56 protein-coding genes (2 of these 56 cut by a window edge) are annotated in these 57,671 nt (G+C 65.3%); 19 read left to right on the top strand and 37 right to left on the bottom strand.

The window, feature by feature from the left end; genetic code table 11:
- Both ACFULT_RS24020 and ACFULT_RS24015 read left to right on the top strand, forming a co-directional pair.
- Window positions 1-929 carry the 3' portion of a DEAD/DEAH box helicase gene (locus tag ACFULT_RS24020; RefSeq protein WP_378482738.1) on the top strand. 799 nt of this gene lie to the left of the window's left edge, so 929 of the gene's 1,728 nt are visible here — the last part of the coding sequence; its start codon lies off the left edge, out of view; it ends in the stop codon at window positions 927-929.
- Window positions 930-938: 9 nt separating this feature from the next.
- Entirely contained in the window at window positions 939-2,207 is a 1,269-nt protein-coding gene (locus ACFULT_RS24015) for a PQQ-binding-like beta-propeller repeat protein (RefSeq protein WP_378482737.1), read from the top strand.
- Here ACFULT_RS24015 and ACFULT_RS24010 read toward each other — a convergent pair.
- Window positions 2,189-2,983, bottom strand: a complete 795-nt coding sequence (locus ACFULT_RS24010; RefSeq protein ID WP_378482736.1) for a ParA family protein — start codon at window positions 2,981-2,983, stop codon at window positions 2,189-2,191. The two genes, ACFULT_RS24015 and ACFULT_RS24010, sit on opposite strands and share 19 nt — an antisense overlap.
- A 107-nt stretch (window positions 2,984-3,090) precedes the next feature.
- A complete protein-coding gene (locus tag ACFULT_RS24005; RefSeq protein ID WP_378482735.1) occupies window positions 3,091-4,569 on the bottom strand; it encodes a DHA2 family efflux MFS transporter permease subunit in 1,479 nt (492 codons plus the stop codon).
- Between the two features lie 267 nt (window positions 4,570-4,836).
- Here ACFULT_RS24005 and ACFULT_RS24000 point away from each other — a divergent pair, with 267 nt between their 5' ends.
- Both ACFULT_RS24000 and ACFULT_RS23995 read left to right on the top strand, forming a co-directional pair.
- On the top strand, window positions 4,837-5,511 hold the full coding sequence (locus tag ACFULT_RS24000) for an acid phosphatase (RefSeq protein WP_378482734.1): 675 nt from the start codon (window positions 4,837-4,839) through the stop codon (window positions 5,509-5,511).
- The gene (locus ACFULT_RS23995) at window positions 5,508-5,993 is read left to right on the top strand and encodes a GNAT family N-acetyltransferase (RefSeq protein ID WP_094719049.1); all 486 of its coding nucleotides are present in this window, start codon (window positions 5,508-5,510) and stop codon (window positions 5,991-5,993) included. The genes ACFULT_RS24000 and ACFULT_RS23995 overlap by 4 nt, the downstream gene beginning before the upstream one ends.
- Here ACFULT_RS23995 and ACFULT_RS23990 read toward each other — a convergent pair.
- Window positions 5,990-6,415, bottom strand: a complete 426-nt coding sequence (locus ACFULT_RS23990) for a hypothetical protein (RefSeq protein WP_037111119.1) — start codon at window positions 6,413-6,415, stop codon at window positions 5,990-5,992. The genes ACFULT_RS23995 and ACFULT_RS23990 overlap by 4 nt on opposite strands.
- Window positions 6,416-6,535: 120 nt before the next feature.
- Here ACFULT_RS23990 and ACFULT_RS23985 point away from each other — a divergent pair, with 120 nt between their 5' ends.
- Window positions 6,536-7,492 (top strand): diacylglycerol kinase family protein, encoded by a 957-nt coding sequence (locus ACFULT_RS23985; protein ID WP_019666098.1) that lies wholly within the window; start codon window positions 6,536-6,538, stop codon window positions 7,490-7,492.
- 332 nt (window positions 7,493-7,824) lie between these two features.
- Window positions 7,825-8,079, top strand: a complete 255-nt coding sequence (locus tag ACFULT_RS23980; protein WP_026347946.1) for a WhiB family transcriptional regulator — start codon at window positions 7,825-7,827, stop codon at window positions 8,077-8,079.
- Window positions 8,080-8,236: 157 nt separating this feature from the next.
- Here the strand turns inward: ACFULT_RS23980 and ACFULT_RS23975 are convergent, their stop codons facing one another.
- Window positions 8,237-9,712, bottom strand: a complete 1,476-nt coding sequence (locus ACFULT_RS23975; RefSeq protein WP_037111121.1) for a sensor histidine kinase — start codon at window positions 9,710-9,712, stop codon at window positions 8,237-8,239.
- A 47-nt stretch (window positions 9,713-9,759) separates the two neighbouring features.
- Entirely contained in the window at window positions 9,760-9,975 is a 216-nt protein-coding gene (locus tag ACFULT_RS23970; protein ID WP_019666101.1) for a biotin/lipoyl-binding carrier protein, read from the bottom strand.
- Window positions 9,976-10,083: 108 nt separating this feature from the next.
- On the opposite strand from ACFULT_RS23970, the gene ACFULT_RS23965 reads away from it, so the two are divergent.
- Complete coding sequence (locus tag ACFULT_RS23965) at window positions 10,084-10,158, top strand: 50S ribosomal protein bL37 (protein ID WP_099052202.1); 75 nt, start codon at window positions 10,084-10,086, stop codon at window positions 10,156-10,158.
- Between the two features lie 86 nt (window positions 10,159-10,244).
- Here ACFULT_RS23965 and rsrA read toward each other — a convergent pair whose 3' ends face one another.
- Both rsrA and ACFULT_RS23955 read right to left on the bottom strand, forming a co-directional pair.
- A complete protein-coding gene (gene rsrA, locus ACFULT_RS23960; protein WP_020112110.1) occupies window positions 10,245-10,547 on the bottom strand; it encodes a mycothiol system anti-sigma-R factor in 303 nt (100 codons plus the stop codon).
- Entirely contained in the window at window positions 10,544-11,215 is a 672-nt protein-coding gene (locus tag ACFULT_RS23955; RefSeq protein WP_019666103.1) for a sigma-70 family RNA polymerase sigma factor, read from the bottom strand. Before ACFULT_RS23955 ends, rsrA begins: the two co-directional genes overlap by 4 nt.
- Before the next feature lie 194 nt (window positions 11,216-11,409).
- Here ACFULT_RS23955 and ybaK point away from each other — a divergent pair, with 194 nt between their 5' ends.
- The 3 genes from ybaK to rsgA are packed head-to-tail and all read left to right on the top strand — an operon-like array spanning window position 11,410 to window position 14,252.
- Window positions 11,410-11,919, top strand: coding sequence for a Cys-tRNA(Pro) deacylase (gene ybaK / locus ACFULT_RS23950; RefSeq protein WP_094719050.1), 510 nt, complete (start codon window positions 11,410-11,412; stop codon window positions 11,917-11,919).
- Between the two features lie 6 nt (window positions 11,920-11,925).
- Complete coding sequence (gene aroA, locus ACFULT_RS23945) at window positions 11,926-13,269, top strand: 3-phosphoshikimate 1-carboxyvinyltransferase (protein ID WP_378482733.1); 1,344 nt, start codon at window positions 11,926-11,928, stop codon at window positions 13,267-13,269.
- Complete coding sequence (rsgA, locus tag ACFULT_RS23940; protein WP_170945125.1) at window positions 13,266-14,252, top strand: ribosome small subunit-dependent GTPase A; 987 nt, start codon at window positions 13,266-13,268, stop codon at window positions 14,250-14,252. The genes aroA and rsgA overlap by 4 nt, the downstream gene beginning before the upstream one ends.
- A 52-nt stretch (window positions 14,253-14,304) precedes the next feature.
- Here rsgA and ACFULT_RS23935 read toward each other — a convergent pair whose 3' ends face one another.
- The 5 genes from ACFULT_RS23935 to ACFULT_RS23915 form a co-directional block, all read right to left on the bottom strand.
- The gene (locus ACFULT_RS23935; RefSeq protein WP_094719052.1) at window positions 14,305-15,558 is read right to left on the bottom strand and encodes a fatty acid desaturase; all 1,254 of its coding nucleotides are present in this window, start codon (window positions 15,556-15,558) and stop codon (window positions 14,305-14,307) included.
- 83 nt (window positions 15,559-15,641) lie between these two features.
- A complete protein-coding gene (locus tag ACFULT_RS23930; protein ID WP_037111127.1) occupies window positions 15,642-16,964 on the bottom strand; it encodes a fatty acid desaturase in 1,323 nt (440 codons plus the stop codon).
- A gap of 129 nt (window positions 16,965-17,093) precedes the next feature.
- Window positions 17,094-18,209 carry a ferredoxin reductase gene (locus ACFULT_RS23925; protein WP_037111519.1) on the bottom strand — a complete coding sequence of 372 codons (1,116 nt, stop codon included), beginning with the start codon at window positions 18,207-18,209 and terminating at the stop codon, window positions 17,094-17,096.
- A 115-nt stretch (window positions 18,210-18,324) separates the two neighbouring features.
- Entirely contained in the window at window positions 18,325-18,846 is a 522-nt protein-coding gene (locus ACFULT_RS23920) for a DUF6912 family protein (RefSeq protein ID WP_037111128.1), read from the bottom strand.
- A gap of 7 nt (window positions 18,847-18,853) precedes the next feature.
- The gene (locus ACFULT_RS23915; protein ID WP_037111520.1) at window positions 18,854-20,305 is read right to left on the bottom strand and encodes a wax ester/triacylglycerol synthase family O-acyltransferase; all 1,452 of its coding nucleotides are present in this window, start codon (window positions 20,303-20,305) and stop codon (window positions 18,854-18,856) included.
- A gap of 188 nt (window positions 20,306-20,493) precedes the next feature.
- On the opposite strand from ACFULT_RS23915, the gene ACFULT_RS23910 reads away from it, so the two are divergent.
- The gene (locus ACFULT_RS23910) at window positions 20,494-21,084 is read left to right on the top strand and encodes an Rv3235 family protein (RefSeq protein ID WP_378482732.1); all 591 of its coding nucleotides are present in this window, start codon (window positions 20,494-20,496) and stop codon (window positions 21,082-21,084) included.
- Window positions 21,085-21,126: 42 nt separating this feature from the next.
- Here ACFULT_RS23910 and secA read toward each other — a convergent pair whose 3' ends face one another.
- The 14 genes from secA to ACFULT_RS23840 all read right to left on the bottom strand — a co-directional run bounded on the left by secA (window position 21,127) and on the right by ACFULT_RS23840 (window position 39,968).
- Complete coding sequence (secA, locus tag ACFULT_RS23905) at window positions 21,127-24,066, bottom strand: preprotein translocase subunit SecA (RefSeq protein WP_378482731.1); 2,940 nt, start codon at window positions 24,064-24,066, stop codon at window positions 21,127-21,129.
- Window positions 24,067-24,300: 234 nt separating this feature from the next.
- Window positions 24,301-24,969 carry a ribosome hibernation-promoting factor, HPF/YfiA family gene (gene hpf, locus ACFULT_RS23900; RefSeq protein ID WP_019666115.1) on the bottom strand — a complete coding sequence of 223 codons (669 nt, stop codon included), beginning with the start codon at window positions 24,967-24,969 and terminating at the stop codon, window positions 24,301-24,303.
- A 283-nt stretch (window positions 24,970-25,252) separates the two neighbouring features.
- Window positions 25,253-25,945, bottom strand: coding sequence for a ComF family protein (locus ACFULT_RS23895; protein ID WP_378482730.1), 693 nt, complete (start codon window positions 25,943-25,945; stop codon window positions 25,253-25,255).
- A 41-nt stretch (window positions 25,946-25,986) separates the two neighbouring features.
- Window positions 25,987-27,786 (bottom strand): MtrAB system accessory lipoprotein LpqB, encoded by a 1,800-nt coding sequence (lpqB, locus tag ACFULT_RS23890; protein ID WP_378482729.1) that lies wholly within the window; start codon window positions 27,784-27,786, stop codon window positions 25,987-25,989.
- Window positions 27,783-29,525 (bottom strand): MtrAB system histidine kinase MtrB, encoded by a 1,743-nt coding sequence (gene mtrB / locus ACFULT_RS23885; protein WP_037111134.1) that lies wholly within the window; start codon window positions 29,523-29,525, stop codon window positions 27,783-27,785. The genes lpqB and mtrB overlap by 4 nt, the downstream gene beginning before the upstream one ends.
- Entirely contained in the window at window positions 29,522-30,199 is a 678-nt protein-coding gene (gene mtrA, locus ACFULT_RS23880) for an MtrAB system response regulator MtrA (RefSeq protein WP_008717777.1), read from the bottom strand. The genes mtrB and mtrA overlap by 4 nt, the downstream gene beginning before the upstream one ends.
- Window positions 30,200-30,203: 4 nt before the next feature.
- Window positions 30,204-30,869, bottom strand: coding sequence for a dTMP kinase (locus ACFULT_RS23875; RefSeq protein WP_037111136.1), 666 nt, complete (start codon window positions 30,867-30,869; stop codon window positions 30,204-30,206).
- Between the two features lie 8 nt (window positions 30,870-30,877).
- Window positions 30,878-32,380, bottom strand: a complete 1,503-nt coding sequence (ahcY, locus tag ACFULT_RS23870) for an adenosylhomocysteinase (protein WP_378482728.1) — start codon at window positions 32,378-32,380, stop codon at window positions 30,878-30,880.
- A gap of 93 nt (window positions 32,381-32,473) precedes the next feature.
- The gene (locus ACFULT_RS23865; protein ID WP_378482727.1) at window positions 32,474-33,799 is read right to left on the bottom strand and encodes an alkane 1-monooxygenase; all 1,326 of its coding nucleotides are present in this window, start codon (window positions 33,797-33,799) and stop codon (window positions 32,474-32,476) included.
- Window positions 33,800-33,888: 89 nt separating this feature from the next.
- Window positions 33,889-35,394: an amino acid permease gene (locus ACFULT_RS23860; protein WP_170945127.1), complete on the bottom strand. Its 1,506-nt coding sequence runs from the start codon at window positions 35,392-35,394 to the stop codon at window positions 33,889-33,891.
- A 111-nt stretch (window positions 35,395-35,505) separates the two neighbouring features.
- Window positions 35,506-36,741, bottom strand: a complete 1,236-nt coding sequence (gene manA / locus ACFULT_RS23855; RefSeq protein ID WP_094653288.1) for a mannose-6-phosphate isomerase, class I — start codon at window positions 36,739-36,741, stop codon at window positions 35,506-35,508.
- On the bottom strand, window positions 36,741-37,889 hold the full coding sequence (locus tag ACFULT_RS23850) for a tobH protein (protein WP_378482726.1): 1,149 nt from the start codon (window positions 37,887-37,889) through the stop codon (window positions 36,741-36,743). The genes manA and ACFULT_RS23850 overlap by 1 nt, the downstream gene beginning before the upstream one ends.
- A 111-nt stretch (window positions 37,890-38,000) precedes the next feature.
- A complete protein-coding gene (locus ACFULT_RS23845) occupies window positions 38,001-39,368 on the bottom strand; it encodes a phosphomannomutase/phosphoglucomutase (RefSeq protein ID WP_037111142.1) in 1,368 nt (455 codons plus the stop codon).
- 186 nt (window positions 39,369-39,554) lie between these two features.
- Window positions 39,555-39,968 carry a DUF3499 domain-containing protein gene (locus ACFULT_RS23840; RefSeq protein WP_206539368.1) on the bottom strand — a complete coding sequence of 138 codons (414 nt, stop codon included), beginning with the start codon at window positions 39,966-39,968 and terminating at the stop codon, window positions 39,555-39,557.
- Window positions 39,969-40,043: 75 nt separating this feature from the next.
- Between ACFULT_RS23840 and ACFULT_RS23835 the strand changes: the two genes are divergently transcribed.
- On the top strand, window positions 40,044-40,529 hold the full coding sequence (locus ACFULT_RS23835) for a metallopeptidase family protein (protein ID WP_378482725.1): 486 nt from the start codon (window positions 40,044-40,046) through the stop codon (window positions 40,527-40,529).
- A 69-nt stretch (window positions 40,530-40,598) separates the two neighbouring features.
- On the opposite strand, the gene ACFULT_RS23830 is transcribed toward ACFULT_RS23835, so the two are convergent.
- Window positions 40,599-40,832, bottom strand: coding sequence for a WhiB family transcriptional regulator (locus tag ACFULT_RS23830; protein WP_027498876.1), 234 nt, complete (start codon window positions 40,830-40,832; stop codon window positions 40,599-40,601).
- A 757-nt stretch (window positions 40,833-41,589) separates the two neighbouring features.
- Between ACFULT_RS23830 and cofD the strand changes: the two genes are divergently transcribed.
- Genes cofD through ACFULT_RS23815 form a run of 3 tightly spaced genes read left to right on the top strand, consistent with a single transcriptional unit; the run spans window position 41,590 to window position 44,472 of the window.
- On the top strand, window positions 41,590-42,558 hold the full coding sequence (cofD, locus tag ACFULT_RS23825; protein WP_378482724.1) for a 2-phospho-L-lactate transferase: 969 nt from the start codon (window positions 41,590-41,592) through the stop codon (window positions 42,556-42,558).
- Complete coding sequence (locus ACFULT_RS23820; protein ID WP_037111148.1) at window positions 42,555-43,922, top strand: coenzyme F420-0:L-glutamate ligase; 1,368 nt, start codon at window positions 42,555-42,557, stop codon at window positions 43,920-43,922. The genes cofD and ACFULT_RS23820 overlap by 4 nt, the downstream gene beginning before the upstream one ends.
- Before the next feature lies 1 nt (window position 43,923).
- Entirely contained in the window at window positions 43,924-44,472 is a 549-nt protein-coding gene (locus tag ACFULT_RS23815; RefSeq protein WP_037111150.1) for an NUDIX hydrolase, read from the top strand.
- 30 nt (window positions 44,473-44,502) lie between these two features.
- On the opposite strand, the gene ACFULT_RS23810 is transcribed toward ACFULT_RS23815, so the two are convergent.
- From ACFULT_RS23810 to rfbD, 3 genes are read right to left on the bottom strand one after another with little or no spacing between them, the layout of a single operon-like run.
- Window positions 44,503-45,588, bottom strand: a complete 1,086-nt coding sequence (locus ACFULT_RS23810; RefSeq protein ID WP_037111152.1) for a sugar phosphate nucleotidyltransferase — start codon at window positions 45,586-45,588, stop codon at window positions 44,503-44,505.
- Window positions 45,578-46,489 carry a glycosyltransferase family 2 protein gene (locus ACFULT_RS23805; protein ID WP_378482723.1) on the bottom strand — a complete coding sequence of 304 codons (912 nt, stop codon included), beginning with the start codon at window positions 46,487-46,489 and terminating at the stop codon, window positions 45,578-45,580. Before ACFULT_RS23805 ends, ACFULT_RS23810 begins: the two co-directional genes overlap by 11 nt.
- Before the next feature lie 10 nt (window positions 46,490-46,499).
- Entirely contained in the window at window positions 46,500-47,360 is an 861-nt protein-coding gene (gene rfbD / locus ACFULT_RS23800; protein WP_378482722.1) for a dTDP-4-dehydrorhamnose reductase, read from the bottom strand.
- A 397-nt stretch (window positions 47,361-47,757) separates the two neighbouring features.
- Between rfbD and ACFULT_RS23795 the strand changes: the two genes are divergently transcribed.
- Together ACFULT_RS23795 and ACFULT_RS23790 are read left to right on the top strand one after the other, a co-directional pair.
- Window positions 47,758-49,218 carry an LCP family protein gene (locus tag ACFULT_RS23795; RefSeq protein WP_037111156.1) on the top strand — a complete coding sequence of 487 codons (1,461 nt, stop codon included), beginning with the start codon at window positions 47,758-47,760 and terminating at the stop codon, window positions 49,216-49,218.
- Window positions 49,219-49,236: 18 nt separating this feature from the next.
- Window positions 49,237-49,941 (top strand): TIGR03089 family protein, encoded by a 705-nt coding sequence (locus ACFULT_RS23790; RefSeq protein WP_037111158.1) that lies wholly within the window; start codon window positions 49,237-49,239, stop codon window positions 49,939-49,941.
- Window positions 49,942-49,954: 13 nt separating this feature from the next.
- Here ACFULT_RS23790 and ACFULT_RS23785 read toward each other — a convergent pair whose 3' ends face one another.
- The 3 genes from ACFULT_RS23785 to ACFULT_RS23775 all read right to left on the bottom strand — a co-directional run bounded on the left by ACFULT_RS23785 (window position 49,955) and on the right by ACFULT_RS23775 (window position 52,052).
- A complete protein-coding gene (locus ACFULT_RS23785; RefSeq protein ID WP_378482721.1) occupies window positions 49,955-50,281 on the bottom strand; it encodes a hypothetical protein in 327 nt (108 codons plus the stop codon).
- A 62-nt stretch (window positions 50,282-50,343) separates the two neighbouring features.
- On the bottom strand, window positions 50,344-50,871 hold the full coding sequence (purE, locus tag ACFULT_RS23780) for a 5-(carboxyamino)imidazole ribonucleotide mutase (RefSeq protein WP_019666138.1): 528 nt from the start codon (window positions 50,869-50,871) through the stop codon (window positions 50,344-50,346).
- A complete protein-coding gene (locus ACFULT_RS23775; protein ID WP_255122643.1) occupies window positions 50,853-52,052 on the bottom strand; it encodes a 5-(carboxyamino)imidazole ribonucleotide synthase in 1,200 nt (399 codons plus the stop codon). Before ACFULT_RS23775 ends, purE begins: the two co-directional genes overlap by 19 nt.
- Before the next feature lie 185 nt (window positions 52,053-52,237).
- Here ACFULT_RS23775 and ACFULT_RS23770 point away from each other — a divergent pair, with 185 nt between their 5' ends.
- Entirely contained in the window at window positions 52,238-52,801 is a 564-nt protein-coding gene (locus tag ACFULT_RS23770; protein ID WP_037111164.1) for a GtrA family protein, read from the top strand.
- Window positions 52,802-52,812: 11 nt separating this feature from the next.
- Here ACFULT_RS23770 and ACFULT_RS23765 read toward each other — a convergent pair whose 3' ends face one another.
- The 4 genes from ACFULT_RS23765 to ACFULT_RS23750 form a co-directional block, all read right to left on the bottom strand.
- On the bottom strand, window positions 52,813-54,135 hold the full coding sequence (locus tag ACFULT_RS23765; protein WP_037111167.1) for a HAMP domain-containing sensor histidine kinase: 1,323 nt from the start codon (window positions 54,133-54,135) through the stop codon (window positions 52,813-52,815).
- 24 nt (window positions 54,136-54,159) lie between these two features.
- The gene (locus tag ACFULT_RS23760) at window positions 54,160-54,840 is read right to left on the bottom strand and encodes a response regulator transcription factor (RefSeq protein ID WP_019666142.1); all 681 of its coding nucleotides are present in this window, start codon (window positions 54,838-54,840) and stop codon (window positions 54,160-54,162) included.
- A gap of 91 nt (window positions 54,841-54,931) precedes the next feature.
- Window positions 54,932-55,564: a PH domain-containing protein gene (locus ACFULT_RS23755; RefSeq protein ID WP_378482720.1), complete on the bottom strand. Its 633-nt coding sequence runs from the start codon at window positions 55,562-55,564 to the stop codon at window positions 54,932-54,934.
- Between the two features lie 86 nt (window positions 55,565-55,650).
- Complete coding sequence (locus tag ACFULT_RS23750) at window positions 55,651-56,484, bottom strand: biotin--[acetyl-CoA-carboxylase] ligase (RefSeq protein ID WP_378482719.1); 834 nt, start codon at window positions 56,482-56,484, stop codon at window positions 55,651-55,653.
- A 116-nt stretch (window positions 56,485-56,600) separates the two neighbouring features.
- On the opposite strand from ACFULT_RS23750, the gene ACFULT_RS23745 reads away from it, so the two are divergent.
- Window positions 56,601-57,671 carry the 5' portion of an acyl-CoA carboxylase subunit beta gene (locus ACFULT_RS23745; RefSeq protein ID WP_037111174.1) on the top strand. It continues 570 nt past the right edge of the window, so only the first 1,071 of its 1,641 coding nucleotides appear in the window; the start codon lies at window positions 56,601-56,603; its stop codon lies off the right edge, out of view.

The raw sequence follows: 57,671 nt of genomic DNA, 5'->3' as shown, positions 1-57,671 counted from the left end.
CCGCCGTGCACGATCGCACCGCGCAGCACATCTACCGCGCGCACGCTCTCGACAAGGTCGAGATGGTGTCCAAGGTCCTCCAGGCAGAAGGCCGCGGAGCGACCATGATCTTCACCCGCACCAAGCGCACCGCGCAGAAGGTCTCCGAGGAACTCCTCGAACGCGGGTTCGCCGTGGGTGCCGTGCACGGTGACCTCGGACAGATCCAGCGCGAGAAGGCATTGAAGAAGTTCCGGACCGGCGGCATCGACGTCCTGGTCGCGACCGATGTGGCAGCGCGAGGCATCGACATCGACGACGTCACTCACGTCATCAACTACCAGTGCCCGGAGGACGAGAAGACCTACGTCCACCGCATCGGCCGCACCGGCCGCGCGGGCCGCACCGGCATCGCCGTGACCCTCGTCGACTGGGACGACATCCCTCGCTGGCAGCTGATCGACAAAGCGCTGAATCTCGGAATCCCGGATCCGGTCGAGACCTACTCGAGCTCACCGCACCTCTTCGAGGAACTGGGCATCCCCGACGGCGTGACCGGCTCGATCAAGAAGGCGCCGGAGCGGACCGAACGCGCGCACACGGGCGACAACGGCGAAGTCGCCGACAGCGTCGACAGTGCCGTCGATTCGGATGCAGCAGCCGAACCTTCTCGGCCACGCCGAACCCGCGCCCGCCGTCGCACCCGCGGCGGCAAGGCCGATGCAGCTACAACCAACGGCACAGCCGCAGCTGCATCCAACGGCACAGCCGCAGGCGGGGATACGTCCACGGACAGCGCCCCGACCGAGTCGGGCACCAGCGGCGACACCCCGTCCGGTGAAGGCGCGGCACCCAAGCGTCGGCGTCGCCGCCGCCGCTCGCCCGCCTCGTCCGGACAGGTCAGCTCCACCGCCGAGTCGTCGCCCGCGTCAGCACCGGCAGCCGAGTAGCCTTCTTCTGTGCTTGCACCCGAACGTCGTCGACGCTCGGATCTCGTCGCCGCGGCAACCATTCTGGTTGTCGCGGTGCTCGCTGCCGGGGTGATCTGGTTCCGAAGCGACGCACACGGCACGACGTCCGAGACCGCACCCACCCCCCTGCCGCAGGCCACCACCGCACTCGCGGTGCCTGCGTCGTTGACCGAAGTGTGGCGAGCGCAGAGCCCGCTCACGTCGACACCGGTGGTCACCGGCAGCGCCGTGGTGAGCGGTGACGACGGCGGAGTGAACGGTCTGGATCCATCCACCGGTGAGACAGCCTGGAGCTACCGCAGGGACGTTCCGCTCTGCGCGGTGACAAGTGCATGGAACACCGCCGTCGCCGTGTTCGCGGACGACCGTGGATGCGCACAGGTCACCGAACTGGACGGGGCGACGGGATCACGCAAAGCTCAGCGATCCAGCGACGCAGATTCCGAAGTCCGTCTCAGCGACGACGGAACCTACGTCACGTCCCTGGGTGACACGCGCATGGAACTCTGGCGTTCGGACCTCGTACGGACCCTCGAGTACGGACGGGTCGACGCCCCGCAGAACCCCGGCACCCAACCTCGCACCGGCTGCACCCTGCTGTCCACCGCATCGAACAGTTCCCGCGTCGCGGTACTCGAACAGTGCCCCGAGGAGTCGGGTGCACGGTTGACCACCATGAACCCAGCGCCGAAGGACGCCACCGAACCGCAGGAGTACGGCTCCAGCGTCGTCGCATCGTTGACCAGCGCCGACGGCCCAGTGGACGGGGCGCGCGTCCTGATTGCCTCGGGGGATCGGGTGGCGTTGTCGATCCCATCGCATTCCGGTGAACCAGCGAAGGTTGCCCTGTTCGACGGCAATGCTCAGCCTCTGACCGAATTCGATCTCCCGGACGGAACGGTGCCCGAGGTATCGGCCGATCTGTATCCGACAGTCGTCAAGTCGGCGAACGTCTTCAGCTGGTGGACCGGATCCAGCACCGTCGCACTGGATTTGAGCGATCTGTCACCGCAGTGGACCGTTCCCGGAGCGCTCGGTCCCGGCACACTGATGGCCGGACGCCTGCTCTTGCCGGTCCAGGACGGCACAGCGGTCATCGATCCGTCGACGGGTACCGCCGAACGAACGATCCCGGTCGACCGCGGTGACTACTCCGGCCCGGTCGGACTCGCCGTCGTCGGCGACGTACTCATCGAACAACGCGGCACCGACCTGGTTGCACTCTCCGGTACCGAGGGTCAGACCTCGGGCGAATAGGTGCGGAGCGGGGATCCGTTCTCCCAGTGCTCCAACAGATTTGCCGCCAGATCTCGATAGGCCTGCGCACCCTTGCTCTTGCGACCCGACAACACCGTCGCACCCGACGCCGATGCCTCCGCGAAACGCACCGTCCGAGGAATGGGCGGGTCGAGAACCGGAAGGGAGTAGCGGTCGGACACATCGCCGAGAACGTCGCGACTGTGTGTGGTGCGTGCGTCGAACAACGTGGGGAGCGCACCGAGCAGCGACAGTTCGGAATTGGTGATCTGCTGAACTTCCGAGACCGTCCGCAGCAGCTGGCCGACGCCGCGGTGCGCAAGTGTTTCGCATTGCAGCGGCACCAGTACCGACCGAGCGGCCGTCAACCCGTTGAGTGTCAGCACACCCAACGACGGCGGGCAGTCGATGATCACGACGTCGTAGTCGTCGAGAATCGGCGCCAGAGCTCGCTTCAGCGCGTATTCACGGCCGGCACGCATGAGCAACAGCGCCTCGGCGCCCGCGAGATCGATCGTTGCCGGAAGCAGATCGATTCCCTCGTCGGTCTCGAGCAGCGCTTCGGCCGCCGGGGTATCCCCCGTCAGGACGTCGTGCACGGACGCCTCGAGTTTGTCGGGGTTGTGCCCGAGGGAGAACGTCAGGCACCCCTGCGGGTCGAGATCGACCACCAGAACCCGCCGGTCCAGTGCATGAAGCGCCGCCGCAAGTGAGGCCACCGTGGTGGTTTTCGCGACGCCGCCCTTTTGATTCGCTACCGCCAGTACTGTCGTCACGCCCCCGATCCTTGCCTACATCGGGGCGATCGGCCAGAGCGAGGGGGTCGTGGGCGCGTCGGGAACGGGCCAGAAACAACCCAGACCCGACGCGTCCGCCACCGAAATCAGTGCAGCATAACCGGTTTGGCGCTGTCCGCACCCTCTGCCGGAGTGATCTTCTTCCGGGGCAGGAAGAACGCCGGCACGAAGGTCAGCACGATGAGCACGAGCGCGACCATGAACGTGGAGCCGAACGCTCCCGCCGAGATGTCGAGAGCCTCGACCGGCGACGTCGCCTTCGCGACGTCCTTCAACTGATTGGTCAGCACCACCGACATGACCGCCGTACCGATCGAACCCGCCGTCTGCTGCACGATGTTCATCAGCGTCGATCCTCGCGCGACGTTGTGATCGGTGAGCGTCTGCAGAGCAGCGGTCATGATCGGCATCATCGTCGCACCGAGACCCATACCCATGACGAACAGCGCACCGAGCAGAATCGCGTACGAGGTGTCGGCACCGACCTGCGTGAAGACAGCCATGCCCGCGGTGATGAACACCATGCCCGCGAGCACGATCTTGCCGGGGCCCATGCGGTCCGCGAGGGTGCCCGCGATGGGCATCGTCAACATCGCCCCGATTCCCTGAGGCGCCAGCAACAGACCCGCAGCCAGAGTCGTCTCCCCGCGGATTTGCAGGAAGTAGCTCGGGAACAGCAGACCCGCGCCCATGAACGCAACCATGAACAGCACGGTCGTCAAGACCGCCACGGTGAGCGCCCGGTTGGCGAACAACCTGAGGTCGATCAACGGATGCTCGGTGCGAAGCGCATGGAAGACGAACAGGACGATCAACACGAAACCGACGATCGCGGGCACCAGCACGCGAACAGCCAACACCGTCTCGGTCTCGGGAATCGAGGACACTCCGAACAGGAACAGTGCGAGGCCGGGAGAGAGCATCAACATGCCGACGAAGTCGAACGATTCCGACGGCGTCGGATCGTCCTTCGGGAAGATGACGATTGCTGCGACGAGCGCGATCGCGCCGATCGGAACGTTGATCAGAAAGATCCAGTGCCAGCTCGCAGCCTCCAGCAGCCATCCGCCGAGGATCGGGCCGCTGATGGGTCCGAGAAGCATCGGCACGCCCAGCACGGCCATGACACGACCGATCCGCTCGGGACCTGCTGCCCTGGTCATGATCGTCATGCCGAGCGGCATCAGCATGCCGCCGCCCAGTCCCTGAAGCACACGGAAAGCGATGAGCGTGGTGATGTCCCACGCGAAGCTGCAGAGCACCGAGCCGAGCACGAACAGCACGAGAGCGGTGATGTACAGGCGCTTGGTACCGAACCTGTCCGCAGCCCAACCGGTCAGCGGAATCACCGTCGCCAGCGCCAGCGTGTATCCCGTCATCGTCCAGGCGACAGTCGCGTACGTCGCGTCGAACACGTCCATGAACGTGGGAAGCGCGACGCTCACCACGGTGACGTCGAGGATGGACATGATGGCGCCGAGAACGACGACACCCGCGATCTTGAGGACGGCGGAGTCGAGCTTGTCCGGCTTCACCGGATTCGAACTTGCCCCTGGCTGCGTCATGGTCGATCGTCCTTCGTGTCTCGGTGAGCAGAAACACTGCCCACCATCTGCCTGAACACGCACGACAACGTGCGCGGTGTGTCCGTTTTGTCGGTGGACCTTCCATCCCCGAGAAGTTCGATGCATCCCCGGGCAGCCCCCATGCGCGAGCAACCGAGTGCGTCGCGCGACCGGAACAGTATCCACCGACGGCCCGTCCGACTCAATCCGTTTTGTACGGGTAACCACCTGCAGGCCTGTGACACCCGACACGGCATCATTGCTTCCATGAGCGCCACCCCCACCTCGACCCCTAATTCCGGGTCCCCTGATTCAGGGACTACTGATTCCGGGACTACTGCTTCCGGACGTGTAGTTCTGTTGCGCCACGGCCAGACCGAATGGGCCACCTCGGGACGGCACACCGGCACGACGGACGTTCCACTGACCGACGTCGGAGAACGTCAAGCGGCCGCGGCAGGCGAACTCGTCGGCGAGCTCGGCCTGCGTGACCCGTTGATCGTCAGCAGTCCACGAACGCGGGCGCTGCGGACCGCGCAGCTCGCGGGGCTGACTGTCGAACGGGAGTGGGACGCACTGTCCGAGTGGGACTACGGAGACTACGAGGGAAAGACCTCCGCCGAGATCCAACGGACGGTGCCGCACTGGACCGTGTGGACCCATCCGTGTCCGGGTGGCGAGTCCGTCGAGCAGGTCGGCGCACGCGCGGACCTGGTGCTGTCGGTGATTCTTCCGGCCCTGGGCGAACGCGACGTGGTCCTCGTCGGACACGGACATTTCTCGAGGGCTCTGCTGACTCGCTGGCTGGAACTGCCGGTCTCCGAGGGCAAGAGGTTCGCCCTCTCCCCTGCCGCGTATTCGGTCCTCGGGTTCGAGCACTCGTTCCGGCAGGTCGTGGTGCACAACATCCATCCGTCGGTTCGGACCGGAGTTGCATCGTGATTCGGCGGGCCACCGACCGAGACGTCGACGCCATCACCGGCCTGATCCACGAACTGGCCGAGTACGAGAAGCTGCGGGAGCAGTGCACTGTGCGTCCGGATCAGATCCGCTCGGCCCTGTTCGGTGCCGATCCGTCGGTGTTCGCACACGTCGCGGACGTCGACGGTCAGGTCGTCGGGTTCGCGATGTGGTTCCTCAGTTTCTCGACGTGGGACGGCGTGAACGGCATCTACCTCGAAGACCTGTACGTGCAGCCGGAGCTCAGGGGGTCGGGAATCGGATCCGACCTGCTCGCTGCACTCGCAGCCGAGTGCGTGACGCACGGGTACACCAGACTCGGCTGGTCGGTGCTCAATTGGAACACGCCGTCGATCGGCTTCTACGAATCTCTCGGAGCGGTGGCACAGAGCGAATGGACAGCGTTCCGCCTAGGAGGCGAACCACTCAGGGCACTCGCAGCGCGCGCATCCGCCCGCAGCTAGAGCGTCTCGTCGTCGGCATCGACGTACTGCGCTGCCATCCACCTCGACGACGGCGGGCTGAACAGCAGCACGAGTATCGCCAGTGCGCCCACACCGAGCAGAACTCCGTACAGAGGCTGGTGAGAATCGGTCAGCAACGACCACACGACGGGCAACAGCAACAGTTGAACGACGAGGGCAATTGCCCGCCCCCACCGCTGGCCGAGAACGAGAGCGACACCCGCCGTGCCGACGGCAACCCCGATCACGGCGAACCAACCAGCTGTCCCGTACCCGTTCGCGACCTGGTCCTCCACGCCGTTCATCGCGCGAACGAGAAGGACCACCGCTGCGACGAGGGCAACCGCTCCTTCCACCGCGACGAGAACTCCTGCGGCCCTGAACGCAGGTGGAGGCACCGAGGGCAGGGATGGCGTGGACACCGGTAAAGCCTAGAACACCGATCCTGCCCGACAGGGTTCTGTCCCGACGGCACCCCGTGACCGATACCGGCGCGACACCGATACCGGACCGACGCCGAGAACCGGATAGGCTGACGCCCCGTGCGTGCGCTGCTGATCGTGAACCCGAATGCAACGTCGACCACGCCGGCGGCCCGCGACCTTCTGGCCCACGCGCTGTCAAGTCGGGTGCGCGTCACCACGGCACACACGACCCATCGCGATCATGCTGCGGAACTGGCACGCCAGGCCCGCGAGGACGGTGTCGGTCTGGTCATCGTCCACGGTGGAGACGGCACCGTGAACGAGGTGATCAACGGGCTGCTCGGGGTCCCACTGCCCACATCGATGCGCGCCGTCACGATCGGTCCCATCCCGGCTCTGGCCGTGGTCCCCGGCGGAAGCGCCAACGTCTTCGCACGCTCACTCGGAATCCACGCCGACCCGGTTGCCGCCACCAATCAGCTGATCGACCTTCTTGCCGCGCGATCGCGACGCACAATCGGTCTCGGCCACTGCGACAACAGGTGGTTCACGTTCAACGCCGGTCTGGGTCTCGACGCCGACGTGTGCCAGGCGATCGACGCGGGCCGAAAGGACGGCGGACCTGTCTCCGCGACTCGGTACGTTCGCGCTGCCGTCAGCGCCTTCTTTCGCAACAAACGACGTGATCCGAAACTCACCGTCGAAATTCCAGATCACGATCCAGTAACGGGCGTGCATTACGCTTTCGTTTCCAACTCGAGTCCGTGGACCTATCTGAACGAGCGTCCGGTGCACACCAATCCGGGCACCTCGTTCGACACCGGACTCGGACTCTTCGCGATGCGGACGACGCGCGTCCTGCCGAGCCTGAACGTATCGCGCCAACTCCTGTCGGCGGGCGCGGAACCCAAGTCACGCAAGCTCTTCCGAGTCGACGACGTTCCACGCATCAAGATCACGTCCAGCGAACCCATCGGGTTGCAGATGGACGGAGACTTCCTCGGATTGCGCACCGAGGCCGAATTTCACTCGACACCCTCGGCGCTCGAGGTCATCGCGGAGAACAGGTCCTGATAATGCCCGAATGGGTAGTTTTCAACCGGTTTTCGACGCGCCGAGACCGGGGCCCGTGGGCAGCGTCATAGCGTCTTTGCTGGGAAAACCTCTGCACATTGCCATTCGAGCGGGTACAAAGGAGCGCAGGAGGCTTAAGGCAGCCTAACAGAGTGAGCTTGACCACGGACGTGCGGCTATCTCTTGACTTCCCCTAAGTTCGTGAAAGCATTCACAAGCAACAGTGCGGAAACATTGGATACGCACGAGTGAACATCAGTCGAAAACGCAACGACACAGATCGCGGTAACAACAATCAACACGGCGCTGCGGCGCCCGGTAAGGAGCAGAGGATGGACTGGCGCCACAAGGCAATCTGTCGCGACGAAGATCCGGAACTATTTTTCCCCGTGGGAAACAGTGGCCCGGCACTCGCGCAGATCGCCGATGCCAAGGTCGTCTGCACGCGGTGCCCTGTCACCGCTGAGTGCCTGTCCTGGGCACTCGAGTCCGGCCAGGATGCCGGCGTGTGGGGCGGTATGAGCGAAGACGAGCGTCGCGCGCTGAAGCGTCGCAATGCACGTACGCGGGCTCGTAGCTCCGTATAACTCTCGGTGAACCGGTGAGGGCCAGTCCCTCACCCAGGTTCGCTCGGGCACAGCAGAACCCGGTGACTCCACGTCGGAGCCCGGGTTTTTTGCTGTCCGGTACCCAGAAGTCCGGCACCCAGGAGTCCGGCGCCCAGAGGTCCGACGGTCAGCTGTTTCAGGTTCGGGGCGATCGACGCCCGAGGGGGACGCGGAGGGACGCGTCGGTACCTCCCCGAGGCGATGGATGGAGCCCCAGGGAGCCACCCAGTTCGACGGACACCAACGTTCGGACGATCTGCAGGCCGAGACCCTCGGACTTCTCCAAAGAGAACCCTGTGGGCAAACCACGCCCGTCGTCGTGGATGACGACGTCGAGCCATCGCGCGGATCGGTCGGCCTGGATGCGGACGACACCCGCGGTTCCGGCGTCGAATCCGTGTTCCATCGCGTTCTGCACCAGTTCGGTCAACACCATCACCAGCGGTGTGGCCCGCTCGGCGGAGAAGACACCCAGCTTGCCTTCCCGCGCGACGCGAACGCGAGGGTTGACCGTCGCGACGTCGAGCATGATCGGGACCAGCCGGTCGACGATCTCGTCGAGGTCGATTTCTTCGTCCACCGACATCGACAACATCTCGTGCACCAGCGCGATCGACGTCACCCGTCGGACCGATTCCGACAACGCCACGCGTGCTTCCTCGTTCTCCAGACGTCGTGATTGCAGACGAAGCAGAGCGGCGACGGTCTGCAGATTGTTCTTCACCCGGTGATGGATCTCGCGGATGGTCGCGTCCTTGCTGAGCAGCGCACGGTCTCGGCGCTTGACCTCGGTCACGTCTCGCACCAGCACGATCGCCCCCACCGACTCACCGCGCGGCCGGAGCGACAGAGTTCTGATCAACACCGTCGCACCGCGCGCGTCGGCTTCCATCCGGTATCCCTCGCTTCCCGACAGCGACGCACGAATGTGGTCGGCGATCTCCTGGGAATCGAACGGATCGGTGATCAACGACCGCGTCACCGACGCCAGATCCGTCCCGGAGAGGTCGGTCGCCAAGCCCATCCGGTGATAGGCGGACAGTGCGTTCGGACTCGCATAGACGACGCGGCCGTCGGTGTCGACCCTGATGAAGCCGTCGCCTGCACGGGGTGAGGAGTTGACGTCGGTGCGTTCCACGGGGCTGGGAAACGTCCCCTCGCTGATCATCCGGCACAGATCGTCGGCGCAGCCCCGGTATGCGACCTCGAGCGCGCCTGCCGTCCGCTGCCGCGTCGGGTTGGCGTCGCGAGTGAGGATCGCGATGACGTGGTCGCCGCACCGCACCGGCACGCTGTCGGTGTTGGAACCACTGCTGACGATGTCGCGGGTGACCAGCGAATCCATGACCGTCGGGTGCTGAGACTCCGAGACGACGGCGCCGACCATGTCCTCGGTGAACACCGTCGGTGCGGTCGTCGGTCGGCACTGCGCGACGCACAGGATCTTGGCATCCGGGCTCGCATCCACGTCGTCGGTCCCGACCCAGAGAAGAAGGTCCGCGAACGACAGATCCGCGAGGAGCTGCCATTCCCCGACCACCCGTTGCAGGTGATCGACAGCTTCTCCGGTCAGATCGGTGTGTTCGGCGAGCAGGTCGCTCAGTGTCGACACAGTGACGGCTCCGTCGCGATTGTGGGCGGGTGCACGGCGGCGTAAATCTAGGAGACCACTGCGATCAGGTCGCCCTGCTTGATGACGTCGCCCACGGTGACGGCAATGGTGCTGACCACGCCGGCCGACTCGGCGAGCACGGGAATTTCCATCTTCATCGATTCGAGAACGACGAGTGTGTCCCCGACCGCCACCTCGTCGCCCTCGGTGACCACGATCTGGAACACGGTCGACACCATTTCCGCGCGCACGTCCTCGGCCATTGGGCATCCTCTCGTTCACGGGCGGTTTCGCCTGTGGTTCCGGCACCCGTGACAGGGCGGCCGACCACTCGTGAAAGACTGTAGTGAACCAGTAGAGAGGAGCTCATCATGGGTAAGCGTGGGCGCAAGAAGCGCAGTCGCAAGAACAACAAGGCAAACCACGGCAAACGTCCGAACAGCTGACGATCTGCCTCATCACACGACGAAGGCCGGGAAGCGCGATGCTTCCCGGCCTTCGTCGTACCTCGGCCGGATCTACCCCGGCGTCGTCACTCCTGCTCGGTGTGCTTGATCAGCACGGTTCGCCTTATCTCGATACTCAGGCGCTCCCGCAGGCCGGCAGGCGCCTGGTCACCACCGCACTTGCGGCTGATCAGACTCTTGACCTTCTCTTCGATGCCGTACGCGGCGAAGCATGATCCGCACTCGTCGATGTGACGTTGAAGCCGAGCCCGGCTGCCTTCGTCGCACTCGTTGTCGAGCATCAGCCACACGTCGGCGATGACCGCGGAGCAGTCCAACGCCTCGAACTGCCGATTCTGTTCGGCTTCGTCGTTCGCGTCCGATGTCACTTCGAGACCTCCTGCTCGTGCGCGTCGACCGCACCGTTGCGATTGAAACCACGTTCACGTGCCACGTCCGACAGCAGGCCCCGGAGCTGTTTACGCCCCCGGTGCAGCCGGGACATGACGGTGCCGATGGGCGTGCCCATGATGTCGGCGATCTCCTTGTATGGAAAACCTTCGACGTCGGCGTAGTACACCGCCATACGAAATTCCTCGGGCAGCGACTGAAGCGCGGCCTTGATGTCGTCGTCGGGCAGCGCATCGAGAGCTTCGACCTCGGCGGAACGCAGTCCCGTCGAGGTGTGCTCGGCCGTCGCGGCCAGCTGCCAATCCGTGATCTCGTCCGTCGGGTACTGCGCGGGTTGGCGCTGCTTCTTTCGGTACGAGTTGATGTACGTGTTGGTCAGGATGCGGTACAGCCACGCCTTGAGGTTCGTTCCCTCACGAAACGAGCGGAATGCGGAGTACGCCTTGATGTACGTCTCCTGGACCAGGTCCTCGGCGTCGGCCGGGTTCCGCGTCATCCGCAGTGCCGCGCCGTAGAGCTGATCCAGCATCGGCAGTGCGTCGCGCTCGAACCGCTCGGTCAGGTCCGCCGCCGACTCCACCGGTGCCTCGGCCTCCGCCTGAGCTGGGCGCTCGACTTCCTCCACGCTGATCCCTTCGGTAGCCATATCCGACCAGGTTACAGCGGGAGAAGGCAGCGCCTTCACGTAGATCGCACTCGAACTCGGAGCGGACCGGAGCGGGCGCTCGGTCGTCGTCACTGCCACAGCAGATCCCTTCCTCTTGCCTTGCGTACCTCTGGGCTCTTCAACACCGGCTTCGCCCCGGTCATTCCAGGCGCCGGTCTCGCTACAGTGATCCGATGCCCTCAGCGCACCGGTCCGCCGCCTCCACACCTGCCGTCGCCCTGTTGATCGCGCAGAAGGTCGAGCACTCGGTGCACACCTACGACCACGATCCGAGGTCGGAATCGTTCGGCACGGAAGCGGCGGACGTCCTCACCGAACGACTCGGTGTCGTCGCCGATCAGATCTTCAAGACGTTGGTCATCAAGCGTTCCGACAACACACTCGCGGTGGCGGTTCTGCCCGTCACGGCGACACTTTCCCTCAAAGCCGCAGCCTCGGCCCTCGGTACGAGAAAGATCGTGCTGGCAGACCGAGCGGAGGCCGAGAAATCGACCGGGTACGTCTTCGGCGGGATCTCCCCGCTCGGCCAGAAACGAGCGCTCGCGACCGTGGTCGACGAATCTGCCCTCGCCTGGGACCGAATTCTCTGCAGCGGAGGCAGACGAGGGTTCGAGATCGAGCTCGACCCGAAGGACCTCGTCCGACTCGCGCGGGCCGTGACGGCGCCCGTCGCCGCCAGCTGAGCGCCGATGCGCAAAGATGGTGTGGTGACCAACTGGACCGCACCGCTCTCCACAGCCCCCGTCGACGCGACCGTCACGCTGCCCGGTTCCAAGTCCATCACCAATCGCGCGTTGATCATCTCCGCACTGGCAGGCGGACAGTCGACGGTCACCGCAGCCCTGCGCAGCCGCGACACCGACCTGATGATCGCCGCGTTGCAGCAACTCGGAGTCGGTATCACGATCGACCCTGCCGATCCGACGTCTCTGACGGTCACTCCCGGCTCCCTGCGCGGCGGATCGATCGATTGCGGGCTCGCCGGAACGGTGATGCGGTTCGTTCCGCCTCTTGCAGCCCTGGCGGACGGTGTGGTGCGTTTCGACGGTGACGAGCAGGCACGGACCCGGCCGCTGGACACCATTCTGGGCGCGCTACGCCACCTGGGAGCCGACGTGGCCGGGGATTCACTGCCGTTCACCGTCACCGGGTCCGGCACTCTGCGGGGCGGGGCCGTCGACATCGACGCCTCGGGGTCCTCGCAGTTCGTGTCCGGGCTGATGCTCAGCGCAGCCGCGTTCGACGACGGCATCACCGTTCACCACACCGGAAAGCCCGTACCGTCGATGCCGCACATCGACATGACGGTCGAGATGCTCCGGCGCGCAGGTGTGCAGGTGAGTACCCCGGCCGACAGCGGCGACGCGGACACCTGGCGCGTGCATCCCGGCCCGGTCGGCGCCGTGTCGTGGGTGGTCGAACCCGACCTGTCGAACGCGACGCCGTTCCTGGCCGCAGCGGCGGTGACCGGAGGTGTCGTACGGGTCCCGAACTGGCCGTCGTCGACGACGCAACCGGGAGATGCCATCCGAGGAATTCTCGAATCCATGGGCGCCACGGTGACCCTCGAGAACGGAACCCTCGAGGTGCGAGGCGGTGCAACATTGACCGGAATCGACATCGACCTGCACGACGTCGGCGAGCTCACACCCACGGTGGCGGCTCTCGCCGCACTTGCGGACGGTCCATCGCATCTACGCGGAATCGCTCACCTGCGTGGACACGAAACCGACCGTCTCGCAGCACTTGTCGCAGAGATCCGACGACTGGGCGGGAACGCGACCGAGACCGACGACGGTCTGGACATCGCACCCGCGGCCCTGCACGGTGGGGTGTGGCGAGCGTACGCCGACCACCGGATGGCAACGGCAGGAGCAATTCTCGGCCTGGTGATCCCCGGAGTGGAAGTCGACGACATCGGAACCACCGCGAAAACCCTCCCAGGTTTCGAGAATCTGTGGGCATCGATGCTGGAAGACTCGCCGCACGAGGGGACACGGGTACGGCCCACCGACGAAGGTGTTTCGTCCTGAGTCGCCGCTACGACGAGTCGGACGTCCGCATCCGCCCGGGCAAGAGCTCACGCCCCCGGACGAAGACGCGGCCCGACCATGCCGATGCCCAGTCGGGAATGGTCGTGTCCGTGGACCGCGGCCGTTGGGGATGCGTTCTCGGAGGGGACCCGTCCCGGCCGGTCGTCACCATGCGCGCACGCGAACTGGGTCGCACACCCATCGTCGTCGGCGACGATGTCGACATCGTGGGAGACCTGTCCGGCAAGGTGGACACCTTGGCTCGCATCGTTCGGGTGTCCGAGCGCCGCACCGTGCTTCGCCGTACTGCCGACGACACCGATCCGTACGAACGTGTCGTGGTCGCCAACGCCGAACAACTGTTGATCGTCGCCGCACTGGCCGACCCTCCGCCGCGCACCGGATTCGTCGAGCGTGCGCTCGTCGCCGCATACGTCGGCGGTCTGAAACCTGTTCTGTGCCTGACCAAGAGCGATCTGGCCGACCCACACGAGTTCGCCTCGGCGTTCGCCGACCTCGACGTTCCGGTGGTGCTGGCCGGGCAGAGCGAAGATCTGACCGACCTCACCGCACGGCTGACCGACAGCGTCACGGCACTCATCGGCCACTCCGGCGTCGGGAAATCGACGTTGGTGAACAGGCTGGTGCCCGACGCCAAGCGCGCAACCGGCACGGTGTCCGGTGTCGGCAAGGGCCGTCACACGTCGACGCAGTCGATTGCACTTCCGTTGCCCGGCGGCGGGTGGGTGGTGGACACACCTGGCATTCGGTCGTTCGGGCTCGCGCACATTTCGCCGGAGAACGTGGTGGCCGCGTTCTCCGACCTGGCGGACGCCATCGAAAACTGCCCGCGTGGGTGTACTCACCTGGGCCCTCCGGCGGACCCGGAGTGCGCGCTCGATACATTGACCGGCGATGCTGCGAGACGCGTCGCTGCCGTCCGTCTACTGCTGGAAGCCGTACGTACCAACGAAAACTGGTGACCCCGCGAGTGCAGTTCCACTCACGAGGTCACCAGTCCGTGCTCGTACAGTCCTAAGCGGACAACTTCGCGACGAGGCCGCGAAGGCCTTTCTTCTTCTTCGATTCCGCGATGGCCGTACGCAATCCGCGGCGTTTGCCGGTGACTGGATCGACGGTCAGCAATCCGCGGGACTCGTCGGCGAACTTGCGCTCCGACGCCGTCTCCGGCGCGTCGTCCGCAGTTGCCTTGAGGTACTTGTTGGGCAACGAGAGCTTGGCGATGGTCCGCCAGGACAGCAAGTACTGCTTGCCGATCGAGCCGGTGGTGTACGGCAGGTCGTACTTCTCGGCGAGTTCCAGAACTCGGAACTTGATCTCGCGCAGGCGATTGCTGGGCAGATCCGGGAACAGGTGATGCTCGATCTGGTAGCAGAGGTTGCCGCTCATGAATTCCATGACGGGGCCTGCCTCGAAGTTCGCGCTGCCGAGCATCTGCCGCAGGTACCACTGCCCCTGCGTCTCGCCCTCCATGTCCGACTTCGTGAACTTCTCCGCACCGTCCGGGAAGTGCCCGCAGAAGATGACCGTGTTGGTCCAGACGTTGCGGATCATGTTGGCGACGATGTTGGCCGTCAGCGTGCTCTTCCACGCCGGACCGGTCAGGGCCGGGTAGACCACGTAGTCCTTGGCGATCTGCTTGCCGATCTTCTCGAGGACCTCTCGACGCTTACGCTCGAACTCCTCGCGCTCGACGCGGCCCTTGGCGACCTTGCCGAGTTCGAGATGCTGTGCAGCGACGCCGTATTCGAAGAAGAGCTGCAGAAGCAGGTTGTAGACAGGGTTGCCGAGATTGAAGGGCTTCCACCGCTGGTCGCGCGTGACACGGAGAAGTCCGTAGCCGACGTCGTCGTCCATTCCGAGCACGTTGGTGTACTTGTGATGGATGTAGTTGTGCGTCTGCTTCCAGTGCGCCGACGGCCCGGTGTTGTCCCACTCCCACGACGTGGAGTGGATCTCCGGATCGTTCATCCAGTCCCACTGCCCGTGCATCACGTTGTGCCCGAGTTCCATGTTCTCGATGATCTTGGCGGCGCCGAGCATGCCGGCCCCGAGGAACCAGGCCGGTCGCTTGCGGCTTGCGAACAGGACGGCACGACCGCCGATCTCCAGCGTCCGCTGCAGCCGAATGGTGTTGCGGATGTACCGTGCGTCGCGTTCTCCGCGTGACGCCTCGATGTCACGGCGGATTGCATCCAGCTCGACGCCGAGCGCCTCGACGTCCGCATCGGTCAAATGCGCGTATTCCTTGATGTCCGATATCGCCACGGGTTACGGCCCTCCTGGCAGTCGTCGGTGATGCACGTGGTGCACGATCACTACTACCGTACCGTAACTTACGGCAGCGTAGGTTACGACCCCGTAGGTGTGAGGGACTTCACGCGTGACTTCTGTGCCTGGCGCAGAGCCTTGGCCTGGCGCTTGGCTTCCTTCTTCGCGTTCCGCAGTGTGACCCGCGCTTCTGCAATGGCCGAGCGGAGACCGCGACGCTTGCCGGTCAGCGGATCGATTCGAAGCGCATGCACCGTGGGCTCCTCACCCGTCCTGAACCGGCGCTCGGAACTGGTCTCGGGTGCATTGTCCGACGTGGCACGCAACCACCGATCAGGGAGCGACAGCTTGTGAATGGTGCGCAGCGCCAGCAGGTACTGCTTACCGAGAGATCCGGTGGTGTACGGAAGGTCGTACTTCTCGCACAACGCGTGCACCTTCTCGGATATCTCCTCGTACCGGTTGCTGGGCAGGTCCGGGAACATGTGATGTTCGATCTGGTAGCAGAGGTTGCCGCTCATGAACGCCATGACCTTGCCTGCGTCGAAGTTGGCGCTGCCGAGCATCTGACGCAGGTACCACTCCGCGCGCGTCTCCGTCTCGAACTGACCGATCGTGAACTTCTCTGCACCGTCGGGAAAATGGCCGCAGAAGATGACCGCGTAGGCCCACAGGTTGCGGACGAGATTTGCGGTCGCGTTGGCGGTCAGAGTGCTTTTCCACGCAGGGCCGGTCAACGCCGGGAACAGAACGAAATCCTTGCCGACCTGACGGGCGATCTTACGAGCGAACGCCCTGTTGGACGGAGACTTCCAGAATTGCTTCTCGTGCTCGCCGTCCAGTTCCTTCTGCGCGTCCAAGTCGTGCAGAGCGATACCCCATTCGAACGTCGCCGCCAGGAGGACATTGGCAACCGGCTGCAAGAGGTTGATCGGTTTCCACGCTTCGTCGCGGGTCATACGGAGGATGCCGAAGCCGATGTCGTCATCCATGCCGACGATGTTGGTGTAGGTGTGATGGGAGTAGTTGTGCGCGCGCTTCCACTGCTCCGACGGACCCGTCTGGTCCCATTCCCACGACACCGAATGGATCTCCGGGTCGTTCATCCAATCCCACTGCCCGTGCATCACATTGTGCCCGAGCTCCATGTTCTCGATGATCTTCGCGACGCTCAGCATCGCGGTACCCACAAGCCACGCTGGACGATATTTGCTGCCCAACAGCACGATTCGACTGCCGAACTCCAGACAGCGCTGCAGCTTGATGGTCCGACGGATGTACGCGGCATCCTTCTCGCCGCGCGAATCCTCGATGTCGCGGCGAACAGCGTCCAGTTCTCTGCCGAAGGCTTCCATGTCCTCTTCGGTCAGGTGTGCGAACTCTTTGATGTCCGTGATGGCCATCGTGGTCCTCCGAAAGTCGTGGGCGCGGGCCCGAAATGCGTTTTCGCCTCTGTGCGCCAATGCAAGGGTAGCCGAACTTACTGAGAAGTCCGTGTGGGTTGGAGCACGCTCACACCGCGTCGCGGCCGGTCAGAGCTCGAGTGTGCAGTCGCCTGCAGCCGCGGAAATACAGGTCTGGATACGGTCACCTTCGCCGTGTTCCTTGCCCGAGCGTAGGTCGATGACGTGCCCGGCCGTCAACGGCACGACGCACGTCTGACAAATACCCATCCTGCACCCGAAGGGCATCTGAACACCCAGACCCTCCCCTGCCTCCAGCAAACTCGTGGCACCGTCGACCTCGACGGACCGGTCCGACTTGGAGAAGGTCACCTTGCCCCCCTTGCCGGACGTGTCGGCCCGGGCGATCTCGAAGCGTTCGAGGTGCAGTCTGTCCTCGATTCCCTCCGACTTCCACACTCGCTCGATCTCCTCGAGCAAGCCGGACGGGCCACACGCCCACGTCTGACGCTCGCGCCAGTCCGGGTAGAGCTCGTCGAGCGACGCCAACGCGAACTTGCCGTCCGATCTGGTCAGCTGCACGTGCGAGGTGAACTGCGGATGACCGGTCGCCAGCGATGCGAGCTCATCGGAGAACATCACCTCGTCCTCGGTGGGTGCCGAATGAATGTGCACCGTGTCCGGCATGTCTCCGTGTCTGTCCAGGGCGCGAAGCATGGAGATGATCGGTGTGATGCCACTGCCGGCCGTGATGAACAGAATTTTCTCCGGCGGCGGCGTCGGGAGCGCGAAATTGCCCTTCGGAGCGGCCAGCCGAACGATGGTGCCCTGGGGCACGCCGCCGACGAGGTGGCTGGAGAGGAAGCCCTCCGGCATCGCCTTCACCGTGATCGAGATCAGTTTCTCGTCCCAGTTCGGTGCGGACGTGAGCGAATACGAGCGCCAGTGCCAGCGCCCGCCGAGGTGCAAACCGATCCCGATGTACTGCCCGGGCTGGTAGTCGAAGTTGAATCCCCATCCGGGCTGGATGACCAGAGTGACTGCCGTTGCGGTCTCCTGCTCCACCCGAACGATGCGGCCGCGCAGCTCACGCGCCGACCACAACGGGTTGGCGAGGTGCAGGTAGTCGTCGGGAAGCAACGGTGTGGTGATGCGCGTGATCGCACCACGCAACATGTTCAGCTTCGGACGCTTGGGAGCAGATACACCCGCGGCGGGAGCTTCCAGCCACTTCTTGAGATCCATCGGAAAGTACATACCCCTCGTTCGAGACAGAGACAACGCTGACGTGCTGGACCAGCTGGCGCGAATAGGCCCGCATCAAGGTTACGCTACCGTAGGTTACTGGGGCGTTCGACTTCTACAGGAACTCCAACAGGAACGGCAGCTCCTGCGTCGCGTACCACGCAAGGGCGTGATCCTCGGCATCACCGAGAACGAACTCGGCGTCCGGATCGCCCATATCCGCCGCGTCCACGACACCGACCGCCTTCTCGACAACGGACTCGGCGCCTTCGAGGTCGACGTGGACCGACGCGACCTCGCTCATCCGAAGCGGCTCCTTCAACCGAACGACGGCGTCGTCCAGGTCCGGCCGAAGCGTCGGGTCCTCCACGTCCGCGGCGATCACCGCGCGCCGGAACACGACCGAGCCGTCGACGACACCGTCGCCCTCGTCTTCCAGCGCAGCACCGACCAGACGCAGCGACGCCCTGGCCGCTTCGTTCATCGCGACCTCGGCCAGCTCCTCGTCGTCTCCCGACGAGTAGGCCTCACGGAGGGTGGGGGTCACCGCGAACGCGGTACGACTGACCGGATGGAACTCACCGTCGGCCACCAGCGTCCGCAACATGGCGACCGTCGCCGGAACATAGACCCTCACGCGTACCTCACACTCTCGATTCGTTGCTGGCGTCGACGAGCTCTTCGAGCGCCTCGCGCAACAGGACGGTGATGACGTCGACGTCGGGCATCGCGCCACGATCGGCGTTCAGGCCGAAGCACACGAATCCGTCGTACGACGTCAAACCGATACTGAGAGCCTGGTTCTCGAACAGCGGCGACACGGGGAACATCTCCAACATACGGGCACCTCCGACGTACAGAGGGAACTGCGGGCCCGGGGCATTGGTGACGATCAGATTGAACAGTCGCCTCGACAGCCTGCTGCCCGCCCGTGCACCCATCGCGTGCAGACTGGCGGGCGCGAATCCCGAGATCCGCATCAGCGTGTCCGCGGTGACCCCGGGAGACTGCTTGGCGTGCGCTTCGGTGGCGTGCGCGATGTGCGACAACCGCACCACGGCATTCAGTTCACCGACCGGCAGATCGATCAGGAACGACGACACCTCGCTGCGGGGCGGCACCTCCGGGTCGTGGTCTCCGGTCAGCCGGTCGGCGTGCTCGTAGCCCGACGGATCCTCGGTGACGTAGACCGACATCGGAACCATCGCGCGCACGGTCGACGATGCCGTGACGGGCTCACCCCGTGACAGCAGCCAGTTGCGAAGAGCCCCGGTGACAACGGCCAACACGACGTCGTTGATGGAGCAGTCGAAGCGTGTGTGAATCTTGCGGTAGTCGGTCAGTTCGGTCTTCGCGACCGCGAAACGCCGGTTCCTCGAAATGGGGGCATTCAGGGGGCTCGTCGGCGCGCTCTGTGCGGCGGTGCGCACGACGGACAGCACCTTCCCCGCTGCGCCGAGCGCACCACCGGCAATTCCGGCCACCCCGGCCGCCGCACCACGCAAGATCTCGACCCCCTCGCTCGGTGAGGCGATCAGTTCCGTGATGGCATCGATCACCAGCGCGGATTCCTTGGGCTCGCGCGCAGGCATCCACAGTTCCTCAGCCATCGCAGGCGGGCTCTTGGTCGCATCAAGAATGACCTGGCCGATTTCGAGCGCCTTCTCACCGTCGACGAGCGCCGAGTGCGACTTCGTGAAGATCGCGAACCGGTTCTTGCTCAGACCCTCGACCAGGTACATCTCCCACAGAGGCCGAGTGCGGTCCAGTGGCCGCGAAGTCAGCCGCGCCACCAGATCGTGAAGTTGCTCGTCCGATCCCGGCTTCGGTAGGGCCGACCGGCGAATGTGATAGGTGATGTCGAACTCGCCGTCGTCCACCCAGACCGGCCGTGCCAGGCCGAATGCGACTTCCCGGACCTTCTGTCGATACCGCGGCACCAGAGCGAGGCGCTGCTCCACCAGCGACAGGAGGTCCTCGTAGCGGAAACCGTTGCGAGGCGTGCGAAACACCGCGAGGGAACCGAGATGCATCGGTGTACTGCTGGCCTCGAGGAAGTAGAACGACGCATCCTGAGTTGTCAGTCTGTTCGCCATCGCGGGTACCGGTTCCCCAATCCTTAGCCACACCGTGCCGATCACCACTGGTCGAGCGAGGTGATTCGTCGTACTCGAACCTAGACGAACCCACAGGTTACAGCCATTCGGCCGCGGTTCGATGGAACCGACCGCGGCTCGGTTCCGTCTGAATTACCAAGAAGAGGAATCCGCCGGAGGGACTCAGGATGAACGCAATGTCGGATGCGCGCCGGTTCGCGTACATCGCCCGTGCCGCCACGTTCGAACCACCGACGGACAGCGCACGTGCGAACGACGGGCGAGTGACGGACAGCCGGTCCGCGCCTGCTGCGTGCAGCAGGCCGATCCGGCGCCGACGCCCGTTCCCGCGCAGCGTCGGACACCACGACCACCCGGGAGTCACCGATCTTGCCAACTCGAACGGATCGCGCATCGGCCCACTGACGGCGGTAAGCGAGAACTCGGTGTCCGACGACGCTCGCCGCGGTGCCGAGCAGGCAGTTCGGTTACTGCTGGAGGTCCTGGATCGACGACGGCCGCCGGAGAAGATGGGACTGCTGTTCGCCCCGAACGTCGTGGAATCGGTGCGGACGATCGCACGAACCGAACCACCGGGGCGACGGTTGGGGGCGGCGAGCCTGCGTCGCATTCACGTCACGCACGCCGCACGCAACGCGACGGAAGTGTTCGGAACCTACACCCGCGGGACGCGGGTGTTCGCGGTCGCGGCCCGCCTCGAGTACCGGCGCAGCCTCAAGTACACCGGGTGGACAGTCACGTCGCTGCGCGTCGTCTGATGCCGTGCGCATCGGTTCGCCGCGCGCGACGTGACCGAGCCCCTAACGCTTTTTCTTGGACCGTGCCGGCTTGGACGTCTTCGACTGTGCCCGAGCGGCTTCGCGGCGTTCCCGACGAGTACCTTGCGCCGCGGCGTCTCCGTCCGACGAGTTGGATGCCGTCGCGACACCGGACCGTCGAACAGCGGTGCCACCGTCCTCGTCCGGACCGGAGAACGTCAGACGCTCCTCGGTGCGTTCGTCCAGACCCTTCGCACGCAAAGCCGACGGAACGGGAGCGGCAGGCGCCTTTTCGGTCGCTCTTGGACGTGCCGGTGCCGGCTGACCCGCTGAAGCCGGGGCCGACCCCGTCGGAGCCGAGGCCGTCGGAGCCGTGCCGGTGTTCGCTGGCCGCGTTCCGACCGGTGAGGCGAGTCCGGGTGCAACCGCAAGGCCTGCACCGGCTGCGGGACCGGCAGGAGCCGGTGTGGCCTCTACCTGAAGGTTGAACAGGAATCCGACGGACTCCTCCTTCAGTCCCTCGAGCATGCCCTGGAACATGTCGTAGCCTTCTCGCTGGTACTCGACCAGCGGGTCACGCTGCGCCATCGCCCGCAGGCCGATGCCTTCCTTCAAGTAGTCCATCTCGTACAGGTGTTCGCGCCACTTGCGGTCGAGGACGGACAGCAGCACACGGCGTTCGAGCTCACGCATACCGTTCTCGCCCGCCACCTCTTCGACGCTTTTCTCCCTGGTGGCGTACGCGGCGCGCGCATCGGTCAGCAACGCTTCGAGAAGTTCTTCGCGGCTCAGGTCGCTCTTCTCACCGAACTCGTTCTCGTGCGAGAGCTCCTTGTGGTCGAGACCGACCGGGTACAGCGTCTTCAGCGCAGTCCACAGCTGCTCGAGATCCCAGTCCTCGACGTAGCCCTCGGCGGTCGCGCCGTTGACGTAGGCAGTGATCACGTCGGTGATCATGCTTTCGACCTGGCCCTCCATGTCAGCGCCCTCGAGGATGCGACGTCGCTCCTCGTAGATGACCGTGCGCTGCTGGTTCATCACCTCGTCGTACTTCAAGACGTTCTTGCGGATCTCGAAGTTCTGCTGCTCAACCTGGGTCTGGGCACTCTTGATCGCCTTCGACACCATCTTGGCTTCGATGGGAACGTCGTCCGGAAGGTTGAGCCTGGTCATGATCGACTCGAGCGCACCCCCGTTGAATCGACGCATCAACTCGTCACCGAGCGACAGATAGAAGCGCGATTCACCCGGGTCACCCTGACGACCGGATCGACCACGGAGCTGGTTGTCGATGCGGCGGGAGTCGTGACGCTCCGTGCCGAGGACATACAGGCCGCCTGCGGCGCGGACGGTGTCTGCGTCGGCCTTGACCTGGGCCTTCACCGTTTCGAGGGCGGAATCCCACGCGGCCTGGTACTCCTCGGGAGTCTCGACGGGGTCGAGGCCCTGTTTGCGGAGCTGCAGGTCGGTGATGATGTCCGGGTTACCACCGAGCACGACGTCGGTACCGCGGCCTGCCATGTTGGTGGCGACCGTGACGGCGCCGTGGCGACCGGCCTCGGCGACGATCGTCGCTTCCTGCTCGTGGAACTTGGCGTTCAGCACGCTGTGGACGACGCCGCGCTTGGTGAACTGCTTGGACAGATATTCCGAACGCTCAACGCTCGTCGTACCGATCAACACAGGCTGGCCCTTGCCGTGTCGCTCGACGACGTCGTCGACGACGGCGTCGAACTTGGCTTCCTCTGTCTTGTAGATGAGGTCGCCGTTGTCCACGCGAACCATGGGGCGGTTGGTCGGGATCGGGATAACACCGAGTCCGTAGGTCTGGTGAAGCTCCGCGGCCTCGGTCTGCGCGGTACCGGTCATGCCGGACAACTTGTCGTAGAGCCGGAAGTAGTTCTGCAGCGTGATCGTGGCGAGAGTCTGGTTCTCGGCCTTGATCTCCACCTTCTCCTTGGCCTCGATGGCCTGGTGCATGCCTTCGTTGTACCGACGACCGACCAGGATGCGACCGGTGAACTCGTCGACGATGATGACCTCACCGTCGCGGACGATGTAGTCCTTGTCCTTGGTGTAGAGCTCCTTGGCCTTGATCGAGTTGTTGAGGTAGTTCACCAACGGTGAGTTGGCGGCCTCGTACAGGTTGTCGATGCCGAGCTGATCCTCGACCAGCTCCACGCCTGCCTCGTGCACACCGACCGTGCGCTTCTTGATGTCCACCTCGTAGTGGACGTCGTTCTTCAGCAACGGTGCGATACGGGCGAACTCGCCGTACCACTTGGACGACGCGTCGGCCGGGCCCGAGATGATCAGTGGCGTGCGGGCCTCGTCGATCAGGATCGAGTCGACCTCGTCGACCACGGCGAAGTTGTGCCCCCGCTGGACCAGATCGTCGAGCGAGTGCGTCATGTTGTCGCGCAGGTAGTCGAAGCCGAACTCGTTGTTGGTTCCATACGTGATGTCGGCGGCATACGCGGTACGACGCTCGGCCGGGGTCATTCCGGACAGGATCACGTCGGTCTCGAGGCCGAGGAAACGGTGAACTCGTCCCATCCACTCGGAGTCGCGCTTGGCGAGGTAGTCGTTGACGGTGACGACGTGTACTCCGTCACCGGACAGCGCGTTGAGGTAGGCCGGCAGGACGCAGGTCAGGGTCTTGCCTTCACCGGTCTTCATCTCCGCGACGTTGCCGAAGTGCAGGGCCGCTCCGCCCATCACCTGAACGTCGAAATGCCGCTGGCTCAACACGCGCCACGATGCTTCGCGCGCAACGGCGAAGGCCTCGGGAAGGAGCTCGTCGAGCGTTTCGCCCTTGGCGTAGCGCTCCTTGAATTCGACGGTCTTTGCCCTGAGCTCGTCGTCGGACAAGCCCTCGACGTCCGGTGACAGGGTGGACACGTGGTCGGCGATGTTCTTGAGTCGCTTGACCATGCGACCCTCACCGACACGGAGCAGCTTGGAAAACGACAGCGAAGGCACGGGCTTTCTCGTCCTCGATCCTCGGTTACTTGTATTCGGTCGACAGGTTGGCGGTGCAGGCCTCTCCGACGTCGCGACTAGCTCTGGCGATGCGACCTGCCGATGAGGCCTGACGCAACCATGGTAGGCGTTGGACCGTCAGGGCCCACAGACCCACGTACCAAAGCAGGCCCCACCTGGTGTTTTCCAGGTCGGGCCTGCTTCGTCTCGAGATATTCCTACGAAATTCTCAGCTCACGTGAGCCTGATCAATCCGTAGTCGAACGCGTGACGGCGGTACACCACCGACGGTCTGTCGGTCGCGGAATCGTGGAACAGAAAGAAGTCGTGGCCGACGAGTTCCATCTCGTACAGAGCGTCGTCCACACTCATCGGGGCTGCGGAGTGGACCTTGGTGCGCACGATCTGACCGGGGCCCGACGGCTCGTCCTCGAACGTGTCGAGTTTGATGTCCGGGTCGATCGCCAGATCGTCGTCCTCGGCGAGTTCGGCGGTGGCCTCGGCCACCGAGACGGGACGCTTTTCTCCGTAGTGGACCTTGCGGCGGTCCTTCGTGCGACGCAACCTGCTTTCCAGTTTCGAGGTCACCGACTCCAGGGCGGCATAGAAACTGTCGGCACATGCCTCGGCACGAACCACGGGCCCCTTGCCCTTCGCGGTGATTTCCACGCGCTGACATGCCTTGGCCTGTCGGCGGTTTCGCTCGTGTTGGAGTTCGACGTCGAACAGGTAGATGGAGGGATCGAATCGTTCGAGCCTGGCGAGTTTTTCGGATACGTAGATCCGGAAGTGGTCTGGGATCTCGACGTTGCGGCCTTTGACCACAACGTCGGCATGGGTCTTGGTGGACTCGTCCGAAGGCTTCTCGTCGAAGAAAACCGAAGCTTGTGAAGGGGTCGTCACGCGTACCTCCCGATATCGGCCACGCCGCCGGTGCGACGCGGCAAGTGCTCATGCCGAGTGGGGAACCAACCGGCATCAGATTCAGCCGCATCACCTCCACGTAACGAGAAGTCGCATCGCCTCACACAGCAGAACCGCCGGTTCTTGCTCTGCAAGTACGTGACTGCGACGTTAGTCGGTCATCCGCCGGCGTGCCACCGTTCACGCGGAATTCACCGACATTCTCAGTACTTGTTCAGTCCCGTCGCGGTCCCGTCGCGGTGAGGAGCGGTCCACAGAAGTCTCACACCGCCGCCACTACCAGGACCCCGTCGACCGGGACCCCCAATTCCTTTAGCACTCTTACCGATTCGGCCGCAGTTGCACCCGTGGTCATGACGTCGTCGATCAACAACACCGAGGTGGCCGAGTATGCGCCGCAGCCGAGTTCGACCGCAGGCGCACCACGACGCACTCGAATCCTGCCGGAGATGTTGGCCGCCCGCTGCGCGGCACCGAGACCGACGGAATCCCGCACGCCGCGTGCCATCGCGAGTGCAGGCACCATCGACACCGGTTCCGGCGCAAGCGCAGCAGCGGCATCTGCCGCGAACCGGAGCACCGGATCACCGCCACGACTGCGCGCGGCTCGCGCCCGCGTCGGGGCCGGTATCAGAACGAGGCGCGCAAGTTCCGGTGGATCCAGATGCCCGAACAGCCTCAGGTGGCGTACCGCTGCTGCGACGGCTCGGCCTATCGGCGCCGCCAGGTCGTGTCGATTGCGCTCCTTGAGGGCGAGCACCGCCGCACGGCGAGCCCCGGCGTACGTGCCGAGCGCCCAACACGGCACGGACCGGTCCACGCGTGGACTCAGCGCGATCGGTGGGCTCGCCAACTCCTCCTCGCACCGCGCGCACCATTGGGTGCCAGAGCCGCCGCAGCCACCGCATTCACGTGGAAGGGCCAGGTCCAGCATCGCCGCCAATACACCGCTCATACGCGGGAGTATGGCCGACCGGTCCGACACGAACGATGCGCTCAGCCCGGCAGTACCGGAGTCGCCTTCACCCCGGCCAGGCCGGCGACTTCACGCCAGTACCGATCCCCCGCCGGATCGTTGTTGTTCAACTGAAACACCGCACGCGAATCCGCGACGTACTCGGCCGTTGTCGACGCGTCGACCGACAACACCGGCGCGGTCAGGTTCCGACTCGGCAACGCGTCGAGCCGCGAGCCGTCCGTGGTCACCTGAACCACCGGAACGTCTGTCGCGATACGCACCACGACCACCGCGTCGCCGGTGCTCCAGTCCAACGCGAGCGCGTCGCTACCGAGCCCGTTGGCAACTGCTTTCGGCGACACGAGCGAGTACGTTCCGTTGGGTTGGCGCACGACTGTCGCGACGTACACCAGCCCGTCGACGATCATGGCCGCCCGGACGCCGTCGCGAGAGAGACGAAGATCGGTGATTCTCGATCCGAGAGCCGTCACCGCACCTGCGTCGACGGGAAGCACCGACACCTGCCCGTTGGCCGGATCCCTCGCTGCGCGAATGACATTGGTGCCATCGATGACCGCCCACGCCGCGTTGTTGTCCACTCCCCACGTCGGACGGGTGATCGATTGTCCCTCGGCCACCGGGAACGCTCCGCTGTCGTAGCCGCCGATCATCAACGCCGACGACGGTTCGGGTGCGGGACGGCCGGTGTCGGCGACACCTGCCACGAGAGTGCCGTCCGTCGACAGCGCTGCGCTGCGCAGATTCTCGACGGTGCCGAAGTAGCCCGGCACCGGCGTCGTGCCACTGTCGTCGACGGACACCAAGCGACCGGACACCAATGCGTGCAACCCGACGTCGTTCTCCGGCGAGGCCAGCGGGTCGAGGGTACCGACGTCCGCCGTCGTCCATCCGTCGGGTTTGGAGTTGTCGAGGGGTTGCCCGTCCGCGAGCAGCACGTACGGGCCCGCGATGTCCGCCGACGCCAACGTCCACACCACCTGGGCCGCGAGCAGTTCGCGGTTCTTGGCGTCGACGGCCTGCAGGCCACCGAAGTCGATCCGAACGCCGCCGCCGGATCCGATGGCCTCCTGTGAGGTCCGCCCGTCGGCCTTGGTGATCGGCCCTCGAATCCCGACGCCGTTACCCAGCTCGTTGGACACGGCGGGAGCCAGGCTCGGCTTCGGTCCGTCGATCAGCAATTGGACCAATTGATCGGCCATCTGATCGGCCGCGCCGCTCACCCACCGCACGTCGGGTACGAGGGCCGCGCCGAGCGGGTCGACGAAGAACAGCGACTTGCGTTGATATGCACCGAAGAACTGCGAACGATCGATGACGACGCCGGGAGGTAGTTCGTCGATGCGCCACTCCCCGTCGACCTTGATCATCCTGATGTTCGAATCGACCGTGCCCGCGCCGGCTTGGTAGTCACCGCCGGGAGCGACGAGACCGACGGTGTTGGACCGAAGCGTGAACTGTGCCTCGGTGTCGGTGCGCATGCCGGTGAGAAGGTCGATCTTGTCGGCGACGACGGTCTTGGCGCTGTCGTCCCAACTGTTCGAGGCCGAGGCGGTCAGGAACTGCCGAGCTGCCTGATGCCGGTTCGCGGACGCCGCACTGGCGGTCACGAAATCACGCAGCAGCAGGTCCGGCTCGCGGCCCGATGCGGGCGGGGGCGGGGTTGTCGACGCCGCGCCCGCAGTGAGCGACCCGATCGCCTGCGGGCTGGAAGATTCGGGGAGGCTCGCGCATCCGCCCACTATCAGAACGAGACTCGTCAGGGCCGCGACCAGTGTGCCGACGCGCGAGAAGCGACTTTGTCGGTGTGCAGTCGTCATGTGGACCGCCCTCCACCGGTGTCCGCGCCGATCGAACCGGCGGAATCGACCGGCGCGCCGGGTCCCTTCGATTCGTCCGCTCGATCCGTCGCGGACGGAAGGGGTTGCCCCTGCGTGTATCGGCGAGTGCTCGGCTTCAGTGGAAGCGGGCTCCCGATCACCTTGTGCCCCCGCACCAGAGGCAAGGTCAGCCGGAAACATGCACCCTCGCCGACGGCTCCCCATGCTTCGAGTTTGCCGTCGTGCAGGCGTGCGTCTTCGACGCTGATAGCCAGGCCGAGGCCAGTGCCGCCAGATCTGCGGACCCTCGACGGATCCGAGCGCCAGAAGCGGTTGAACACCAGCTTCTCTTCGCCAGGGCGCAGGCCGATGCCTTGATCTCTCACGACGAATGCTGCGGCGTCGTTGTTGGCCCTGAGCCGGATCAGAACCGGACGGCCTTCTCCGTGATCGAGAGCATTGGCCAACAGGTTGCGGAGGATGCGCTCGACGCGACGGGGATCGACCTCCGCGACGACAGCGTGATCTGGCATGTCGACGATCACTTCGGTCGCGCTTTCGCGTGCCAGATGCCTGACCGTGGAGACCGCAGCCCTGGCGCACATGCGCAGGTCGAGTTGCTCGGACGCCAATTCGGCGACGCCCGCGTCGTGGCGACTGATCTCGAGGAGATCACCGAGGAGGGTCTCGAATCGATCGAGCTCGTTGACCAGCAGTTCCGACGATCGCTTCAGCGCGGGGTCGAGCTCGGCGGAGCCGTCGTGAATCAGATCGGCAGCCATGCGGACGGTCGTCAGCGGTGTCCGTAGCTCGTGGCTGACGTCGGAGGTGAACCTGCGCTGCAGGCTTCCGAACTCCTCCAACTGAGTGATCTGTTTCGACAGACTCTCGGCCATCTCGTTGAACGACATCGCCAACCGCGCCATGTCGTCCTCGCCGCGCACCGGCATCCGTTCCTTCAGTCTGCCGTCGGCGAAGCGAACGGCGATGCGCGATGCCGAGCGAATCGGTAGCACGACCTGCCTCGCCACCAACATGGAGATCGCGGCGAGCAGCACCAGGAGAACCGCGGCACCGATGAGCAGCGTCCCCCGCATGAGCGAGAGGGTGCGCTCCTCGCTTCCGAGCGGAAACACCAGGTACAGCTCCAGATCCGCGATGTCCGACGCGGTCGGCGTGCCGAAGATGATGGCCGGACCGGTGTAATCGCCCTGCTCGGCGTCACTGACCGTGGCGTACTGCCAGCTGATCAGGCCTTCCTGGACGAAATTTCGAAGACTCTCCGGAATCTGCGACGACGGGCCGATCGACGAGCCCGTCCGGATGCCGTCTCCGTCGACGATGAGCACGGGATCGAACGTACCGGCGGATCCGGTGCTCTGCCCGGAGTCGACGCCGCCGCTCGTCAGTTGAGCGCGAGCGCGCTCCAGACGCGAGGAGAGCCCCGTCGTTTCCTCGGCCCCCGCCAACGCTCCCTCCACGGTCATGCGGGATCGTTCGAGTTCCTCCGTGGCAGCCGTGATTTTCGCTTCCAGGAGCCGGTCGGTGATCTGGCTCGTCAGCACCGCACCGAGAATGATGATGACGACAAGGGACAACGTAAGTGTGGAGACGACCACACGCAGTTGCAGCGACCGGCGCCACGCATGGCCGATCGATGTGGTGAGCGCTCTGAACCAGCGCAGAAGCGGCGTGAACGTTCCGTTGATTCGACGCCGCGAACGGTTGGACCAGATCACGGCGGTCCGGCTTTGTAGCCGACTCCCCTCACCGTCAACACCACCTCAGGATTCTCCGGATCCTTCTCGACCTTGGCACGCAACCGCTGCACATGCACGTTCACCAGGCGGGTGTCGGCGGCGTGGCGGTACCCCCACACCTGCTCGAGCAGCACCTCGCGAGTGAACACCTGACGTGGCTTTCGTGCGAGGGCCACCAACAGGTCGAACTCGAGCGGCGTCAGGGACACCAACTCGTCCCCTCGACTGACCTTGTGCGCCGGGACATCGATGACGATGTCCGCGATGGAGAGCAACTCGGCCGGCTCGTCTTCGGTGCGACGCAGACGCGCTCGCACCCGAGCGACCAGTTCTTTCGGCTTGAACGGCTTCATGATGTAGTCGTCCGCACCGGACTCGAGTCCCAGCACGACGTCGACGGTGTCCGTCTTCGCGGTGAGCATCACGATGGGAACCCCGGAATCGGCCCGAAGAACACGGCACACGTCGATGCCGTTCATGCCGGGCAGCATCAGGTCGAGCAGCACGAGATCCGGACGGTTCTCTCGCACCGCGGACAACGCCTGTGTGCCGTCGCCGACCACGAACGGTTCGAAACCCTCGCCGCGAAGGACGATGGTCAGCATTTCGGCGAGTGCCGAATCGTCGTCGACTACAAGAATCCGAGGCTTCATGGACCTATGTTGTCACTTTCCCGGCGTCAGTTGGCTGATTGAACACGTCGGCGGCGAGTCGATCGGGATCGACGTCGGCGCCGACGACCTGCCACGGGGACATCCAGTTCGACGCCGCCAGTTCGCCGTACACCGCAGCGGTTCGCGATTGCAGCGATCCGTCGCGCTCGTAGGCATCCCGTGTACGCGAGGCGTCCGCGGTCTCGCGTGACTCCGCGCGCGAGGCGGCCAATTCCACCGACACGTCGAGGAAGATCTGAGTGTCCGGGATCGGTACCTGGAATCGATCGAATTCGAGGGCGCGGATCCATTCGACCGCCTCGCCGTCCGCGGACTGGTCGAGCCTCGCGGCGGTGTATGCCGCGTTGGACGCGACGTAACGATCCAACAGCACTATGTCGTTGTGAGAGAGCGCGTTTCGTAGCTCCCCCGCGGCCGATCTGCGGTCGAGCGCGAACAGCAACGCCATTGCGTGGACGCTCTGCGCGGTGTCGCCGTGTTCACCTCGTAACGCTTCCGCGGCGAGATCGGCGTGCACCGAGGCGTCGTACCTCGGAAAACCGATGCGAACCACGTCGAGATGTTCACGTTCCCACGCCGAGACGAGTCGACGGGCGAGCGTGTTCTTACCCGCGCCGTCGACTCCCTCGATGACGATCAGTCGGCCCACAGCAGGACCTAGTAGCGGTAGTGCTCGGGCTTGTACGGGCCCTCGACGTCGACGCCGATGTACTCGGCCTGCTCCTTGGTCAGCTTGGTGATGGTGCCACCGAGTGCTTCGACGTGAATGCGAGCGACCTTCTCGTCGAGGTGCTTCGGCAGGCGGTACACCTCGTTGTCGTATTCGCTCGGCTTCGTCCACAGCTCGATCTGTGCGATGACCTGGTTGGAGAAGCTGTTGCTCATCACGAACGACGGGTGGCCCGTCGCGTTGCCGAGGTTGAGCAACCGGCCCTCGGACAGCACGATGATCGAATGGCCGTCCTTGAACTGGAACTCGTCGACCTGCGGCTTGATGTTGATGCGCGTGACATCCGCGGCCTTCTCGAGCCCGGCCATGTCGATCTCGTTGTCGAAGTGACCGATGTTGCCGAGGATTGCCTGATGCTTCATCCGCTTCATATGGTCGAAGGTGATGATTCCCAGGTTGCCGGTGGAGGTGATGACGATGTCGGCCTTGTCGATGTACTCCTCGACGGTGCGGACGTCGAATCCGTCCATCAGAGCCTGCAGCGCGTTGATCGGGTCGGCCTCGGTGACCGTGACGCGAGCGCCCTGGCCCTTCAGTGCCTCGGCGCAGCCCTTGCCGACGTCGCCGTAACCGCAGACCAGGACGGCCTTGCCGCCGATGAGGACGTCGGTGCCGCGGTTGATGCCGTCGATCAACGAGTGGCGGGTGCCGTACTTGTTGTCGAACTTGCTCTTGGTGACCGAGTCGTTGACGTTGATCGCCGGGAACGTGAGCTCGCCTGCCGCTGCGAACTGGTACAGACGCAGGACGCCGGTGGTGGTCTCCTCGGTGACACCCTTGACCGACTCCGCGATGGCCGTCCACTTGGTCTTCGACTCTTCGAGCGAGCGACGCAGCAATCCGAGGAACACCTTGTACTCGTCGGAATCGTGATCGTCGTCGGTCGGCGGTACGACGCCTGCCTTCTCGAACTGGGCGCCACGCAGCACGAGCATCGTCGCGTCGCCACCGTCGTCGAGAATCATGTTCGCGGGTTCGCCCGGCCACGTGAGCATCTGCTCGGCAGCCCACCAGTACTCCTCGAGCGTCTCGCCCTTCCACGCGAACACCGGGACGCCCTTGGGCTCCTCCTCGGTTCCGTGGGGGCCGACGACGACAGCTGCTGCTGCGTGGTCCTGGGTGGAGAAGATGTTGCACGACGCCCACCGCACCTCGGCGCCGAGCGCAACGAGCGTCTCGATGAGAACGGCCGTCTGGACGGTCATGTGCAGCGACCCGGAGACGCGGGCGCCCTTGAGCGGGAGCACCTCCGCGTATTCACGTCGGAGTGCGATCAGACCCGGCATCTCGTGCTCGGCGAGCCGGATTTCCTTGCGGCCGAACTCTGCGAGCGAAAGATCTGCGACCTTGAAGTCGATTCCACCCCGGTGGTCCGCGGTGAGTGCCGATCCGGCGGCCGAACTGCCGCCGGCATGTGCTGAGGTCGTCATCGTGCCTCTCCTGTTGTGCGTTGCGTTTCCGCACCAGGCTATCGGGTCGACTCGCGGTGGGTTCGGCCCAGGTGTCGCCGCCGTCGTCCGGAATCAGGCGGCCGTACGAGATGTCCGGTTCTGCGACTCGGGCCCCGCGAGTGGTGCGTCTCGTCGAGCGTGCCGAGCGAGAACTTTGCCTCGACGTCGGGGCAGGATGTTGGCGCGGGTGATGTCACCGTCGTAGTGAGCGAGCACCCGGCGATCCATCACTCGACGCCACAGCGGAGGCACGGCGGCGACCAGCACCATGGATGCGTAGCCGGCCGGCAGCTGTGGGGCCTCGTCGCAGCTACGTAGCGTCTGGTACCGCTTGCCCGGATTGGCGTGATGATCGCTGTGCCGCTGGAGGTGGTACAGAAAAATGTTGGTGCACAAGCGATCGCTGTTCCAGCTGTGCCGCGGCGAGCACCGCTCGTAGCGGCCCCGTTCGTTCTTCTCCCGCAGCAGACCGTAGTGCTCCACGTAGTTGACAGTCTCCAGCAGCAGGAAACCGACGACTGCCTGCAGCAGAAGGTACGGCAGGATCGACAGCCCGAACACGAGCACGAGCGTGCCGAACAGTGCGACGCTCATCGCCCACGTGTGCAGCAGAGCGTTTCGCGGACTCCATCGGCGGATCCCACGCCGATGCAGACGCTGGTTCTCAAGCCGCCACGCGGACCGCAGTCCCCCGATAACGCTTCGAGGCAGAAACACGTACAAGTTCTCGCCGAGCCGAGCACTTGCCGGGTCCTCGGGGGTGGCGACGCGGACGTGATGACCGCGATTGTGCTCGACGAAGAAGTGACCGTAGAGGGTCTGCATCAGCGCGACCTTCGCGAGCCACCGCTCGTGCTCCTCGATCCGGTGACCGAGCTCGTGAGCCGCGTTGATTCCGGTACCCGCTACCAGTCCCACCGTCACAGCGAGACCGATCTTGTCGACGACGGCGAGTGAACCGAACGCCCACATCCAGCACGCGACCAGCAGCGTCACGAACTGAACGGGCAGGAAGAGGTATGTGCACCACCGGTAGAACCGGTCCTCCTGCATATGCTCCACGTCACTGTCGGACGGGTTGTCCCCGTCCTCGCCCGCCAGCATGTCGATGACAGGGATGACGACGAAGAACACCATCACACCGCTCCACCAGAAGATGGACATTCCGGTCCAGAGGACCAGCTGCGACGGCAGCAGCGCCGACGCCGGCGCCAGCAGGCCGAGAAGCCACAACGCGCGCTTCCCGGTCCGCCGCTGGCGAGTGACGTCTGTATTTTCTACTGGCTCGACATGTTCTACTGGCTCGACGGTTCCTACTGGCTCGACGGTCGCGTCCCCCGACACGCCACCCCCGGATGACTCGTCCACGACTGTGGCCGAGTGACCGGCGCGTTCCATTTCGATCCCCCTTGAAAGAAAACTTCGGGTCTGTTCGGCTAGCGTATAACAGGCAGAAGTTCCGATACAGGGGTTGGTCGAACAACTTCTTACTTGGACGAACGAGCCTGCTCACGCGCGCGCAGAGTCTTCTCCACGTTGCGCTTGCTGTAGACGAAGTAGATCACCACGCCGATGACCATCCAGCCGATGAATCGAAGCCATGTCTCGACCGAGAGGTTGACCATCAACCACAGGCAGGCAACCACGGCCAGGATGGGGACTACCGGCATGAGGGGGACCTTGAACCCACGCGGCAAGTCCGGTCTGGTGCGTCGCAACACCACGACGCCGATGGACACCAGTACGAATGCGAAGAGGGTGCCGATGTTGACCATCTCTTCGAGGACGCCGATCGGGAAGAACGCGGCGAGAACCGCGACCACCACACCGACGAGGATTGTGATGCGAACCGGAGTGCCGCGCTTGCCGGTATGCGCCAGCGAGGTCGGCACCAGCCCGTCGCGCGACATCGCGAACAGCACGCGGGTCTGACCGAGCATCAGCACCATCACCACGGTTGTCAGACCGGCAAGAGCACCGAACGAGATGATGTTCTTGGCCCACGTCAGACCGTTCAGGTCGAAGGCTGTCGCCAGAGTCGAACTGTCACCTGCCAGTTCGGTGTACTTGACCATCCCGGTCAGGACGAGCGTCACGGCGACATACAGCACGGTGACGATGGCCAGTGATCCGAGGATGCCACGCGGCAATGCCTTCTGCGGTTCCTTCGTTTCCTCGGCAGTCGTCGCGACGACGTCGAACCCGATGAACGCGAAGAACACAAGGCTCGCGGCGGCCAGAAGCCCGTACCAGCCGAAGGTGCTGCCACCGGCTCCGGTGACGAACGAGAACAGGGACTGATGGATTCCCTCGCCGGTCGATCCTTGCTCGGCGGGCGGAATGTAGGGCGAGTAGTTCTCGGCCTTGATGTAGAAGGCTCCGACGACCACGACCAGCAGTACCACTGCGACCTTGATCGCGGTGATCACCAACGACACCCGTGAGGAGAGTTTGGTTCCGCTCGCCAGCAGGACGGTGATGACGACAACGATCAGGAACGCGCCCCAGTCCACGTCCAACGGGCCGATGGTCACGATCGGCGACGAGGAACCGAGCACCTCCCCCAGATACAACGACCAGCCTTTGGCCACGACGGACGAGGCGAGCGCGAACTCGAGTATCAGGTCCCATCCGATGATCCAGGCGATGAACTCACCGAACGTGGCGTAGGAGAACGTGTACGCGCTGCCGGCCACCGGCACCGTCGATGCGAACTCGGCGTAGCACAGCGCCGCGAGACCACAGGCGACCGCAGCGAGCACGAAGGCCAGCGACACGGACGGTCCGGCGACGTTGCCAGCGGTACGCGCAGTCAACGTGAAGATTCCGGCACCGATGACGACGGCGACGCCGAAGACGGTCAGGTCCCACGAGTTCAGATCCTTGCGGAGCTTGGTATCCGGTTCGTCCGTGTCGCGGATGGAATCCTCGACCGACTTCGTTCGGAATATTCCAGTCCTGCGAGCCGGTCCGCTCGAACGCTCTTGTTCCATCTTCTCTGCTTCCACCTGTCGATACCGTCTGGTGTGTGTCACTCGAACACCTTCGGTAACACCCTAAGGCGTCGGCACGCCGGCTCGATGCAACTCGAGCGAACGCGTGCCTCAGACGCGGAAGTTGCCCACCGTTCCGCGGAACACTTCGGCGTCGCCCCACCGGGCGGTCACGGTCGGGGCTGCCTCCGACGCCGAGACCCATACTGCCGAGCCGCGTTCGACGATCTGCTCGCTCTCACCGTCCTGCACGGCCACCCGGCCCTCGGTGCACAGCACGATCTGCGGGCCGACACTGGCGAGAGTGGCCGACGCGCCGTCCGTGAGCGCCGTCCGGGACAGCGCGAACTCCGGTGCAGGCGTGTCGTAGACGATCGTCGAGGAATCGCCGGATACCTCGGGATCGAGGATGTTCACTTCGGCGGGCTCGAAATCGAGCACTCTCAGCAACTCCGGTACGTCGACGTGCTTCGGCGTCAGTCCTCCGCGAAGAACATTGTCGGAGTTGGCCATTATCTCCACGCCGGTACCGGACAGGTACGCGTGCAGGTTGCCGGCATCCAGGTAGAGCCCTTGCCCGGGTGACAACGTCACCCGGTTGAGGAGAAGCGCGGCCAGAACGCCTGCATCGCCTGGGTAGGACTCCCCCAGTTCCAACAATGTCCGTGCCTCGTCGACGAATTTGCCGTCATCGGCGTGCGCACCCGTCGACAAGTAGCGGATGCATCCCTCGGCCACCAACGGGAGGAGAGCATCGAGTGCAGGACCCGGCAACGTGATCCATGACGTGAACACCGTGCGCAGTCCGGCTTGGTCAGGTTGGTCGGCGAGCAGCGACCGGTACCCGGAGAGCGCATCCACACCGAGCGCATCGATGAATTCGACGGTGCGCCTCGGGGACCGAAAGCCTGCCAGCGCATGGAATTCGGTGAGCGCGACGATCAGTTCCGGCTTGTGCGACGCGTCTCGATAATTGCGGACCGGCGAGTCGATCGGAACTCGACGTGCCTCCTCGCGCGCAAAGCCCTCCTTCGCTTGAACGGAACTCGGGTGCGCTTGGAGGGACAGGGGTTCGTCGGCGGCGAGCAGCTTGAGCAGGAACGGCAACCGGCCCCCGTACTCGTGCGAGGTGGTGGCTCCGAGCTCACGATCGGGATCATCGTCGATTACCTCGAGCAGCGATCGAGTGGAATCCCCCGGCCCGATCCGAGCAGGGTCGGCGGGATGGGCGCCCAGCCAGATCTCTGCCTCTGGATGTTCCGACGGCACTTGCCGTCCTTGCAACTGCGCAAGCGAGGTTCTCGATCCCCACGCGTACGACCGAACCGCACCGTGCAGTGGTTGCACTAGTCACCGCCCATCAGATGTAAGTACGCGGCAGCCATCTCCAGCCGCGTGGCCAACAGTGTCATCGATTCGAATTCCCCGACCATCTCGGACAGGAGTGGATCACGCGCACTGCTCCGGTCGGAGACGGGGCCGACGGCAGGAACCGGCTCTGACGCGGCATCGTCGCCGCCCGCGACGAGAATCTCCACGTCGTCGAGAGCCGCAGTACGACGGTCGGCATCCAGTGCGCCGGTCGGCGCGGCGGCGACGAACACCCGGACGCCGGGTTGCGGTCTCGGACCGTCGAGTTGGTCGTCGTGGAAGAACGGGTCGTAGTCGGCCGGCATCTCGGACGAGGCACCGGCAGCCTGCACTCCGGCTGCCACCACGTCCGGTAGATCGCCGGACGCCGCCACTACTCCCGCGACGCGGAACAGCACTTCGCCGCCGTGCCGTGCCGTCTCCACCGCGAGTGCGCTCACTCCGGTGAACACCGCTCGGCGCCCTGAGATGCGTGACGCGATGGACTTGGCCGGATTGTGAAAGACCTCGTGCCGAGGGTGATTTCGCGACGCTTCCTCGTCCAGCGCGTCGGCGAGGCGAGCGAGATCGGGGAGCAACGCTCGGTAGGCGCCGGACGACAACGCACCCAGAACGCACACCGCGGCAGCGACGTAGCGCATCAGTGCGTTCGGTTCACGCACCGACACCCGCGGCGCCAGGAACATCGCGCGTCCGGCCGCCGCCGAACGGAGCGGCCCCTCGTCCGGAGTGACGAGTACGGTTTCGGCGCCGCGTCGCACGGCAGCAGCAGTGGCCTCCGACAACCGGGGATCCCCTGCGTCGTCTCCGCAGATCACCACGACATCGAGGGGGCCGACCCACGGCGGTGTGCCGTCCGATACGACCAACGGGACGCCGATCCGGGCTCCCACGGCAGCGACGACCATCGCGGTGGCGCGCCGGGCGCGACCGCCACCGGCAACGAATACCACGCTGCGGGGCTGGAGGTCCGACAATCGGTCACCGACGACGTCCTCGTAGGAGGACATCGTCGCACGGGCCTGTGCCCCGGCCAGCGCCGCGCTGCGCAACCAGCCTTCGACATCGGCCTTGGCGAGAGCGTCCGAATCGTCCAGATCCAGTGCAGGCGTCAGAGTAGTCATCGCAGTGCCACCGTCCTTCCCGATTCGACTCGCCGTTTCTGCCACCGATGGTGCCCGCATACCCACCGCCGCGTCCATTAATACAGTTCGGACGGAGTAGTGCGCCGCCGATCAGCCTCGGACGATGCCGAGAATCTCGGTCGTCAAGGCGTCCACTTCGTCCGAGGTACGGGCCTCGACGTTGAGCCGGAGAAGCGGTTCGGTGTTGGACGCACGCAGGTTGAACCAGGCGCCTCCGTTCAGATCCACTGTCACTCCGTCGAGCCGATCGACTCCGGCAGTGCGGTCGGCGAACGCGTCGAGCACTGCCGACGTCCGCGCTGCGGCATCGTCGACGGTGGAGTTGATCTCGCCCGACGCCGAGTACGTCTCGTACCCACGCATGAGCTCGCTGAGCGGACGGTCCTGCGAACCGAGCGCCGCGAGAACGTGCAATGCCGCCAACATGCCTGAGTCGGCGCCCCAGAAGTTCTTGAAGTAGTAGTGCGCGGAGTGTTCTCCGCCGAAGATCGCTCCGGTCTCCGCCATCTGCTGCTTGATGAACGAGTGGCCGACGCGAGTACGCACCGGGGTACCGCCGAGCGCGGTCACCAGCTCCGGCACCGCCCTCGATGTGATCAGGTTGTGGATGATCGTCGCTCCGGGTTCGCCGCGCAGTTCACGCTCGGCGACGAGGCCGGTCACTGCGGAGGGAGACACCGGGTCGCCGTTCTCGTCGACGACGAAGCATCGGTCGGCGTCACCGTCGAACGCGAGCCCGATGTCCGCACCGGTCTCTCGCACGAACTTCTGCAGGTCCACCAGGTTCGCTGGATCGAGAGGGTTGGCCTCGTGGTTGGGGAACGTGCCGTCCAGCTCGAAGTACAGCGGTTCGACGGTGACGGGCAACCCGTCGAACACGGCCGGAACCGTGTGGCCGCCCATCCCGTTACCGGCGTCGACGGCGATCTTGACTCCGGACACCCGTGACAGGTCGACAAGGCCCCTGACGAATGTCGCGTAATCGACGAGGACATCCTGTTCGGTGACCGAACCCGGCTTTCCGTCGTACGCCGGGACGCCGTCGACGAGCTCGGACTTGATGGTCGCAAGACCCGTGTCCTGACCGACCGGCTTGGCACCGGCACGGCAGAGTTTGATGCCGTTGTACTTCGCCGGATTGTGACTCGCGGTGAACATTGCGCCGGGGCAGTCGAACGATCCCGAAGCGAAGTACAGCTGATCCGTCGACGCGAGACCGATCAACACCACGTCGAGGCCCTGCGAGGTGACGCCGTCGGCGAACGCACGCGACAACTCGGGTGACGATGCCCGCATGTCGTGGCCGATCACGATGCGCGTGACGCCGGGTTCGCGCACCAGACGAGCGAAGGAAGCACCGACGTCGCGAACGAACTCGGCATCGATCTGCTCGCCGACCACCCCCCGCACGTCGTAGGCCTTGATGACTGCATTGACGGCTTCGGCAGTGCGTGCCACGAACGACTCCTCGGGGTTTCGAATGGTTCAACTGCGAGCGCGAATCGAGGGCGCACTCACCTACGAATGTGTCACAGATGGAGGTGGACGTCGCGATGACTCACACCAGATGTGACAGAAATGATGCCTGGGTCGATCATCCGAACGACAAAGCAGCGGACCGCAATTGCAGTTTCGGGCTACCGATCAAGCCGTCGGATCGGGAAGCACCCTCAAATGGCCGCGTCGCCCGGTTCTGACGGGCGAAGCCGCGCGGCGGTCCTGCGTGGACTCCGTAGCGGACCGGACACCGGCACTGGGTCGGGGAGCGTCGTCGCGAACGCGGTCTCCGCGGCCGGCTTCGCGGACGGCCTCCGCCAGCGCCGTCAGATCGTCCTCGTCCGGAGTCGAGGTGGTGAACCCACCTTCGTACCGAACCATCTCCCATCCCTTGGGTGCTGTGGTGGTCGAGGCATGCACCTCGCACAGATCCCAGGAATGCGGCTCGTCGACGGTGGCCAGTGGCCCGACGACAGCGGTGGAATCGGAGTAGACATACGTGAGCGTCGCAACGGCCGATCGGTTGCACCCAGGGCGGCAGCATCCACGCATAGATCTCACACGGAAGAGAGTAGTCCCCCACTCCGACGCCGAGCCGCTCGACACACCGCGCAACGGCACCGATAGCCTCTCGGCATGGCTCGAACCGGCTCCGGACGCAGAACGACCTCCCGATCCGCATCACGACGAGGCCGCGGTGTTCGCGGTCCGATCCTCCCCGCGTCGCTTCCCGGTCATCGATCGCGGGCCGACAAATTCGACCGCGCAGTCCTCGAAGCATTCGCGCGCATCGACCACCGGTGGCACGACAAGCTCGAACGTCTCGACATCGCAGTGGACGAGGTCCCGAAGATTCGTGCGAAAGACCCGGAATCGGTGAACTGGCCACCCGAGGTAGTGGCAGAAGGCCCGGTGCCGCTCTCTCGGCTGGTACCGGCGGGAATCGACAAGCGCGGAGAAACCACACGCGCTCGGATCGTGCTGTTCCGCCGTCCGCTGGAGCGACGTGCGAAACATCCCGAGGACCTGGAAGATCTACTGTTCGACGTTCTGGTGGAGCAGGTCGCCACTTACCTGGGGGTCGACCCGGATGTAGTGGACCCGCTGCCCGACGAGGACTGACGGACAACCGGCAACGACCCGGAAGAACCGGACGTCGGTGCACACAGCCGCTTCGGAATCGCGGCAGGGTCAGACGATGCCGCGCTTGAGGCGCCGGCGCTCACGCTCGGACAGTCCGCCCCAGATTCCGAAACGCTCGTCGTTGGCGAGCGCGTACTCGAGGCACTCGTCCTTCACCTCGCAGCCGAGGCAGATACGCTTCGCCTCACGCGTGGATCCGCCCTTCTCCGGGAAGAAGGCCTCGGGATCGGTCTGAGCGCACAGTGCGCGCTCCTGCCACTGATCCTCGATCTCCTCGAACATCTGATCGAATCCCGCGATCAAGCTGAGCACAGGCTTCACCGACTCCCGAACGACATCGAGATCGGGATCGGTCTCGTCGGAATCGGTTTCGTCGGAATCGGTTTCGTCGGAAAGCGCGGCGACGTGTTCGGTGTCGTCAGGCTCGACGTCGTCGGCCGGCGTCGCATCGACGTACGCGGCGCCCGCGTCCACCGGAACGACCTCGACTCCTCGGGCACCGTTCTGAATTGCGTTGTCGCAGTCGCTTCGTGCTGCGCCTGCTCGAGAATCGGTCTGCGGCGCGCCGTCGACTGCGCTGAGGTGAGCAAGAGCCTCGCCCTGTTGTTCACGTGTCACGTGCTGGTCATACATCGCTTCCGCCTCCTCACCATTTCTTCTAGCGCAGATACATCCGGTCGGTCCGAACACCTTGCCCCACGCCGGTATTCGTAATCACTCTGAACTCTCGACCTTTACTACACGTATCCACGAAATGGCGCCACATGGGAACGCGTGTTCGAATCAAGGTCGGCACCAAGCACACTCGCTCGGCAACCCTGGAATGACATACATGTGATTAGACACGCCGCACAGTGGTGCGGTCAAGCTGATGGGCACATTTCCAATACCATCTACGGCCCGAAATCGGCCGACACCCCGAATCAACGGTCGTTCCGCGCGTGTCGTCCCCGTGAACAGGCAGCTAAACATGCCTCGAGCACGGCCGGACACGAGGCGCCCACACACAGGCGTCCGGCAAGGCATAGGCTCCTCAGCTGTGAAAGTGACTGTCTTGGTGGGCGGGGTCGGTGGAGCGCGATTTCTCCAGGGCCTCAAGGAACTGCTCGGCGGTGGCGGTGACATCACCGCGATCGTCAACGTCGGGGACGACGTGTGGATGCACGGGCTTCGGATCTGTCCGGATCTGGACACCTGTATGTACACACTCGGCGGGGGCATCGACACCGACCGAGGATGGGGCCGCATCGCCGAAACGTGGCACGCGCGCGACGAGCTCGCCGCGTACGGAGCGGATCCGGACTGGTTCGGTCTCGGCGACCGCGACATCGCCACACACTTGATCCGTAGCCGGATGCTGCGGACCGGGTACCCGCTCTCCGCTGTCACCGAAGCGCTGTGCAACCGGTGGCAGCCCGGAGTTCGCCTCCTTCCTGTTTCCGACGATCGGAGCGAGACGCACGTCGTCGTCACCGACCCCGACGACGAGTCGGGTGAGAGTCAGCGCGCGATTCACTTCCAGGAGTGGTGGGTTCGCTACCGAGCTCGAATCCCGACGCACAGCTTCGCCCACATCGGCGCGGAACAGGCCAGTCCAGCCCCCGGTGTGCTCGACGCCATTGCCGACGCCGACGCCGTCATCCTGGCTCCGTCGAATCCAGTCGTGAGTGTCGGGGCGATCCTTGCCGTCCCCGGGATCCGCAGCGCCTTGCGCACCACGAAGGCCAAGGTCGTCGGCCTGTCCCCTGTCGTCGACGGCAGGCCCCTGCGAGGGATGGCCGACGAATGCCTGTCGGTCATCGGCGTCGAGACCACTGCCGAGGCGGTCGGAAAGTACTACGGCGCTCGCACCGACACGGGCATCCTCGACTCGTGGATGATCCATTCCACCGACACGGCAGAGATTCCCGGCGTCGACGTCCTCAGTGTGCCGCTGTTGATGACCGATCCGGCCACCACGGCGGAGATGGCAGCCGTTGCTCTACGTTCGGCAGGGCTGGCGCTGTGACCGAACAGGCAGGCTCCCCTGTGCCCGGCGATCACGCGCCGGGCGGCGGTATCGAGATCCTACCGGTCACAGGGCTTCCCGAGTTCCGCCCGGGCGACGACCTCGCTGCGGCCATCGCGACGGCCGCGCCGTGGATTCGCGACGACGACGTCCTCGTGGTGACGAGCAAGGCGTTCTCGAAGGTGGAAGGTCGACTGGTCGCCGCTCCGCTGGACCCGGAGGAACGCGATGCCGCGCGGCGTGTGCTCGTCGATCAGGAGGCTGTTCGCGTCGTCGCGCGTAAGGGCCGCACACTCATCACCGAGAACCGTCTCGGCATCGTCCAGGCCGCGTCGGGTATCGACGGGTCCAACGTGGACCGGGCAGAACTCGCGCTGCTCCCCGAGGATCCCGATGCGAGCGCGGCCGGTCTTCGGGCTGCGCTGGCGGAGTCGCTCGGTGTCACGGTCGGTGTCGTGGTTACCGACACGATGGGGCGTGCGTGGCGGGTCGGGCAGACGGACGCGGCCATCGGAAGTGCAGGCCTCGCCGTGGTGCACGCGTACGCCGGTGCCGAGGACAGTCAGGGGAACGAACTCGTGGTCACCGAGGTCGCCGTCGCGGACGAGATCGCTGCGGCCGGTGATCTCGTCAAGGGCAAGCTCGGTTCGGTTCCGGTGGCGGTCGTCCGCGGGCTGACCCCGGTCGACAACGGTTCGCGCGCACGCGATCTCGTGCGTCCCGGCGAAGACGATCTGTTCTGGCTCGGGACGGAAGAATCGATCGCACGCGGCAGGCGCGAGGCCGTCCCGTCGCGTCGTTCGGTTCGGTCGTTCGCTCCGGACTCGGTCGACCCCGACATCGTTCGCGACGCCGTGGCCGACGCTCTGACCGCACCGGCACCGCACCACACCCACCCCGTCAGATTCGTGTGGGTCAGAACTCCCGCGCTGCGCACCCGACTGCTCAGCGAGATGCAGAAGGCATGGCGGATGGATCTCGAGTCGGACGGCCTCGCCCCGAGTGCGATCGATGCCCGAGTCGCTCGCGGCAACATTCTGGTCGACGCACCGGAGATAGTGATTCCGTTCTGCGTTCCAGACGGGGCGCACACCTATCCCGACGCCCGCCGGACAGCAGCCGAGGAGACGATGTTCACCGTCGCGGTCGGCGCCGCCGTGCAAGGACTGCTGGTCTCGTTGGCAGTACGGGGTCTCGGTAGCTGCTGGGTAGGGTCGACGATCTTCGTCTCCGACCTCGTTCGGTCCGAGCTCGGCCTACGGGCCGATTGGAAAGCCATGGGAGCCATTGCAATCGGGCACCCGGCCGAACCGTCGGAACCTCGTGTGCGCACTGCACCGGGCTCCGAGCTGCTGGAGATGTGAGGTGAGCGCTCGCTCACTGCACGACTCCGCTCGACGTGTGCTCGAGGACTGGCCTGTCGGCGACGCCCGCGACGATGCGCTGCGGCACACCATGCTCGCGTTTCTCGCGGCGTGCCCCGACGGCTGCCTTCGCTCCAACGAAGCCGGCCACATCACGGCGTCGTCGCTCGTACTCGATTCCTCGGGACAGCAGGTACTGCTGACGCTTCATCCACGCGTCGGACGATGGATCCAACTCGGTGGTCACTGCGAACCGTCCGACAGCACCGTCGTCGATGCCGCACTCAGGGAAGCGCGCGAGGAGTCCGGCATCGACGATCTGACGATCGATCCTGTGCTTCTGTCCGCGGACACGCATCCGATCACCTGTTCACTCGGCAAGCCGACGCGCCATCTGGACCTCAGATTCCTCGTGCGCGCTCCCGAGGGTGCAACAGCAGTGCGCAGCGAGGAATCGACGGACCTGAGGTGGTGGCCGATCGGCGAGTTGCCGGAGTCCGCCGAGGTGGACACCATCACTCACCTGGTCGACCTCGCGGCTGCCCGCTGATCGGGGACGCACCCGGTCAGACGTACCCGGTCAGACGTCGGTGGAGAAACGCACTCCGCCGTCGGGGAGTTTGACGCCCGGCCACACGCGGGCGCCTCGCAGAAGTTCGCACCGTGCGCCGATGTCCGCCCCGTCTCCGATCACGCCGTCGCGGACCAACGCGCGAGGTCCGATGCGAGCGCCGAAGCCGATGATCGAGCGCTCCACCACGGCGCCTGCCTCGATGACGGCTCCGTCGAACACGACCGCTCCGTCGAGACGGGCACCTGCACCCACCTCGGCGCCGCGGCCGACGACTGTGCCGCCGATCAGCAGTGCGCCCGGAGCCACACCGGCGCTCGGGTGCACGAGGAACTCACCGCGGGGGCCACTCAGGGCAGGTGACGGGGCGATACCGCGCACCAGGTCCGACGAGCCCTTCACGAAATCCTCGGGTGTTCCCATGTCTCGCCAGTACGCGCTGTCGACGTGGCCGTAGACGCGCTTGTTCTCGGCGAGCAGCGCGGGGAACACCTCGCGCTCGACGGACACGGGCCTGTCGGCGGGGATGGTTTCGATGATCTCGCGTTTGAAGACGTAGCAACCTGCGTTGATCTGATCGGTCGGTGGGTCCTGAGCCTTCTCGAGGAATGCCGTGACCCGTCCGTCCTCGTCGGTGGGAACGCAACCGAATGCGCGGGGATCGCCGACGCGAACCAGGTGCAGCGTCACGTCCGCCTCGGTACGGGCGTGGGTGTCGAGCACCGCGGTCAGGTCGGTTCCACCGAGCACGTCACCGTTGAACACCACGACGTTGTCGGCACGCAGTTTCGGCAGCACGTTACGGATTCCGCCACCGGTGCCCAGCGGCTCGGTCTCGGTGACGTACTCGAGCTCGATGCCCAGATCGGAGCCGTCGCCGAAATGCTCTTCGAAGACTTCGGCTTTGAAGGACGTGCCGAGCACCACGTGGGTGATCCCGGCGGCCTTGATGCGCGCGAGCAAGTGATGGAGGAAGGGCAATCCCGCAGTCGGAAGCATCGGCTTCGGGGCCGACAGCGTCAGCGGCCTGAGCCGAGTCCCTTTGCCTCCCACCAGGATTACGGCATCGGTGGTCTTGCCCGTGTCAGCTGGCATTGTCGGCCTCTCTGTCGTGGTCCGGTCGAGTGTCGTCTGTCTGTCGCTGTCGAAGTGCCGAAGCCACAACAACCTTCGAGCGCGTCGCCAAACCTGCGCGTAACGCCCATCGTATGGGAGCTTGCCATAGATGAGGGTGGCGATCCGCTTGAAAGCGATACGCGCTCGCGTGGTGGGCCGGAAGCATGAGTTCCGGATGCCTACCTGCCGCATGCCCTTTGGAATGGGTTACTTCCACACTCGGCACGTACACATTGAGCCATCCGCCGGTTCCGAGGCGGTCACCCAGATCCACGTCCTCCATGTACATGAAATACCGCGAATCGAACCCGTTCACCGAGTCGAACGCGGCACGGCGCAGCAACAGGCACGACCCCGACAGCCATCCGACTGCCCGTTCGGTGGCTGCTTCGTTGTCCTGCCGGTATCGCAGTGTCCACGGGTTGTTCGGCCACACCTTCCCGAGGAGCGCATGGCCCGCGCCGGACGTGAGATCCGGAACCGACCGCGCCGACGGGTAACGGCTACCGTCCGGCTCACGAATCAGAGGTCCGAGCGCGCCTGCGCGCGGCCATCGCTCGGCTGCGTCGAGAAGTCCGTCGAGCGATCCCGGGTGCCACCGGACGTCGGGGTTGACCACGACGACGAACTCGACTCTGTCGTCGATCTCGGCGACAGCCCGGTTGACCGCGCCTCCGTAGCCGAGGTTGGCGCCGGTCCGGAACAGTCGCACGTTCGGGTACTTCGCCTCGGCGGCCTCCGGTGCCCCGTCGGTCGAGCCGTTGTCCGCCATGATGACCTGTGGGTCCTCGGACGTGGCCGTCGCCAACGACGTCAGGAACTGGTCAAGGTGTTCACCGGGCGAATAGGTCACCGTCACGACGGCCAGCTTGGAACTCACGCGGGCAACCCTATCGGTCCACGTGCACCGGGGCGTCCAAGGCATCGGCGAGTGCGTCACGCCAGTCCCGAAGCGGCGTCAGGCCGGACTCGCTCCACGCGTCGGGCGAGAGTACCGAGTACGAGGGCCGAGGTGCGGGCCGGACGAACTCCGCACTCGAGCACGGCTCCACCCGCTCCGGATCGGCACCGACTCCGGCGAACACCGCGCGGGCGAGCTGGAACCAGCTGGCGGTGCCTGCGTTCGTCAGGTTGAGGATCGGGGGCATCGGCGAGTTCGCGGCGGCGAGTTCGAGCAGTCCACCCGCCAGATCCCACGAGTAGGTGGGCGATCCCACCTGGTCGTCGACGACACGCACGGTGTCTCGTTCGCGTTCGAACCTGCGCATCGTGGACACGAAGTCCGAGCCGACGCCCGTGTACACCCACGCGGTCCTGACGACGGTCGCCGTCGGAAGCGCGTCGAGAACGGCGTGCTCGCCCGCGAGTTTCGTGCGGCCGTACGCACTGCGCGGTGCAGTGGGGTCACCCGGCTGGTAGGGGACATCGGACGTGCCGTCGAATACGTAGTCGGTCGACACGTGCACCAGCCGCGCCCCGACCTCGGCACACGCCTGCGCCAGGTTCGCGGGCCCGACGGCGTTCACCGAGAATGCGCGGTCCTCGTCCGTCTCGGCCGCGTCGACGGCCGTGTACGCGGCGCAATTGATCACGACGGACCCTGGTGTCACCGCAGCCCCGACCGAGTCTCGGTCGGTGATGTCGAGTTCGGCACTGGTGATGCCCGTCACCTGTACCCCTGCCCGCTCGGCTCGTTTCAGAATCTGTCGTCCGAGTTGCCCACCGGCGCCGGTCACAAGAATGTTCGTCACAGTCGGAAAGTGTGGCACGCCGTCCGTGCTTGAGCGAGGCAGTGAGATTTCACAAGTAGCCTGGATCCGAACCAGGATCGTCGAACAACGTCGTACAACGGAAGGAACCGCTCAGGTGCCAGGTCAGTCGGACGAGCCAGGGGACTTCCCACGCCCCGGCCGCGACGAGTATCGCCGTCGCTCCGACGAGTCCCGTGCCCGCCGGGAGCCCCGGAGTGGTTCTCGGGCCGAGTCCCGCAGGTCACGAGCCGACCGGAGCAGGAGCGAGATTCCTCGTCGTCGCCGTGAGGACGAACCGCGCCGGACCGGCCGGACCGCGACGGAGCGTACGGACCGCCGTCGACCCGGCCCGGCACATCGGGACCCGTCGGCCCCTGCCGCGCGATCCGCGAAGACGATGCGAGCACCACAGATCTTCGTCGCGGCACTGGCCGTGATGGTGTTGGTGGTCACCGGTTTCGCGTGGCGAAGCATCGACGGCCTTCGTTCCAACATCGCGACGGCAGGCGCGCTCGGCCTCGGCGGCGGAGCCGACGGCGCCGTGGACATCCTGATGGTGGGCACCGACAGCCGCACCGATGCGCACGGAAACGCACTGTCGCAGGCGGAACTCGATTCACTGCGCGCGGGCGAGGAGGTGGCGTCGAACACCGACACCATCGTGTTGATCCGCGTTCCCAACGACGGGTCGTCGGCGACGGCGATCTCGATTCCCCGCGACTCCTATGTTCAGGTGCCCGGCATCGGGATGTCGAAGATCAACGCCGCGTACGGCGCCACCAAGGAGAACAAGCGCCTCGAACTCGTCGAGAGCGGCGTGTCCGACGCCGACGCCGAGTCCCAGTCCACCGAGGCGGGCCGCGAGGCGCTCATCACGTCGGTGGCCGATCTGACAGGCATCACCGTCGACCACTACGCCGAGGTCGGTTTGCTCGGGTTCGTTCTCCTCACCGACGCGGTCGGCGGGGTCGGTGTGTGCCTCAACGCTCCGGTCGACGAGCCCCTGTCCGGTGCGAATTTCCCTGCCGGCGAGCAGACCTTGTCCGGCGCCGACGCACTCAGCTTCGTGCGGCAGCGCCACGATCTGCCGCGCGGTGATCTGGATCGCATCGTGCGGCAGCAAGTGTTCATGGCGTCGCTCGTGCGCAGTGTGCTGAGTGCACAGACACTGAGCAATCCCGGCAAACTGAACCAGTTGAGCGCGGCGGTACAACGGTCGGTGGTGCTCGACTCCGATTGGGACATACTGCAATTCGCCACTCGCCTGCAGGATCTTGCAGGCGGCCAAGTGAAGTTCGAGACGATTCCCGCGGTCGACATCAACGGGGTGACCGATTACGGCGAGTCCATCGTCGAGGTGGATCCCGCCGCAGTCAAGAAGTACGTCGAGGGCCTTCTGGACGGCTCGTCGGAGGACGACAGCGATGCCCCGACAACCGATGCGCCGCAGGTCGATCCGTCCTCGGTGACGGTCGACGTCGCGAACGACAGCGGCATCGACGGACTGGCCGGCGGGGTTGCCTCCACGTTGAGCGAGCTCGGGTACATCGGCGGCACCGTCGGCAACTACGAGGGAACGACGGTGTCCACCACCACGGTTCAGGCCGCCGATCCCGAGAGCGACGAAGCGAGAGCCGTCGCTGCCGCGCTCGGCGGCGTCAGCGTGGCCGGCGACGATTCGTTGACGAGTGGCACCGTGCGCGTGGTCCTCGCGTCCGACTACTCCGGACCGGGGACGGCAGGCGCCCCTGCCGCAACGAGCGCATCCGCTGCCTCCGAAACTGCGGGCAGCTCGGCAGGCGAGTCGCCCGCTCCCCCCATCGACGCCGGTTCCACCGGCCCCGCGTGCGTCAACTGAGGCGGTAGTGTTCCCTGCGTGGCTTCGACTCTGACGCAGGAACTTCTGGACCCCATCCTGACAACCGACCCAGCCGGCCCGCGCGTGACGTATTACGACGACGCCACCGGCGAGCGGGTCGAGGTCTCCGGTGTGACGCTGGCCAACTGGGCTGCGAAGACCGCGAACTTTCTCCGCGACGAGCTGGGTGTGGAACCGGGGACACGAGTCTCGGTACTGCTTCCCGCGCACTGGCAGACAGCGGCAGTGCTCCTCGGGGCGTGGTGGGCAGGCGCCGACGTCACCCTGAGCGCGGACCCCGACGTGGAGGTCGCGTTGGTGCACGGCGGGCGCATCGACGACGCAGGCGACGTGCCCGAGGTCGTGGCGCTGTCGCTCGACGCCTTCGGTAGACCGGTCCCGGATCTACCGGTGGGTGTGACCGATTACGCGACGTCGGTCCGTGTGCACGGGGATCAGTTTCGGCCGTCGGGACAATCGGGCGCTCTGGACGGTCGGTCGGTCGAAGAGGTTCTCGGCGCCGCACGTGCCCGCGCCGAGGCGCATTCGATCGCGGTGGGAGACCGCGTGCTGTCCTCGTTGCCGTGGACCACGGCCGACGAATTGATAGACGGGCTGCTCTCGGTGCTCGCCGCCGGCGCATCTTTGGTTCAGGTCAGCTCGCCCGACGACTCGAAGACCGAACGCCGCGTCGCGACGGAGAAGGTCACCAAGACCCTCTAGCCCGCTTCACTCGTCACTCCGGTCGTCGGATGCGATAGCCGCCGTCGGCCAGGCCTGCCTCGATCTCGTATCTGTTTCTCGCGCCCGGTCGATGGATCTCTTCGACGAGATAGCGAGGCGCGAAGGCGATGCCGTATCGCGCCCACTGATCGGCGTGGACGGCCTCGTGGCGCAATACCCGACGGGACACGTTGGAGTTCGTCAGGTAGACACCGCCGATCGTCGTCCCACCGCGCCCGAAGCCGTACCGCATCCCGGACGCGACGAACAGTGCACTCGGCTCGTCGAACTCGACTCTCGCTCGCCACAGGCCCGCGTAGGCAAGCGCCAGCCAGGTCACGACGACGACCTGGCGCCGACCGCGTGAGGCACGGCGTACGCGCGCCCGGAGCGAAAGCGGCACTATCCCAGCAGCTTGGCGCGCAGTGCGGCGTCCTTGTCCTCGACCATCCGCTCGAGCCCGGCCTGGAACGAGGCCATCCGCTCACGGAGAGCAGCGTCGGATGCACCGAGGATGCGTACGGCGAGCAGGCCGGCGTTACGCGCACCGCCGATGGACACCGTCGCCACCGGAACACCTGCCGGCATCTGCACGATGGACAGCAACGAATCCATGCCGTCGAGATACTTCAACGGCACCGGAACGCCCACGACCGGCAACGGCGTCGCCGACGCCACCATGCCGGGAAGGTGAGCAGCTCCCCCGGCTCCCGCGATGATCACCTTCAGTCCGCGTTCGGCGGCAGTGTTCGCGTAGTCGATCATGCGTTGCGGAGTGCGATGCGCGGAGATGACGCCGACCTCGAAGCGGACACCGAATTCTGCGAGGGCTTCCGCCGCGGCCTCCATGGTCGGCCAATCCGAGTCGCTTCCCATGATCAGGCCGACCTGAGGGCCCGTCGAATTGTCGCTCATGCGTGCGGATCCCATCCGTCGGTCCATTCCGCGTGCGACATCCAATGCGCGGCACGCTCTGCCTTTTCTCTGATCGCGGCCACATAGGCTGCGTCGTCGGCGCGTCCGCCTGCCGCGCCGAGCACGTTGACGTGGCCGATCTTGCGATCCTTGCGTTCGCCTTTGCCGTAGAGGTGCACCTTGGCGTCGGGCATCCGGGCGAACAGGTGATGCAGCCGCTCGTCCATGCTCATCGTGGGCGCCTCGGGTGCGCCGAGGATGTTCGCCATCACCGTCACCGGCGCCACGGGCGACGTGTCGCCGAGCGGATAGTCGAGAACGGCTCGCAGGTGCTGCTCGAACTGCGAGGTCCGGCAGCCGTCCATGGTCCAGTGCCCCGAGTTGTGCGGACGCATCGCGAGCTCGTTGACGAGGATGCGCCCGTCCGTCGTCTCGAAGAGTTCCACCGCCATGGATCCGACTACACCAAGTTCTGCGGCAAGGCCCAGAGCCATGCGCTCGGCGTCGATGGCAGTGTCCTCGTCGAGACCTGGCGCGGGCGCGATAACCACGGCGCACTGTCCGTGTCGCTGAACCGTCTCGACGACGGGCCACGACGCACCCTGGCCGAACGGCGAGCGCCCGACCATCGCGGACAGCTCGCGGCGCAGATCGACCTTGGTCTCGACCATCAGGGGCACGCCGAGATCGAGCTGTCGACCGACGATCTCCTCGGCTTCCTCGGCGTCGGCTGGCATCCACACGCCTCGGCCGTCGTATCCACCCCGAATTGCCTTGACCACGACGGGCCAGCCGTGTTCTTCGCCGAACTCGGTCACGTCGCCGGCCCAGGTCACCTCCGCGAACTCGGGGCTCGGGATGCCGAGATCAGCGAGCTTGCGGCGCATCTTCAGCTTGTCCTGCGCGTAGATCAACGCCGACGGCGGTGGCTGCACGTTGACACCCTCGGCGACGAGAGTCTCCAAGTGCTCGGTGGGCACATGCTCGTGATCGAACGTCACCGCGTTCGATCCCGTTGCAGCGGCCCTGAGCGCGTCGAGGTCGTCGTGGTGTCCGAGCACCACGTCCGCACTGACCTGTGCAGCGGGCTCGTCGGCACCGGCGGACAGCACTCGAAGCGTCTGTCCGAGCGCAACGGCTGCCTGGTGGGTCATCCTCGCGAGCTGGCCGCCACCGATCATCGCCACGACAGGCATTCCGTTGGTGGACGGACGCGGAGTACTGGGACGCGGGTTCGCCGCGTCGGAGGGGAAATGTGGACCGGTCACGGCTTCCTATCGTGTCATGTGAGGCGGATTCGACCGTCGTTGGCCTGAGAGAAGTCTGATGATCTGCGCGCCGGTTCGTGAAATCGAGGTGTCGTTTCGTAGACTTCTCCGTTGTGCCCTCGATCGACAGTGTGATTCACCGCCTCCCCGGTCCAATTCGGGAGCTGGCGATTCGTCACAGCGAACTGATCAAATTTGCCATCGTCGGCGGCACGACGATGGTGTTCGACCTCGCCATCTTCTACTCGCTCAGCCTCACGGTGCTCGAACCCAAGCCGGTGGTGGCCAAGGTCATCTCCGGTGTGATGGCGACGATCCTGAGCTACATCCTCAACCGTGAGTGGGCGTTCAAGAACCGAGGCGGACGCGAACGGCACCACGAGGCACTCCTGTTCTTCACGATCAGTGGCATCGGCGTGATTCTTGCCGCGGCGCCTCTGTTCATCGCCAACAACCTGTTCGACATCCGTGAAGGCCACACCAGCCTCACCATGCTGGTGATCGTCGACTTCGTGCTGAACTACATCATCGGCAACCTGATGCAGATGGCGTTCCGATTCTGGGCCCTGCGCAAGTTCGCCTTCCCGGAAGAGAACGCGCGCGGAGCAGCCGCTGGATCCACCGATTTCGACCCCACCGAGGAAGAAGCCGCCGAGGAACAACTCGGCCACAGCTGACTTCCCGCCGGCTACCGCGGCTCGCGAGTGCGGGGCGCTCCCATGCTCTGATCCCGCGAAGCCGGCAGGAACACCGAGAACATCGCGGGGCGTCGACGCTGCAGTTCCAATCGACCACCGTCGGCCTCCACCAATGCCCGAGCGAGCGCGAGCCCGACGCCGGTGGATCCCGCACCGGAGAATCCGCGGTCGAAGATGTGCGGCGCCATGTCGTTGCTGACGCCGTCCCCCTCGTCGGACACCTCCACACAAGCGAGAGCTTCCCGTCGTCGCTCCGCGGTGTCCACCGCGGGCACGAGCCGAACGGCCACCGTGCACGTACCGCCGCCGTGCGACAGCGCGTTGTCGACCAGCACGGACACCGCTTCTCGCAGCCGCGATCCGGTCACCGACGCCGTCACACCCACGTCACCTCGCAGAACCAGCTCACGCCCGGCGTCCTCGAAATTGCGCTGCCATTCCGCGACGAGACCGGTCAGCTCGGCGATCACGGGAACTTCCTCGGCTCCGGCCGAACCGTCGCTACGCGACGACCGGACCAATTCGTCGATCGCCAGTGTCAGTCGGTCCACCTGGGCCATCGCCTCGTCCGCCTCCTGAACGACGTCCGGGTCCGGGTGGACCGACAATTCGTCGAGGCGCAGGCGGACGGCGGTGAGCCGACTTCGCAGCTGATGCGACACGTCGGCCACGAGGGAGTGCTCACGCTGCAAGCGTCCGGAGATCTCCACCGTCGCGGAGTCGAGCACCTCGGACACTCGGTCGAGTTCGGCGATTCCGTGCCGGGTGGGATCCGGTCTGAAATCGCCCTCCGCGAGTCGGGCGGCTCGGCGCGCCACGTCCTGCAGTGGGTCGGCGAGCCGTTTCGCGGTGAGGACCGCGATGGCCGTGCCCGCGAGGATCGAGGCCAGCACCACCAGCCCGACGGCTCCTACCGCCTGCCGCTGCAATGTCCGCATGTCGTCGGACGGCACCTCGAGCCGTAGTGAGCCCGACGTCCCCATCGACAAGGACTCGACCAGCGGACGTGATACGAAAGGTTCGCCGATGTCGACACGCGACGCGGCATCCTGCGGGGTCGGGAACACCACGACGAGGCGCCCGGACTGCGGAATGGCCAGCCGTAGCGACCCGATGTCCAGGTCGCCGATCACCATTCCCGCTTCACCCTCCTGGGAGAGGATCTCCGACGCCATTCGATCGAGTCGACGCTGCAGGTCGTCGCGAGTGAAATCCTCGACCCACAGCCACGCGGTGTACATGAGCGGAAGGCCGAGCAGGAGCGCCGTGAGAATGACCACGGCGAGAATGGATTGGAGAATGCGACGACGCATCGTGTCGGCTGCTCTGCTTTTCTACTAGTCGCTGTTGATCCGGAACCCGACTCCACGCACCGTCGCGATGCGGCGCTCGGCGACCGAACCTTCGTCACCGATCTTTCGGCGAAGCCACGACATGTGCATGTCGAGTGTCTTCGAACCGCGCAGTTCGGCGTCACCCCACACCTCACGCAGAATGGTCTCGCGGGGAACGACCTGCCCCGCATGTTCGAGGAGCACCTTGAGCAGCTCGTATTCCTTGTTGGCGAGCGAGATCTCGTTGCCGCCGACGAGCACGCGTCGAGCAGCGGGCTCGAGCCTGATGTCGCCTACCTCGATCGGCCCGTCTTCGCCGGTTCCTCGTCGGCGCAGCAGCGCACGTACCCGCGCCATGAGCTCTGCCAACCGGAACGGCTTGCCGACGTAGTCGTCGGCGCCCGCGTCGAGCCCGACGACGAAATCCACCTCGTCGGTGCGTGCGGTGAGCATCAACACCGCCAGATCCGAGCTGTTGGCGCGTACCTGCCGGCAGACCTCGAGACCGTCCATCCCGGGAAGGCCGAGGTCCAGAATCAGGAGGTCGTAGTTGCCGTCGAGAGCACGCTGAAGAGCAGCGGGGCCCGTCTGTTCGACCGTCACCGTGTACCCCTCGCGGCCGAGGGCGCGGGACAGTGGCGCGGCAATAGCTTCGTCGTCTTCGGCAAGGAGCACATCGGTCACTCGGTGAGCGTACGGCCGGAAACTGTGAGAATGATGTATTTACCGGCCCGCACCCGGGTTCCGCGGAACCGCTACCGTCGCGCGGACACCGTCATCGACGCCGACCGGCCCGCCAACCGGGCCTGGCACTGTCCGGCGACGGACCGTCCACCTCGTGGCCGAGCTCGTCTCCGTCGATATCGCCGGAACTGCGGTATTCCCCCGATCGATACTCCCCGGACCGCCGAAATTCCAGGGAGTCGAACACCTGTTGGTAGAGCAGCGAGTGCACCCGCTGCACCCGTGGAATGTCGTCGAACTCGAGCGGATCGTCGGACGCCGACGCGATGATGAGCGTGCCCGTGCCGAGCATCCGGTCGACCAGTCCGTGCCGGAACTGGACATTGCTGATGCGGCTCATCGGGATGTCGATGCCCGAGTGCGTGATGACACCCTGTCGAATGAGCACGCGACGGTCGGTGACGATGAAGTGCGTGCATTTCCAGCTGATCAACGGAGCGACGCAGCGCCACGCGACCAGGGCTGCCCACACCACGGCGACGACGATGACCGCCGTCGTCGACGCTGTGCCGTCCATTCGAGCGGAGGCCACTCCGATCCCGAATCCGGCCAGGGCGGTGACGACGATAAAGGTCGCCGCCGGAAGGACGAGCATCTTCCAGTGAGGGTGGTGGTGCAGTAGCAGCTCTTCTTCGTCTGCCAACGCATCCTGCGGATAGCCCATGCGGATCGCTCTCCTTCTCCGGTTCCGCCGTGATCCTGCCACGACCGCGCTGCCGATCGGTGGCCGATCGGAAGCCGTTCGAGGGGTCAGTCGGTGTCGACAGCTCGTAGATGAGTGACGTCGCCGGCAGCGACCGCGACGGTTCCGGTGTCGGCGTCGTCGGTGCGAACGACGATCCGGCCCTGATCGTCGACGTCGGTCGCCTCGCCGACCATCTGGCGGTCTCCCGGCAGCTCGACGCGCACGCGGCGGCCGATTGTGTCGCACCGCTCGCGGTAGCGGTGGGCCAGGTGTTCGGTGTTCCAGTTGGAGTTGCGCCAGGAGTCGATCTCAACGCCGATCGCTCGGAGTATCGACCGCAGCAGCGTGCTGCGGTCGATGACGGCGGCGTTTTCCAACGCGAGCGACGTTGCCGTCGGGACCGGCAGTTCACTTTCGGTCATGGTGACGTTGAGGCCGATTCCGACGACGACAGAGGGGTTGGGGCCGTGCTCGGCCACCTCGGCGAGGATGCCCGCGACCTTACGGCCCTCGATGAGTACGTCGTTCGGCCACTTCAGTGCCGCGTCCACGGCGGCAACAGTGCGGAGCGAATCGACCACGGCCACACCGGCTAGCAGCGGAAGCCATCCGAGAACCGCCGGATCGATGCCTGGAAACTTGACGAGAACCGAGAACAGAAGTTGTGATCTCGGTGGACCCACGAAAGGCCGTGAGTGTCGTCCGCGCCCGCTGTCCTGTTGCTCGGCGACGAGGGCAGTCCGGTCGGCGAGGCCGTGTACCCGAGCAATGAGGTCGGCGTTGGTCGAACCGGTCTGCTCGACCACATCGAGCCTGGACCAGGAGGCTTGTGGTCCGTCGACGAGTGCCCGTCGAAGAGCGGCAGTGTCGAGCGGGGGGCGATCGAGGTTGGTCCACATGACTCAAGAGCATATGGGCTCACCGGTTCGATGGCCGGTGGCGCCGACTCCTGCTACCAACCGGTACGTGGCCCTCGGTAGGGCTCCCGTCACACCCGTGGTTAAAGTGTTTCCCCATGACCAGTGTTCAGGATTCGACTGCGCAGGGTACGGACGCCAAGCCCGACATTCACACGACGGCAGGCAAGCTCGCCGAACTCCGTAGCCGCCGCGAGGCCGCGATGGCACCGTCAGGCGCCGCCGCAATCGAGAAGGTGCACGCCAAAGGCAAGCTCACCGCCCGCGAACGCATCACCGCACTGCTCGACGAAGGTTCCTTCGTCGAAATGGACGCCCTCGCCCGCCACCGCTCCCAGAACTTCGGCCTCGCCGACAACCGCCCCTACGGCGACGGCGTCGTCACCGGCTACGGCACCATCGACGGACGCGACGTCTGCATCTTCTCCCAGGACGCCACCGTCTTCGGCGGCTCCCTCGGCGAAATCTACGGCGAGAAAATCGTCAAGGTCATGGACCTCGCCCTCAAGACCGGACGCCCCCTCATCGGCATCAACGAAGGCGCAGGCGCTCGCATCCAAGAAGGCGTCGTCTCCCTCGGCCTCTACGGCGAAATCTTCCACCGCAACGTCCAAGCCTCCGGCGTCATCCCCCAGATCTCCCTGATCATGGGACCCGCCGCAGGCGGACACGTCTACTCCCCAGCCCTGACCGACTTCGTCGTCATGGTCGACGGCACCTCCCAGATGTTCGTCACCGGACCCGACGTCATCAAAACCGTCACCGGCGAAAACGTCACCATGGAAGAACTCGGCGGCGCCCACACCCACATGGAGAAATCCGGCGTCGCGCACTACGTCGCCTCCGGCGAGCAGGACGCCCTCGACTACGTCCGCGACCTCCTCGGCTACCTGCCGTCCAACAACCGCGCGGATGCACCACGCACGATCCCGTCGGATCCGATCGACGGCGCCATCGAGGACAACCTCACCGCCGAGGACCTCGAACTCGACACCCTCATCCCGGATTCACCGAACACTCCGTACGACATGCACGAGGTCATCCGCCGCATCCTCGACGACGACGAATTCCTCGAAGTCCAGGAAGGCCGCGCCCGCAACATCATCGTCGGCTACGGACGCGTCGACGGCCGCTCGGTGGGCATCGTCGCCAACCAGCCCACCCAGTTC

Origin of the sequence: Rhodococcus sp. NPDC057297 (assembly GCF_042667435.1) — a bacterium.
In the GTDB taxonomy this organism is placed as follows: domain Bacteria; phylum Actinomycetota; class Actinomycetes; order Mycobacteriales; family Mycobacteriaceae; genus Rhodococcoides.
This window is presented reverse-complemented; position numbering and strand designations above follow the sequence as displayed.

Bases quoted from the DNA above. Each gene is read 5' to 3' on its own strand.
- ACFULT_RS24005 (WP_378482735.1), bottom strand. From the start codon at position 4,569: ATGACGCAGCCAGGGGCAAGTTCGAATCCGGTGAAGCCGGACAAGCTC.
- ACFULT_RS24000 (WP_378482734.1), top strand. From the start codon at position 4,837: ATGAGCGCCACCCCCACCTCGACCCCTAATTCCGGGTCCCCTGATTCA.
- ACFULT_RS23980 (WP_026347946.1), top strand. From the start codon at position 7,825: ATGGACTGGCGCCACAAGGCAATCTGTCGCGACGAAGATCCGGAACTA.
- ACFULT_RS23970 (WP_019666101.1), bottom strand. From the start codon at position 9,975: ATGGCCGAGGACGTGCGCGCGGAAATGGTGTCGACCGTGTTCCAGATC.
- ACFULT_RS23955 (WP_019666103.1), bottom strand. From the start codon at position 11,215: ATGGCTACCGAAGGGATCAGCGTGGAGGAAGTCGAGCGCCCAGCTCAG.
- ybaK (WP_094719050.1), top strand. From the start codon at position 11,410: ATGCCCTCAGCGCACCGGTCCGCCGCCTCCACACCTGCCGTCGCCCTG.
- aroA (WP_378482733.1), top strand. From the start codon at position 11,926: ATGCGCAAAGATGGTGTGGTGACCAACTGGACCGCACCGCTCTCCACA.
- ACFULT_RS23930 (WP_037111127.1), bottom strand. From the start codon at position 16,964: ATGGCCATCACGGACATCAAAGAGTTCGCACACCTGACCGAAGAGGAC.
- ACFULT_RS23925 (WP_037111519.1), bottom strand. From the start codon at position 18,209: ATGGATCTCAAGAAGTGGCTGGAAGCTCCCGCCGCGGGTGTATCTGCT.
- ACFULT_RS23915 (WP_037111520.1), bottom strand. From the start codon at position 20,305: ATGGCGAACAGACTGACAACTCAGGATGCGTCGTTCTACTTCCTCGAG.
- ACFULT_RS23910 (WP_378482732.1), top strand. From the start codon at position 20,494: ATGAACGCAATGTCGGATGCGCGCCGGTTCGCGTACATCGCCCGTGCC.
- ACFULT_RS23895 (WP_378482730.1), bottom strand. From the start codon at position 25,945: ATGAGCGGTGTATTGGCGGCGATGCTGGACCTGGCCCTTCCACGTGAA.
- lpqB (WP_378482729.1), bottom strand. From the start codon at position 27,786: ATGACGACTGCACACCGACAAAGTCGCTTCTCGCGCGTCGGCACACTG.
- mtrA (WP_008717777.1), bottom strand. From the start codon at position 30,199: ATGAAGCCTCGGATTCTTGTAGTCGACGACGATTCGGCACTCGCCGAA.
- ahcY (WP_378482728.1), bottom strand. From the start codon at position 32,380: ATGACGACCTCAGCACATGCCGGCGGCAGTTCGGCCGCCGGATCGGCA.
- ACFULT_RS23865 (WP_378482727.1), bottom strand. From the start codon at position 33,799: ATGGAACGCGCCGGTCACTCGGCCACAGTCGTGGACGAGTCATCCGGG.
- ACFULT_RS23860 (WP_170945127.1), bottom strand. From the start codon at position 35,394: ATGGAACAAGAGCGTTCGAGCGGACCGGCTCGCAGGACTGGAATATTC.
- ACFULT_RS23850 (WP_378482726.1), bottom strand. From the start codon at position 37,889: ATGACTACTCTGACGCCTGCACTGGATCTGGACGATTCGGACGCTCTC.
- ACFULT_RS23835 (WP_378482725.1), top strand. From the start codon at position 40,044: ATGGCTCGAACCGGCTCCGGACGCAGAACGACCTCCCGATCCGCATCA.
- ACFULT_RS23830 (WP_027498876.1), bottom strand. From the start codon at position 40,832: ATGTTCGAGGAGATCGAGGATCAGTGGCAGGAGCGCGCACTGTGCGCT.
- ACFULT_RS23810 (WP_037111152.1), bottom strand. From the start codon at position 45,588: ATGCCAGCTGACACGGGCAAGACCACCGATGCCGTAATCCTGGTGGGA.
- ACFULT_RS23795 (WP_037111156.1), top strand. From the start codon at position 47,758: ATGCGAGCACCACAGATCTTCGTCGCGGCACTGGCCGTGATGGTGTTG.
- purE (WP_019666138.1), bottom strand. From the start codon at position 50,871: ATGGGATCCGCACGCATGAGCGACAATTCGACGGGCCCTCAGGTCGGC.
- ACFULT_RS23775 (WP_255122643.1), bottom strand. From the start codon at position 52,052: ATGCCTGTCGTGGCGATGATCGGTGGCGGCCAGCTCGCGAGGATGACC.
- ACFULT_RS23765 (WP_037111167.1), bottom strand. From the start codon at position 54,135: ATGCGTCGTCGCATTCTCCAATCCATTCTCGCCGTGGTCATTCTCACG.
- ACFULT_RS23755 (WP_378482720.1), bottom strand. From the start codon at position 55,564: ATGGGCTATCCGCAGGATGCGTTGGCAGACGAAGAAGAGCTGCTACTG.
- ACFULT_RS23750 (WP_378482719.1), bottom strand. From the start codon at position 56,484: ATGTGGACCAACCTCGATCGCCCCCCGCTCGACACTGCCGCTCTTCGA.